This window comes from Phytohabitans aurantiacus, assembly GCF_027923225.1.
Classification (GTDB): Bacteria; Actinomycetota; Actinomycetes; order Mycobacteriales; family Micromonosporaceae; genus Phytohabitans; species Phytohabitans aurantiacus.
The window spans coordinates 1-57671 of record NZ_BSDI01000036.1; the positions used below are offsets into that span (position 1 = coordinate 1).

50 protein-coding genes and 1 pseudogene (1 of these 51 running past the window's edge) are annotated in these 57671 nt (G+C 71.1%); 30 read left to right on the plus strand and 21 right to left on the minus strand.

Annotated features, from left to right (window positions below; genetic code table 11):
- Nucleotides 1-667: pseudogene (locus tag QMG73_RS30125) on the minus strand (hypothetical protein); the annotation flags it as partial.
- A gap of 8 nt (nucleotides 668-675) precedes the next feature.
- The gene (locus QMG73_RS30130) at nucleotides 676-3393 is read right to left on the minus strand and encodes an exo-rhamnogalacturonan lyase family protein (RefSeq protein ID WP_281901289.1); all 2718 of its coding nucleotides are present in this window, start codon (nucleotides 3391-3393) and stop codon (nucleotides 676-678) included.
- Between the two features lie 157 nt (nucleotides 3394-3550).
- On the opposite strand from QMG73_RS30130, the gene QMG73_RS30135 reads away from it, so the two are divergent.
- The 3 genes from QMG73_RS30135 to QMG73_RS30145 all read left to right on the plus strand — a co-directional run bounded on the left by QMG73_RS30135 (nucleotide 3551) and on the right by QMG73_RS30145 (nucleotide 6305).
- Nucleotides 3551-4540 (plus strand): NADPH:quinone oxidoreductase family protein, encoded by a 990-nt coding sequence (locus tag QMG73_RS30135; protein WP_281901290.1) that lies wholly within the window; start codon nucleotides 3551-3553, stop codon nucleotides 4538-4540.
- Between the two features lie 65 nt (nucleotides 4541-4605).
- On the plus strand, nucleotides 4606-5400 hold the full coding sequence (locus tag QMG73_RS30140) for an NAD-dependent protein deacetylase (protein ID WP_281901374.1): 795 nt from the start codon (nucleotides 4606-4608) through the stop codon (nucleotides 5398-5400).
- Nucleotides 5397-6305, plus strand: coding sequence for an alpha/beta hydrolase family protein (locus QMG73_RS30145; RefSeq protein WP_281901291.1), 909 nt, complete (start codon nucleotides 5397-5399; stop codon nucleotides 6303-6305). The genes QMG73_RS30140 and QMG73_RS30145 overlap by 4 nt, the downstream gene beginning before the upstream one ends.
- A gap of 112 nt (nucleotides 6306-6417) precedes the next feature.
- Here QMG73_RS30145 and QMG73_RS30150 read toward each other — a convergent pair whose 3' ends face one another.
- Genes QMG73_RS30150 through QMG73_RS30160 form a run of 3 tightly spaced genes read right to left on the minus strand, consistent with a single transcriptional unit; the run spans nucleotide 6418 to nucleotide 9802 of the window.
- On the minus strand, nucleotides 6418-7812 hold the full coding sequence (locus QMG73_RS30150) for a M1 family metallopeptidase (protein WP_281901292.1): 1395 nt from the start codon (nucleotides 7810-7812) through the stop codon (nucleotides 6418-6420).
- A gap of 10 nt (nucleotides 7813-7822) precedes the next feature.
- Complete coding sequence (locus QMG73_RS30155) at nucleotides 7823-9268, minus strand: MFS transporter (RefSeq protein ID WP_281901294.1); 1446 nt, start codon at nucleotides 9266-9268, stop codon at nucleotides 7823-7825.
- Nucleotides 9269-9316: 48 nt separating this feature from the next.
- Nucleotides 9317-9802, minus strand: coding sequence for a MarR family winged helix-turn-helix transcriptional regulator (locus tag QMG73_RS30160; RefSeq protein ID WP_281901295.1), 486 nt, complete (start codon nucleotides 9800-9802; stop codon nucleotides 9317-9319).
- Nucleotides 9803-9947: 145 nt separating this feature from the next.
- Here QMG73_RS30160 and QMG73_RS30165 point away from each other — a divergent pair, with 145 nt between their 5' ends.
- The 6 genes from QMG73_RS30165 (at nucleotide 9948) to QMG73_RS30190 (ending at nucleotide 14883) form a co-directional block, all read left to right on the plus strand.
- Nucleotides 9948-11216 (plus strand): SGNH/GDSL hydrolase family protein, encoded by a 1269-nt coding sequence (locus QMG73_RS30165; RefSeq protein WP_281901296.1) that lies wholly within the window; start codon nucleotides 9948-9950, stop codon nucleotides 11214-11216.
- Between the two features lie 108 nt (nucleotides 11217-11324).
- Nucleotides 11325-11708 carry a hypothetical protein gene (locus QMG73_RS30170; protein ID WP_281901297.1) on the plus strand — a complete coding sequence of 128 codons (384 nt, stop codon included), beginning with the start codon at nucleotides 11325-11327 and terminating at the stop codon, nucleotides 11706-11708.
- Nucleotides 11709-11816: 108 nt separating this feature from the next.
- On the plus strand, nucleotides 11817-12575 hold the full coding sequence (locus tag QMG73_RS30175) for an SDR family NAD(P)-dependent oxidoreductase (RefSeq protein ID WP_281901299.1): 759 nt from the start codon (nucleotides 11817-11819) through the stop codon (nucleotides 12573-12575).
- Between the two features lie 23 nt (nucleotides 12576-12598).
- The gene (locus QMG73_RS30180) at nucleotides 12599-13390 is read left to right on the plus strand and encodes a TIGR04222 domain-containing membrane protein (protein ID WP_281901301.1); all 792 of its coding nucleotides are present in this window, start codon (nucleotides 12599-12601) and stop codon (nucleotides 13388-13390) included.
- Between the two features lie 69 nt (nucleotides 13391-13459).
- The gene (locus QMG73_RS30185) at nucleotides 13460-14254 is read left to right on the plus strand and encodes an alpha/beta fold hydrolase (protein WP_281901303.1); all 795 of its coding nucleotides are present in this window, start codon (nucleotides 13460-13462) and stop codon (nucleotides 14252-14254) included.
- 116 nt (nucleotides 14255-14370) lie between these two features.
- Entirely contained in the window at nucleotides 14371-14883 is a 513-nt protein-coding gene (locus QMG73_RS30190) for a TetR/AcrR family transcriptional regulator (protein ID WP_281901376.1), read from the plus strand.
- On the opposite strand, the gene QMG73_RS30195 is transcribed toward QMG73_RS30190, so the two are convergent.
- Nucleotides 14800-15708 carry a dihydrodipicolinate synthase family protein gene (locus QMG73_RS30195; protein WP_281901305.1) on the minus strand — a complete coding sequence of 303 codons (909 nt, stop codon included), beginning with the start codon at nucleotides 15706-15708 and terminating at the stop codon, nucleotides 14800-14802. The genes QMG73_RS30190 and QMG73_RS30195 overlap by 84 nt on opposite strands.
- 71 nt (nucleotides 15709-15779) lie before the next feature.
- On the opposite strand from QMG73_RS30195, the gene QMG73_RS30200 reads away from it, so the two are divergent.
- A complete protein-coding gene (locus QMG73_RS30200; RefSeq protein WP_281901307.1) occupies nucleotides 15780-16664 on the plus strand; it encodes a LysR family transcriptional regulator in 885 nt (294 codons plus the stop codon).
- A gap of 878 nt (nucleotides 16665-17542) precedes the next feature.
- Here QMG73_RS30200 and QMG73_RS30205 read toward each other — a convergent pair.
- Nucleotides 17543-18556: a LacI family DNA-binding transcriptional regulator gene (locus tag QMG73_RS30205; RefSeq protein ID WP_281901308.1), complete on the minus strand. Its 1014-nt coding sequence runs from the start codon at nucleotides 18554-18556 to the stop codon at nucleotides 17543-17545.
- 148 nt (nucleotides 18557-18704) lie between these two features.
- On the opposite strand from QMG73_RS30205, the gene QMG73_RS30210 reads away from it, so the two are divergent.
- From QMG73_RS30210 to QMG73_RS30220, 3 genes are all read left to right on the plus strand, one after another.
- Entirely contained in the window at nucleotides 18705-20072 is a 1368-nt protein-coding gene (locus tag QMG73_RS30210) for a cellulase family glycosylhydrolase (RefSeq protein WP_281901310.1), read from the plus strand.
- A gap of 157 nt (nucleotides 20073-20229) precedes the next feature.
- Nucleotides 20230-21666 carry an alpha/beta hydrolase gene (locus QMG73_RS30215; protein ID WP_407676881.1) on the plus strand — a complete coding sequence of 479 codons (1437 nt, stop codon included), beginning with the start codon at nucleotides 20230-20232 and terminating at the stop codon, nucleotides 21664-21666.
- Between the two features lie 712 nt (nucleotides 21667-22378).
- On the plus strand, nucleotides 22379-22885 hold the full coding sequence (locus QMG73_RS30220) for a cytochrome P450 family protein (RefSeq protein ID WP_281901314.1): 507 nt from the start codon (nucleotides 22379-22381) through the stop codon (nucleotides 22883-22885).
- 4 nt (nucleotides 22886-22889) lie between these two features.
- Here the strand turns inward: QMG73_RS30220 and QMG73_RS30225 are convergent, their stop codons facing one another.
- Nucleotides 22890-23222 carry a hypothetical protein gene (locus tag QMG73_RS30225; protein ID WP_281901316.1) on the minus strand — a complete coding sequence of 111 codons (333 nt, stop codon included), beginning with the start codon at nucleotides 23220-23222 and terminating at the stop codon, nucleotides 22890-22892.
- Nucleotides 23223-23267: 45 nt separating this feature from the next.
- Between QMG73_RS30225 and QMG73_RS30230 the strand changes: the two genes are divergently transcribed.
- Nucleotides 23268-23705 carry a hypothetical protein gene (locus tag QMG73_RS30230; protein ID WP_281901317.1) on the plus strand — a complete coding sequence of 146 codons (438 nt, stop codon included), beginning with the start codon at nucleotides 23268-23270 and terminating at the stop codon, nucleotides 23703-23705.
- A gap of 8 nt (nucleotides 23706-23713) precedes the next feature.
- Here QMG73_RS30230 and QMG73_RS30235 read toward each other — a convergent pair whose 3' ends face one another.
- Entirely contained in the window at nucleotides 23714-26269 is a 2556-nt protein-coding gene (locus tag QMG73_RS30235) for an Hsp70 family protein (RefSeq protein WP_281901319.1), read from the minus strand.
- Nucleotides 26270-26393: 124 nt separating this feature from the next.
- Here QMG73_RS30235 and QMG73_RS30240 point away from each other — a divergent pair, with 124 nt between their 5' ends.
- Together QMG73_RS30240 and QMG73_RS30245 are read left to right on the plus strand one after the other, a co-directional pair.
- Nucleotides 26394-26906 carry an RNA polymerase sigma factor gene (locus QMG73_RS30240; protein WP_281901321.1) on the plus strand — a complete coding sequence of 171 codons (513 nt, stop codon included), beginning with the start codon at nucleotides 26394-26396 and terminating at the stop codon, nucleotides 26904-26906.
- A complete protein-coding gene (locus QMG73_RS30245; RefSeq protein WP_281901323.1) occupies nucleotides 26903-27658 on the plus strand; it encodes a hypothetical protein in 756 nt (251 codons plus the stop codon). Before QMG73_RS30240 ends, QMG73_RS30245 begins: the two co-directional genes overlap by 4 nt.
- On the opposite strand, the gene QMG73_RS30250 is transcribed toward QMG73_RS30245, so the two are convergent.
- The 5 genes from QMG73_RS30250 to QMG73_RS30270 form a co-directional block, all read right to left on the minus strand.
- Nucleotides 27642-28685, minus strand: coding sequence for a HAMP domain-containing sensor histidine kinase (locus QMG73_RS30250; protein ID WP_281901324.1), 1044 nt, complete (start codon nucleotides 28683-28685; stop codon nucleotides 27642-27644). The genes QMG73_RS30245 and QMG73_RS30250 overlap by 17 nt on opposite strands.
- Nucleotides 28685-29356 (minus strand): response regulator transcription factor, encoded by a 672-nt coding sequence (locus QMG73_RS30255; protein WP_281901326.1) that lies wholly within the window; start codon nucleotides 29354-29356, stop codon nucleotides 28685-28687. The genes QMG73_RS30250 and QMG73_RS30255 overlap by 1 nt, the downstream gene beginning before the upstream one ends.
- Nucleotides 29357-29401: 45 nt before the next feature.
- A complete protein-coding gene (locus QMG73_RS30260) occupies nucleotides 29402-29908 on the minus strand; it encodes a pyridoxamine 5'-phosphate oxidase family protein (RefSeq protein ID WP_281901328.1) in 507 nt (168 codons plus the stop codon).
- 919 nt (nucleotides 29909-30827) lie between these two features.
- Nucleotides 30828-31283 carry a GNAT family N-acetyltransferase gene (locus QMG73_RS30265; RefSeq protein ID WP_281901330.1) on the minus strand — a complete coding sequence of 152 codons (456 nt, stop codon included), beginning with the start codon at nucleotides 31281-31283 and terminating at the stop codon, nucleotides 30828-30830.
- Nucleotides 31284-31287: 4 nt separating this feature from the next.
- Nucleotides 31288-31806 (minus strand): GNAT family N-acetyltransferase, encoded by a 519-nt coding sequence (locus QMG73_RS30270; RefSeq protein ID WP_281901331.1) that lies wholly within the window; start codon nucleotides 31804-31806, stop codon nucleotides 31288-31290.
- Nucleotides 31807-31860: 54 nt separating this feature from the next.
- Between QMG73_RS30270 and QMG73_RS30275 the strand changes: the two genes are divergently transcribed.
- On the plus strand, nucleotides 31861-32421 hold the full coding sequence (locus QMG73_RS30275) for a GNAT family N-acetyltransferase (RefSeq protein ID WP_281901332.1): 561 nt from the start codon (nucleotides 31861-31863) through the stop codon (nucleotides 32419-32421).
- Nucleotides 32422-32522: 101 nt separating this feature from the next.
- On the plus strand, nucleotides 32523-33647 hold the full coding sequence (locus QMG73_RS30280; protein WP_281901333.1) for a hypothetical protein: 1125 nt from the start codon (nucleotides 32523-32525) through the stop codon (nucleotides 33645-33647).
- 323 nt (nucleotides 33648-33970) lie between these two features.
- On the opposite strand, the gene QMG73_RS30285 is transcribed toward QMG73_RS30280, so the two are convergent.
- Nucleotides 33971-35563, minus strand: a complete 1593-nt coding sequence (locus QMG73_RS30285) for a DedA family protein (RefSeq protein ID WP_281901335.1) — start codon at nucleotides 35561-35563, stop codon at nucleotides 33971-33973.
- Between the two features lie 143 nt (nucleotides 35564-35706).
- Between QMG73_RS30285 and QMG73_RS30290 the strand changes: the two genes are divergently transcribed.
- From QMG73_RS30290 to QMG73_RS30300, 3 genes are read left to right on the plus strand one after another with little or no spacing between them, the layout of a single operon-like run.
- On the plus strand, nucleotides 35707-36459 hold the full coding sequence (locus tag QMG73_RS30290; protein WP_281901336.1) for a DeoR/GlpR family DNA-binding transcription regulator: 753 nt from the start codon (nucleotides 35707-35709) through the stop codon (nucleotides 36457-36459).
- A complete protein-coding gene (locus QMG73_RS30295) occupies nucleotides 36456-39158 on the plus strand; it encodes a glycoside hydrolase family 2 TIM barrel-domain containing protein (protein WP_281901338.1) in 2703 nt (900 codons plus the stop codon). The genes QMG73_RS30290 and QMG73_RS30295 overlap by 4 nt, the downstream gene beginning before the upstream one ends.
- A 7-nt stretch (nucleotides 39159-39165) precedes the next feature.
- Complete coding sequence (locus tag QMG73_RS30300) at nucleotides 39166-40149, plus strand: glycoside hydrolase family 76 protein (protein ID WP_281901340.1); 984 nt, start codon at nucleotides 39166-39168, stop codon at nucleotides 40147-40149.
- A 411-nt stretch (nucleotides 40150-40560) separates the two neighbouring features.
- On the opposite strand, the gene QMG73_RS30305 is transcribed toward QMG73_RS30300, so the two are convergent.
- Complete coding sequence (locus QMG73_RS30305) at nucleotides 40561-43593, minus strand: alpha-mannosidase (protein WP_281901341.1); 3033 nt, start codon at nucleotides 43591-43593, stop codon at nucleotides 40561-40563.
- Nucleotides 43594-43624: 31 nt separating this feature from the next.
- Nucleotides 43625-44968, minus strand: a complete 1344-nt coding sequence (locus QMG73_RS30310) for a 6-phospho-beta-glucosidase (RefSeq protein ID WP_281901343.1) — start codon at nucleotides 44966-44968, stop codon at nucleotides 43625-43627.
- A gap of 200 nt (nucleotides 44969-45168) precedes the next feature.
- Here QMG73_RS30310 and QMG73_RS30315 point away from each other — a divergent pair, with 200 nt between their 5' ends.
- The 8 genes from QMG73_RS30315 (at nucleotide 45169) to QMG73_RS30350 (ending at nucleotide 52028) form a co-directional block, all read left to right on the plus strand.
- Nucleotides 45169-46170, plus strand: coding sequence for a carbohydrate kinase family protein (locus QMG73_RS30315; RefSeq protein WP_281901344.1), 1002 nt, complete (start codon nucleotides 45169-45171; stop codon nucleotides 46168-46170).
- A complete protein-coding gene (locus QMG73_RS30320) occupies nucleotides 46167-47459 on the plus strand; it encodes an ABC transporter substrate-binding protein (RefSeq protein WP_281901346.1) in 1293 nt (430 codons plus the stop codon). The genes QMG73_RS30315 and QMG73_RS30320 overlap by 4 nt, the downstream gene beginning before the upstream one ends.
- A 1-nt stretch (nucleotide 47460) precedes the next feature.
- Nucleotides 47461-48387, plus strand: coding sequence for a carbohydrate ABC transporter permease (locus QMG73_RS30325; protein ID WP_281901348.1), 927 nt, complete (start codon nucleotides 47461-47463; stop codon nucleotides 48385-48387).
- Nucleotides 48387-49211, plus strand: coding sequence for a carbohydrate ABC transporter permease (locus QMG73_RS30330; protein ID WP_281901350.1), 825 nt, complete (start codon nucleotides 48387-48389; stop codon nucleotides 49209-49211). The genes QMG73_RS30325 and QMG73_RS30330 overlap by 1 nt, the downstream gene beginning before the upstream one ends.
- Complete coding sequence (locus QMG73_RS30335; protein ID WP_281901354.1) at nucleotides 49208-49999, plus strand: endonuclease/exonuclease/phosphatase family protein; 792 nt, start codon at nucleotides 49208-49210, stop codon at nucleotides 49997-49999. The genes QMG73_RS30330 and QMG73_RS30335 overlap by 4 nt, the downstream gene beginning before the upstream one ends.
- A 269-nt stretch (nucleotides 50000-50268) precedes the next feature.
- Nucleotides 50269-50688, plus strand: a complete 420-nt coding sequence (locus QMG73_RS30340) for a hypothetical protein (RefSeq protein ID WP_281901355.1) — start codon at nucleotides 50269-50271, stop codon at nucleotides 50686-50688.
- Nucleotides 50689-50814: 126 nt separating this feature from the next.
- The gene (locus QMG73_RS30345; RefSeq protein WP_309299544.1) at nucleotides 50815-51456 is read left to right on the plus strand and encodes a DsbA family protein; all 642 of its coding nucleotides are present in this window, start codon (nucleotides 50815-50817) and stop codon (nucleotides 51454-51456) included.
- Nucleotides 51453-52028 (plus strand): vitamin K epoxide reductase family protein, encoded by a 576-nt coding sequence (locus QMG73_RS30350; RefSeq protein WP_281901359.1) that lies wholly within the window; start codon nucleotides 51453-51455, stop codon nucleotides 52026-52028. Before QMG73_RS30345 ends, QMG73_RS30350 begins: the two co-directional genes overlap by 4 nt.
- Before the next feature lie 81 nt (nucleotides 52029-52109).
- Here QMG73_RS30350 and QMG73_RS30355 read toward each other — a convergent pair whose 3' ends face one another.
- The 4 genes from QMG73_RS30355 to QMG73_RS30370 form a co-directional block, all read right to left on the minus strand.
- Nucleotides 52110-52658, minus strand: a complete 549-nt coding sequence (locus QMG73_RS30355) for a hypothetical protein (protein ID WP_281901361.1) — start codon at nucleotides 52656-52658, stop codon at nucleotides 52110-52112.
- A 214-nt stretch (nucleotides 52659-52872) separates the two neighbouring features.
- The gene (locus QMG73_RS30360) at nucleotides 52873-53229 is read right to left on the minus strand and encodes a YciI family protein (protein WP_281901363.1); all 357 of its coding nucleotides are present in this window, start codon (nucleotides 53227-53229) and stop codon (nucleotides 52873-52875) included.
- A 9-nt stretch (nucleotides 53230-53238) separates the two neighbouring features.
- Entirely contained in the window at nucleotides 53239-54306 is a 1068-nt protein-coding gene (locus QMG73_RS30365; protein ID WP_281901364.1) for a LacI family DNA-binding transcriptional regulator, read from the minus strand.
- Between the two features lie 21 nt (nucleotides 54307-54327).
- Nucleotides 54328-56268 (minus strand): DUF2264 domain-containing protein, encoded by a 1941-nt coding sequence (locus tag QMG73_RS30370; protein WP_281901366.1) that lies wholly within the window; start codon nucleotides 56266-56268, stop codon nucleotides 54328-54330.
- Nucleotides 56269-56381: 113 nt separating this feature from the next.
- On the opposite strand from QMG73_RS30370, the gene QMG73_RS30375 reads away from it, so the two are divergent.
- A protein-coding gene (locus tag QMG73_RS30375; protein WP_281901368.1) for an exo-rhamnogalacturonan lyase family protein crosses the window boundary here: on the plus strand, nucleotides 56382-57671 show its beginning. The gene runs 1431 nt beyond the window's last position; the window shows 1290 of its 2721 coding nt (coding positions 1-1290); the start codon lies at nucleotides 56382-56384; its stop codon lies off the right edge, out of view.

The following is a 57671-nucleotide window of genomic DNA, read 5'->3' on the forward strand; positions in this document are numbered from 1 at the left end:
CCAGCGTGGTGAGGTTGGCCCGGTAGTCGTCGGCGGTCGTCTGCTTGTCGTTGTGTCCAAACTGGATGAGCACGACGTCGCCGCGGTTCAGCAGAGGGCTCATGGTGTCGAACAGTCGCGGGTCGGCCAGGAACGAGCCGCTGCTCTCGCCCGAGTCGGCGTAGTTGGCCACCGTCACCCCGCGCAGGTGTTGCGGGATGGCCTGGCCCCAGCCGGTGTAGGGGAAGGTGTCCTGGTCGGTGACCGTGGAGTCGCCGGCCAGGTACAGCATCGGAGTGCGTGGCCGGGCCGGTCGGACCGACACGTGCCGGACGTGCGGGTCGGCGCCCGTGAAGGTCAGCGTGAGGCCGGGGCTGCCCACGCCCGTCTTGGTGGGCTCCCCCTCGGGCTCGCGTACGTTCACGCGGAACGTCCGCCGCGCGTACTGGCCCGCCGCCGTGGCGACTTCGGCGAGCATCATGCGGCGGGCCTCGGCCCGGACCGCCGTCGACGCGGCCACCTCCGGGTCGCCGAGGACCACGGTGACGTCGTAGTTGCCCGGCGGTACGTCAATGTGGCAGACGATCGGCGCGGCCCCTGCGCAGGACGGTACTGGCCGAGCGGTCGCGAGAGCCGGACCCGCGACGGCCAATGTGGACGCGACGGCGGCCAGTGCGGGTACCAGCATGGCGGGCCTCACGGCGCGGTGATCCGGTCGCCGACGAGCGCCAGGTTCTGGATGGCGGCGAGACCGTACAGGGCCGTCGTGTTGGTGGAGACCCACGTCGCGGCGTCGGTCGGGTTGAGCGTCGACGTCACGTGCTGGCTGGTCCACGGCAGCGCCGGTCCGTAGCCGTCGCCGGTGTAGAACTCCGACCAGGCTCGGGTGGCCAGGTCGGCGCGGTTCAACCGGACGGCGGCGTAGGCGGTGAGGCGGGCGTGGCCCTGCCGCAGGATGAGGTTGCCGAAGTGCGCGCCGCACTCGGCGGTCTGCTCGGCCCGGGTGCCGTTGAACAGGCGGCAGTACTGCAACCAGGCGGCCTCGAACGCGGGCATGTCGATCAGGTCGATCACCTCGGCGCAGACCTCCACCAAGCCGAACATGGCGCTGAGGTGGGACACGCTGACGGTCTTCGCGGTGACCGGGGCGAACCGGCCGGTGTCCAGGTCGTACAGGCCGCTGCCGGTGACGAAGCCGTTCGGCATGGCGCCGATCGTCTCCATCGTGCCGACAAGTTTGGCGCGCGCGACCTCCGCCTTGGGCCCGCGCCGTTCCCACTCGGCCAGCCACGCGGCGGCCAGGCCGCTCCAGTCCGTGCCGAGGCCGATGGACAGCGCGTGCGGGTCGGGCGTGTACGGCTCGGTGCGGATCTTGCGGATCGGGTCGAGGACAAGGAACGTGCGGTCGGAGTCGACCAGCTCGGTGAGCAGGTCGCCGGTGCGCTCGTCGGCGGTCAGGAAGTAGTAGATCCGCCGGTAGACGGCCGTGCTGATGCGCTGCTGCTTGGCGCTGTCGGCCCAGTGCTGCACGCCGTGCCGGGTGCCCAGGCCGGCCCACTGGCCGAGGTGGTAGACGTCTACCTCGCCGGTGTGCCGCGTCATGGCCTCGGCGAAGCGGTAGATGTCGGCGCGGCCCGAGCGCAGGAACGCGTACCACAGCCACAGGTCCGGGGAGAGTTCCGAGTTGTCCCAGGCGTACCCGCCGACGTCGTACCGCCAGACCAGCCGGTCCTCGTCGAAGGTGTGCATGATGTCGCCGTAGTCCCAGAACCCGTACCAGTGCCGCTGCTCCACCTGCTTCTGGTAGAAGCCGAAGAGGAAGTCGAGGTGGTCCTCGATGACGGCCTTGACCGGGTGGCCGCGGTCGACGGGGCTGAACAGCCCGCCGAAGACCTTCGCGGCGACCAGGTGGTCGACCGGGTTGATCAGCTGCGGCGGGGTGCGGACCTGGTCGGCCATCGCGCCGAGCCGCGCCGCCGGTGGCGTCGCGCCCAGCGCCCACAGGGTGATCTCGCTGGTGCGGGCGATGCCGTACGGCGTACCGAAGCCCGGCTCGTAGTCCTCGTACGTGATGTTGAGGCCCTCGAGCTGCTCCGGGTACGTGTCCTGGCCCATGCCGTCGTGGTAGAACCGGGTGTCCATGACGCCCGCCTCGGGCGACCAGAGCCACACCGTCACCTCGGCCTCGTCGCTCGCGGCGCCGCGGATGTCCAGCTGGGTGGGGTGCCGCTGCCAGAAGTCGCGCAGGCCGAAGGCGAAACCGCCGCTCACGCCGCCGACGTAGCCCAGCCCCGAGGCCCGCGAACCCTGGTCGACGGCGACCCACCCGTACCCCTTGCCGGTCCGCTTCCGCACCGTGAAGCCCTCCGACGACAGCTGGCTGAGCGTGTAGTCGCCCCACTCGGGGATGTACTGGAGCCGGGTGGTGACCCGCTGGTCCCAGGTGGCCGGGTCGGGGAGCTTCGTACCGGCGATCTGCGCGGCCCGCACGGTGGCGCCGGGATCCCGCCGCTGGCCGGTGATGCCCTTGACCGCCTCGCTGAGCATGCCGTGGCCGTCGCCCACGAAACGGACGTGCCGGTCGTACGCCGCGTCGCGCATCGGCACCTTGAACCGCACGCCGAGCCCGGCGATGTAGTCCTTGGAGCCATCCCGGTCGTAGACGAAGGTGTGCGCCATGCGGACACTCTCGGCGCCCGCGTAGAAGTACAGCCGCACCGTGAACGGCAGCCACGACCGGCCGTGCCTGCCCTCGATGCGCACCACGGCGCGGACCGGACCGCTCTGCTCGACCGTGACCGCGCGGATGTCGCTCTCGAAACGCTCGCGACTCGGGGCCTTCTCCTCGTCTTCCACGATGCGGTCCTGACGCAGGGCGACCAGGACACCCTTGCGGGCGATCTCCACGTCGCCGCGCCAGATCTGGCCGATCAGTTCCCGGCCGGACTTGCGGACCCTCACCTTGATGACGCCGGTGTCGACATCGACGTAGTTCTTCCGGTCGGTGACCGTGACCGCGGTGGCGGGTGCCGCGGGGGTGCCAGCGGCGAGGGTGTACGAGTCTGCCGGGGTGTCCGGGGCGACGGCGTGCGCGCTCCACTTGAGAGTGCCGTCCGGCCAGTACGCGAGGGGCCAGCTCTGCAGCGGGACGGGACTGCCGTCGGGCGCGCTGAGCTGGAAGGTCTGGGAGGCCGGGACGGTGCCTTTGGCCCAGGGCGTGCCCCAGGTGGAGGTGGCCGCCGCGCCGGGCCGGCCCTCCAGCCAGGTCAGCTTGACGTCGGGCACGGCGACCTCTGGGACGAGCGCGGGCGGGTTCGCGGCGGCCGTGGGGGCGGTGAGATTCTGGGCCAGCAACGAGGTCAGGGGAACGGCGGCCGCGCCAGCGAGCACGTGCCGGCGGCTGATCGGACTCATGGGGTGACCTCCGGTGAATGTGCGGGACGGTGAATCACCACCCCGACCAGCGAGTTGGCCAGCAGGAAAGCGCATTCACGACCGTATTGTTGAACCGTCTCAATGTCAACGGCGCCCTTGACCCTCACGTAAGCGTCACGGATTTAGCGTCGCCGCCATGATCCCCACCACGATGCGTGCCCTCGAACAGACCACCCTGACCGGCCCGAGCGCCATGCGCCTGCGCGCGAACGCACCGGTACCGGCGCCCGGACCGGGCGAAATACTGATCCGCGTCACCGCCGCCGGGCTGAACTTCGCCGACGTGATGCAGACCTACGGCACCTACCACGGCGGCCCGAACGCGCCCTACCTGGCGGGCTTCGAGGCCGCCGGCGAGATCGTCGCCCTGGGGGCGGGCGTGACCGGGCTGGCGGCCGGCGCACGCGTGCTCGGCACCGGATACGGCGCGTTCGCCGAGTACATGGTGCTGCCAGCGGCCACCGCCATGCCGGTACCGGCGGGCTGGACCGGCGAGCAGGCGCTCGGCCTCGTGCTGAACTGGGCCACCGCGCTGGCCGCGGTCCGGCCGCTGGGCCGCCTGGCCGCGGGCGAGACCGTGCTGATCCACGCCGCCGCGGGCGGCGTCGGCCAGGCCGCGGTGACGATGGCCAAGCACTACGGCGCGACGGTGATCGCCGTCGCCTCCGCCGACAAGCACGACCGCGTGCGCGCGCTGGGCGCCGACCAGGTCATCGACGGCCGGCACGCCGACATCGCCGCCGAGGTCCGGCGGCTGACCGGCGGCGCGGGCGCCGATCTGGTACTCGAATCCACCGGCGGCGCCACCTTCGGCGCCAGCCTCGCGGCGGCCAGGCGGGTCACCGGCCGGGTCGTCGTGTACGGCACGGCCGGCGGCGAGGCGGCGGTCACCAACTGGGAGCTGGTGTTCGCGCACCAGGTCCAGGTGATCGGCCTGCACATCGGCGTACTGGCGCAGTCGGCACCGTCGATCTACGGCGAGCTGATGGCGGAGCTGTCCGCGCTCCGCGCCGCCGGTGTGCTCGCTCCCGGCGAGCCCACCGTGTACGAGCTGGCCGACGGCCCGAAGGCGCTCGCCGAGTTGGAGGCCCGAACGACCGTCGGCAAGCTGGCGCTGCGACCGTAGCCGGCTATCGGGAATCCGTGAGGCACCATTGGTGGGTGCGTGACGCGACCGAGAAGCTGGCCGGCATGGTGGCCGATGGTGGCGTCGCGGTGCTGACCGGCGCCGGCATCTCCACCGAGTCCGGCATCCCGGACTACCGCGGCCCGGACGGCGCCGAGGTCCGGCGCGCCCCGATGACCTTCCAGACGTTCACCGGAGACGCCGCCGCCCGCCGCCGGTACTGGGCACGCAGCCACATCGGCTGGCGGACGATCGCGCGGGCCGTGCCCAACGCCGGTCACCGCGCGGTGGCCGAGTTGCAGCGGCGCGGCCTGCTCACCGGCGTGATCACGCAGAACGTCGACGGCCTGCACCAGGCGGCGGGCGCGTCCGGCGTGATCGAGCTGCACGGCAACCTGGACCGGGTCGTGTGCCTCGGCTGCGGCGACACCACGGGCCGCGACGACCACGACCAGCGGCTGCGGATGGCGAATCCGGTCTTCGACGCCCAGGTGCTCGCGGTCAACCCGGACGGCGACGTGGACCTGCCCGACGAGGCGGTCGACCGGTTCCGGGTCGTCGACTGCCTGTCCTGCGGTGACGGCACGCTCAAGCCCGACGTGGTCTTCTTCGGGGAGACCGTGCCGCGCCCCCGGGTCGACGCCAGCTTCGCCACCGTCCACGACGCGCGCCTGCTGCTGGTGCTCGGCTCCTCGCTGACCGTCATGTCGGGCCGGCGCTTCGTGTTGCGGGCCGCCAAGCTCGGCATCCCGGTGGCGATCGTCAACCGCGGCTCGACCCGCGGCGACGACTACGCCACGCTGACCGTGGACGCGCCGCTCGGCGCCGTCCTGCCCGAGATCGTCCGGATGATGAGGTGATCGTTCTGCGTCGGTTGACCGCGGTGCTGCTGGCCGCCGTACTGGCTGGATGTTCGAGCGCGAAGCCGGCGGCGTCCGGTGGTGGGGCGCCGACCACGCCACCGCCGGCCACGACGGCGGGCGCGGCGCCCGCCCAGGAATACAAGGTCAAGACCCGCGAGCTCGCGCTCAACCGGGACGGGACGCGTCCGCTTCCGGTGACCATCTGGTACCCGGACACGAGCACCGGCAGCTTCCCGGTGATCGTGTTCAGCCACGGTCTGACCGGCCTGCCCTCGGACTACCGGCGGCTGCTCGCCGACTGGGCCGAGGCCGGCTTCGTGGTGGCCGCCCCGACGTACCCGAACACCAACAAGAAGGCCGCCCAGGTCAACGCGCTCGACGTGGTCAACCAGCCGGCCGACGCCTCGTACGTGCTCACGCAGGTGCTGGAGCTGAACGACAAGGCCGGCGACAAGCTCAACGGGCGCCTCGACACCGAGCACGTCGGGGCCTCCGGGCACTCCGCGGGCGGCATCACGACCGTCGGCATGTTCACCGTGTACCGCGACCAGCGGCTCGACGCCGGCATCGTGCTCGCGGGCAGCGCCCTCGGCATGGGCACCGGCTTCCGGGGTCCGGACGCGCCGCTGCTGTTCGTGCACGGCGACGCCGACGCGGTCGTCTCGTACGCCTCCGGCAAGGCCGCCTACGACAAGGTGCCATGGCCCAAGGCGATGCTGACGATGCTCGACGGCGACCACGGCCAGACCCTGCTGCGCGCCGGCAACCCGGCGTACGACGTGGTGGCCGGCGCGACGACGGACTTCTGGCGCTGGACCCTGTACGGCGACCCGGCCGCCAAGGACCGCATGGCCGCCGACGCTTCCAAGGCCGGCCTAGCCACGCTAGACGACCAACTCTAGTGATCAGGGCTGTGAACGGTCCGAGTCGCCTACTCCGTCGTGCGCAAGCGCCGCGCGGCGACTCGGACCGTTCATCCCTCAAGTCGCCCTAACGACTTGAGGGACGCCCTGATCACCAGGTGGTCGGCTTGGTGGGCTGGTACAGCCAGGTGTCGAAGAACGCGTCGAGCTGCTGCCCGCCGCGCTTCTCGGCGAGCGCCACGAAGTCGGCCGTCGTGACGTTGCCGTCGCGGTTCTTGGCGTACCAGTCGCGCAGCAGCCGGAAGAACGCCTTGTCGCCGATCTTCACGCGCAGCGCCTGCAGGGTGGCGCCGCCGCGGGCGTAGACGGTGCCGCTGAACAGGAACTGCGGCCCGCCCACGTTCCCCGGTGGCCGGGTCCAGGTCGGGTCGTCCGCCGGGGTGGCGTACACCTCGTCGAACGACTGCTGCGCGGTCTGCCCGCCATGCCGCTCGCTGTAGATCCACTCGGCGTACGTGGCGAAGCCCTCGTTGAGCCAGATGTCGGGCCACACGGTGAGGCTGACGCTGTTGCCGAACCACTGGTGCGAGATCTCGTGCACGACGGTCGACGGGTCGGGCGTGCGGTCGTACTGCGACTTGGTCTGCGACTCCAGCGCGTACCCGACCTCGGGCGCGTGGTCGACGATCCCGCCACCGCTGCTGAACGGGTACCGGCCGAACAGGTCGGAGAAGAAGGCGATGACCTCGGCCTCGGCGGCCAGCCGGTCGAACGCGCCGTTGGGCACCTCGACGGGGTCCACCGCGTGGTACAGCGGGATCTTTCCGGCCTTGCTGACCCGCAGCTCGAAGACGCCGTTGGTGGCCGTCGCGAGGTACGGCGCCATCGGCGAGTCTTCCCGCCAGCGCCACGTGGTCTTGTCGCCGTGGTTCCGCTTGCCGACCAGGCGGCCGTTGCCGATCGCGGTGATCCCCTTCGGCACGGTGATGGCGAAGTCGTAGGTGGCCTTGTCGCGCGGGTTGTCGTTGGCCGGGTACCAGCCCGGTGAGCCCTGCGGCTCGTTGACCACGAAGGCACCGTCTGCTGTGGTCACCCAGCCCTCGCTGCTGCCATCGGGGTCGATGACCTCGGTGGGCTGGCCGTTGTATCGCACGGTCACCACGAACGGCTTGTGGCGCTTGAGCGTCACCTTCGGCGTGATGATCAGTTCCTGGCCGTCGCGGCGGAACTCGGCACGGAGCCTGTTGACCGTGATGCCGGTGACCGTGAAGCCGCGCAGGTCGAGGTTGAACCGGCGCAGTTCCGTGGTCGCCTTCGCGGTGATCGTGGTGGTGGCGTCGAGGTGGTTCGTGGCGCGCACGTAGTTCAGGTCGAGCGAGTAGTGCCGGACGTCGTATCCCCCGTTGCCGGCGAGCGGGAAGTAGGGGTCGCCCAGCCCGGCGGAACCGACCGCGCCGTGCCCGCCGGCCACCGCGGGTGCGGCGGTGAGGGCGAGCACGGTGGCGGTCGCTGCAACTGTGATCGTGGCGGCGCGCAGCACGTTCATGGCCAGCACCCTACTGGGCGGCGGCGACCACAGTGGTGGGTTCGGGCTCCTCTACCGTGTGACGCGCGGGTTCGCGCAAAAGCACCACCGTCGCGACGAACGCGGCGATCAGCAGCCCGGCGCCGGTGGTGAAGGCCAGCCGGTACCCGCCGGCCATCGCCGCGGCCTCCCCCGCGCCGCCCGCGAGCAGGTCACCGGTGCGCGAGGCGGCCAGTGTGGACAGTACGGCCACGCCGAGCGCGCCGCCGATCTGCTGGGTGGTGTTGAACAGTCCCGAGACCAGGCCCGCGTCCTCCCCGCTGGCACCCGACATCCCGAGGCTGGCCAGCGCCGGCAGGACCAGGCCGCCGCCGGCGATCAGCAGCATCACCGGCAGCAGGTCGGTGACGTAGTTGGCGTGCACCGGCAGCCGCACCAGCAGTCCGAGCGCCCCGATCAGCAGCGCCAGACCAGCCAGCAGCACGCGGCGCTCCCCGTACCGTGAAATCAGCCGCGCGGAGACCGCGAGCGACACGGCGCCGATGCTCACCGCGGCGGGCAGCATCGCGAGGCCGGTGGTGAGCGCGCTGTACCCGAGCACCCGCTGCATGTACAGCGCGACGATGATCTGGAACGCGAACATGGCGGCGATGGTCAGGACCTGGACCAGGTTGGCGCCGGAGACGTTGCGCGAGCGCAGCACGCGCGGCGGGATGAGCGGGTTGCTCGCGGTGGCCTGCCGGATGGCGAAGCCGGCCAGCAGCGCGGCGGCGAGCGCGCCGTAGGCGAGCGTCGGCGCGGACGCCCAGCCGTGCTCCTCGACCTTGACGACGGTGTAGATGCCGACCATCAGCCCGGCCGTGACCAGGGACGCACCGATCGCGTCGGCGCCGGCGCGCAGGCCCGCGCCCCTGTCGGCGGGCAGCGTCCAGGCGCCCAGCGCGATCGTGGCGAGCCCGATCGGCAGGTTGATCAGGAAGATCCAGTGCCAGTTCAGGGCGTCGGTGAGCACGCCGCCCAGGACCTGGCCGATCGAAGCGCCGGCCGCGCCTGTGAAGCTGAAGACGCCGATCGCCTTGGCGCGCTCGCCCGGGTCGGTGAAGAGCGTGACGAGGATGCCGAGGCTGACGGCGGCGGCCATCGCGCTGCCCACACCCTGCGCGAACCGCGCGACGATCAGCATCGCGGGCGAGGTCGCGGCGCCGGCGAGGACCGAGGCGGCGGTGAAGACGGCGGTACCGGCCACGAACATCCGCTTGCGGCCGATCAGGTCTCCGAGGCGCCCGGCGAGCAGCAGCAGGCTGCCGAACGCGATCAGGTAGGCGTTGATGACCCAGGTCAGGCCGCCCGGCGAGAACCCGAGGTCGTCCTGGATCGCGGGCATGGCGACGGTGACGATGCTGCCGTCGAGGATGGTCATCAGCAGCCCGGTGGCGATCACCGTGAGGGCGAGCCAGCGGGAACGGTTGTTCGTCATGAGACCGACCGTAGCGGATAGTTCCGTTACAGACAATCTCTATGTGATCTAGCTTGCTTGACGCGCCCGCCTCGCGGCCCTCGGCGCCTCGGCGGGAGTCTCCAGGTGTCCGGTGACCAAGCGCCCCAGCGCGCGCAACAGGACCTCGCGCTCGTCGGCGGGCAGGCTGGCGAGGGCGTCCTCGTGTACCTGGTCGACGATCTGCTGGCTGCGGTGCGCGAGGCTGGCCCCCTCCGCGGTGACCGCGATGATCCGCGCCCGCCGGTCGGTACTCGACGGGCGGCGCTCAGCCAGCCCAGCCTTCTCCAGGGCGTCGACGGTGACCACCATCGTGGTCTTGTCCATGTCACCGAGCTCGGCGAGCTGGATCTGGGTCCGCTCCTCCTCGAGAGCATGGACGAGCACGCAGTGCATGCGGGTGGTCAGCCCGATCTCCGCGAGCGCCGCGGTCATCCGGGTGCGCAGCACGTGACTGGTGTGGTCGAGCAGAAACGACAGGTCAGGACTCGTACGAGCCGGCGCCATGGCAGTCATCCGTCAAGAGTAGTCCCGTGACAGATCATCCCGTCAGAACATGCCGACCGGGTCTCACCGGGGGCCGCGATCTCGCGACCGATGAGTTTCACTTGGTCGATCGGTCTGACCGGTTGAGCGTTTCCGACCGAGAGTGAGGTACCCCATGAGCGTGACGCACCGCGAGCCTGGCCGGCGCCGGGTGCTGGCCCTGCTGATGGCGGCGCTGGTGGCGATCGTCGCGGCCGTCGTCGCGACGGCCACGCCGGCCGGCGCCCACCCCGGCGGCCGCTGGAGCGCGTCGTGGTCCACGTCGATGATCGCCTCGTTTCCGGAAGCCTTCGGCACCCCGAACTGGTCCGGCGGCTTCGACGACCAATCCGTGCGGCAGCCCATCCGGGTCAGCCGCGGCGGGGCCGCCGTGCGCATCCGGGTGTCCAATGTGTACGGCGCCGAACCGCTGCGGTTGACCGGTGCCAGCATCGCGCGGGCCGGTGAGGGTGCCGCCGTGCGCCCCGGTTCGCTGCGCCCGGTGACGTTCGACGGGCGACGCTCCACTGTGGTGCCCGCTGGCCGCGAGCTCCCCTCCGACCCGGTGGCCCTGCCGGTCGCACCGCTGGAGCGGCTGACCGTGACGCTGTACTTCGCGCGGCCCACCGGACCGTCCACATTCCACCTGATGTCTTTCGCCACGTCGTACCGGGCCGGCGGCGACCACCGCTTCGACCGGTCGGGTACGGCGTTCACCGAGACGTCGCAGTCCTGGTACTACCTGTCCGGAGTGGACGTGGTGGGCGCGGCACCGCACCGCGACCGCGGCACCGTGGTCACGTTCGGCGACTCCATCACCGACGGCGCCTTCTCCACACCGGACGCCGACAACCGGTACCCCGACGAGCTCGCCGAACGGCTGGTCGCCGCCGGCCGCCGCCTGGCTGTCGTCAACGCCGGGATCGGCGGCAACCGGGTACTCGCCGACGCGGACGGCTTCGGCGAGCGCGCCACGGCACGGTTCGAGCGGGACGCCCTCGACCAGCCCGGCGTGCGCAGCGTGATCGTGCTGGTGGGCATCAACGACATCGGGATGCTCGGCGGGGAGCCAATCACCGCGGCCCAGCTCATCGACGGCCACCGCACACTGATCCGTGCCGCCCACAAGCGGGGCGTACGCGTCATCGGCGCCACGATCCTGCCGTTCGCGGGCACCGTGTATCCGGGATACTTCACCGAGGCGGGCGAACGGATCCGCGACGAGGTCAACCACTGGATCCGCACCAGCGGCGAGTACGACGCCGTCGTCGACCTGGACCGCGCTCTCGCCGATCCCGCCGCCCCGGACTTCCTGCGGCCCGGGTACGACGGCGGTGACGGCCTGCACCCGAACGACGCGGGAATGCACGCCATGGCCGAGGCGATCGACCTCGACAGCCTGTAACGGTCACGTACGCGCTGCAGGACCACAAGGAGCGCAGCAAGAAACAACCCCATGTGACGTCTCATCGATTCCTCCCCAGGAAGGCTACTTATGGCGCGACGTGGGTCGATGCAAGCGGCTGATCAGGTCGCCGCGAACATCTGGCCCGCCAGGCGCCGCGAGTTGTCGATGGCCGCGAAACCGCGCAATCCAGATGGGGTCCGCCTGCTGGCCTGGAACGGCCTCGAATACACCGGATCCGAGGCGCCCCCGTCGTCCGGCATGTTCGCCGAAACCATCGACGAGCTCCGGAAACGGCAAGAGGCGGGTGACCTGCCCGCCGATCTCGATCCGGCCTGCCTTGTCGTCATGCTGATGGCGATGGCTATGGCCCCCACCACGCTGCCGCAGATCATCGAGGGCACCTGCGGCGCCGACCCCCGCTCGCCCGAATTCCTCGACCGGTTCGCCGGCCAGGTAGCCGTTCTGGCGAGGCACCTCGGGCTCGGCTGAACAGCAGGGCCCGCGCACGCACCCGTGATCAGGGCGTCCCTCAAGTCGTCAGGGCGACTTGAGGGACGCCCTGATCACGGAGAGGGGGTGCCGCAATAGGGTGGCTGGGTGAGTGAGCAGAAGGTGGCCGTGGTGACCGGGGCGGCGCAGGGGATCGGGCGGCGCGTGGCACAGGTACTGGCGGCGGAGGGCTACGCGCTGGCCCTGCTGGACCGGCAGCCCGTCCCCGACGGCGACGCGTTCTCGTACGCGGGCGACGTCAGCTCGCAGGCCGACGTGACCGCGTTCGCCGCGGCGGTCGACGACCGGTTCGGGCGCGTCGACGTGCTCGTCAACAACGCCGGCATCGCGTTCATCACGCCGCTGGAGGAGACCACCCTCGAAGACTGGCAGCGCGTCCTCGACGTCAACCTGACCGGTCCGTTCCTGCTGAGCCGCGAGTTCGGCCGGCGGATGCTCGCCGCCGGCGAGGGCGCGATCGTCAACATCGCGTCCGTCGCCGGCCTGCGCGGCGTCGCGGACCGGGCCGCCTACAACACCAGCAAACACGGCCTCATCGGCCTGACCCGCACGCTCGCCGCGGAGTGGGGTGGCCGAGGTGTACGCGTCAACGCGGTCTGCCCCGGCTGGGTTAAAACCGAGATGGACGTCGAGTCGCAGGCGTCCGGCGCCTACGGAGACGCCGACATCACCAACCACGTACCGATGGGCCGGTTCGCGTCGCCCGACGACATCGCGCAGGCGGTGGCGTTCCTGGCTGACCCGCGACGCAGCGGCTTCGTCAATGGCGCCGCGCTCTCCGTCGACGGCGGCTGGCACGCTGACGGCTCCTGGCAGTCCCTCCGCCTCGACGCCCGCGCCCGCTAGCGTCCACATCGCACACTGGTGCCGTGGCGGACTTTCTGGTCGGGTACGGGATTCTCGCGGGCGCGGCGCTCGCCTGTGTCGGGGTGGTGCGCTGGTTCGCCGGACGCGGACCAGGCACGCTCGACCGGCCGCCCGCCGTGCTCGACCTGGCCTATCTACGCGGTGGATTCACGCACGCCTGCCATGCCTGCCTCGCTGGGCTGCACCGCGCCGGAGCCATCCGTCCTGCCGAACTGTCCACATTGGTCGCGGTCGGTCCGCCGTCGGAGGCGTGGCCGCCGCTGATGGTGGCTCTCCACGCCGGCCTGCGCACGGCCCAGTCCTGGACGCACGTTACGGCCCTTCCCGAGGTGCTCCGGGCCGGTGAGCGCGTGCGGCGGCGCCTGCTGCGGCGCGGCCTGCTGCTGTCGACGACGCGTCAGCGATGGATGAAAGCGGCCACCGCGCCGCTGTTCGCCGTCGCGGCGGTGGGCGTCGCTCGCCTGGTCGCGTCGGCCGCCGGCGAGGCACCGGCCGGCAAGCCGGGCGAGACCGTCGGCCTCATCCTGGCGGTCACGGGTACGGCGCTGGCGGGCTGGCTGCTGCTGGAGGTGCCCGCTGTCAGTGGTGCCGGCCGGCGCGCGATCCGGCGGGCCGCTCGCGAGCTCCGAGCGGCACCCGAGGGCGGGTCCACGGCGCTGGTGATGCGGAAGGTCGCGGTCGGCGGCCGGCGGGCGCTGGTGGCCCTGGCTCCCACCATCGCCGTCGTCATCGGCGTGTCGTGGGGCAAGCGGGCCCCGTTCTACGTCGCGAGAAGTGGATCACGCATCCGCTGACGTGTCCCTCGCCACAGTGGCGCTGGCGGCGCGGCAATCTTGTCGGTGCCGGGCGGCATCATGGCTCGCGTGACACTGCACTACGTGGAAAAGGGCGCCGGGACGGCGGTGCTGGCGATTCATGGGTGGACACCCGACCACCGCCTCATGCTCGGCTGCCTGGAGCCGGTGTTCGAGACGGCACCCGGATATCGCCGGCTCTACGTCGACCTGCCCGGCATGGGGCGCTCGCCGGCACCACCGTCGATCGCCAGCTCCGACGACGTGGTCGAGGCGGTGTTGGAGTTCGTCGACGAGGTCATCGGCGACGCGCCGTTCCTGCTGATCGGCGAGTCCTACGGGGGCTACATCGCCCGCGCGATCGTCCGCGCCCGGCCCGAGCAGGTGCGCGGGTTGGCCATGATCTGCCCGGTCGGCGTCGCTCTGGAACGCGCCGACCGCACCCGCCCCGAGCACGTGGTGCTGCGTCCCGACCCGGAGTTGCTCGCCGCCACCGACCCCCGGGTCGCCGCGGAGTTCGAGGAGGTCGCGGTGGTCCAGACGCCCGAGACGCTGCGGCGCTTCCGCGACGAGATCCTGGCCGGTCTCGACCTCGCCGACACCGAGGCGATGGCGCGGATCGGAGCGCGGTGGAAGCTGAGCGCTTCGCCGGAGAGCGGCCCGCCCTACACGCGGCCGTCGCTGATCATCACCGGGCGGCAGGACTCCAGCGTCGGCTACGCCGACCAGTACGCGTTGTTGCCGCATTACCCTCGCGCGACGTTCGCGGTGCTCGACGTGGCCGGCCACAACGCGCAGATCGAGCGGCCCGAGCTGTTCGACGCGTTGACGCGCGAGTGGCTCGACCGGGTGGCCGCCGAGTAGCCGGCCGTCGGAGCTCGCGCCGGTCAGCCCATCGGGTCGCGGAGGTGGTAACGGCGATCAGGTCGCCCATCCACTCCGGCTGGTGCATCTGAAGGCCGTACTCGTCGGCGACCGCCATCAGCTCCGCCGGCTCCGGCGGCCCGGCCGCCGGCAGCATCTCGGCCATCGCCGAGCGCGCCGGGGTCACCCGGCTGACCGTGTACCGGCACTTTCCCGATGACACCGCCCTCTTCGACGCCTGCTCGGCGCACTGGCTCGCCGGCCAGATCCCACCGGCCCCGGACACGTGGGCGGCCATCCCCGACGCCGCCGAGCGCCTGCGCACCGGCCTCGCCGACCTGTACCGCTTCTATCGCGACGGCCAGACGATGCTCACCAACATCTACCGCGACAAGGCCGCGATCCCCGAGGCGCACCGCGACGGCATCGATCAGCGCGACGCGGCCTTCGCCGACGTGCTCGCGACGCCGTTCGACGGCCCGGCCGCGCGGCGCGCGCTGGTCCGCGCGCTCATCGGCCACGCCATCTCGTTCTGGACGTGGCGGTCACTCTGCGTTGACCAGCGAGTGCCCGAGGCCGACGCGGTCGAGGCGATGGTCGGGCTGGTCCTGCAGGCGGCGCAGCGCTGACCGGACCGCATCGGGGCTCGCGGGCAGCAGCGGGAGCCGCACGTCCGCGGTCGGGATGCGCCCCTGGGCATGCAGGACCGCCTTGATCACGGCAGGGTTCGGCTCGGCGAACAGCGCGGTCGACAGGGCGGCCAGCCGGTGCCCCAGCGCGCTGCCGCTGCCGGTGCGCCACGACGCGACCAGCGCGACGAACTCCGCCGTCGCCACGTGCGCCGACGCGAGGATGCCGCCGTCCGCGCCGAGCGCCAGCAGCGGCGAGATGAACGGATCGTCGCCGCCCAGCACCGCGAAGCCGTCCGGCCGGTCGGCCAGCAGGTCGATCGTGGTGGCGTCGATGCCGCCCACCGCGTACTTGACGCCCGCCACGCCATCGATCGCGGCCAGCCGCCGGAGCGTGCCCGCCGACAGGTGCTGCCCGGTCCGGTAGGGCACGTGGTAGGCGAGGAGCGGGACCGGGCTGGCCGCCGCGAGCGTCGCGAAGTGGGCCACGACCCCGGCTTCGCCGGGACGGACGAAGGGCGGCACCAGGCAGAGAGCCGCCGCGACCGCGGGCCGCTCGCCCAATTCCCGGAGTGTTTCAGCTGTACTGGCACCGACCACCAGCGGCACCGAGCGATCCATGCACACCCGGGCGACGACGTCGACGACGCCGTGCCTCTCCGCCCCGGTCAACGAGGCGGGCTCGCCCGTGGTGCCGAGCGCCACGAGTCCCGCGGCACCCCCGTCGAGGACCTCGTGGGCCAGCGACTCCAGGGCGCCGAAGGCCACGGCGCCGTTCGTGTCGAAGGGCGTGATCAGCGGGACGTACACACCGGAAAACGTCATGTGTCCCAGCCTCGGCCACCGGTATCGTAAGGTCCAGTTCATATCCCTGAAGCGAACCGTAAGCTGAACTGATGCTCGACGTGCGCCGCCTGCGACTGCTGTGCGACCTGTCCCGCCTCGGCACCATCGCCGCGGTTGCGGAGGCGCACACCTACACACCGTCCGCCGTCTCCCAGCAGCTGTCCACATTGGAGCGCGAGGCGGGCGTACCGCTCCTGGAACGCACCGGCCGGCGCGTGGCGCTCACGGCGGCCGGCCGGGTACTCGTAGCGCACGCCGAAACCGTCCTCGCCGCGCTGGAGCAGACCTCCGCCGCGCTCGCGGCCCTCGGTACCGGCCTGTCCGGCCCGCTGCGCATCGGCGCGTACCCGACCGCCGTCCGCGCGCTGATCCCGGCGACCCTCGTCGCGCTCGGCCAGCGACACCCCGGCCTCGAACTGATGGTCACCGAGTTGGACCCCGTCGACGTGCCGGCCGCCCTGCGCGAACGGCGACTCGACGTGGGACTCCTGCACGACTACGACGCCGTACCGGTCGAGCCCGACCCGACCCTCGACGCCGTACCGCTGCTGGACGAGACCGTCTTCCTGGCGGTACCCGCCGACGGCCCCACCGACTCCCTGGCGGCGACCCGCGACGCCACCTGGATCCTGGCCAGCCCGGGCACGCTCTGCCACACGGCGACCCTCCAGGTATGCCGCACCGCCGGCTTCACGCCCCGCGCCCGCCACCACGCCGACGACTTCGCCACCGTGCTCGCCCTGGTCGCCGCCGGCCAGGGCGTCTCCGTCGTACCCCAACTCGCCGCCGCCCGGCCACCCGCCGGTGTCCGCCTCATCGCGCTGCCAACCCGGCGCCGCACCCGCATCGCGTACCGCCACGGCGCCGCCACCCACCCGGCGGTGGCCGCGTTCGTGACCGCGATCCGCGCCACGGCCAGCGACACCGTCAACTGACGACGTCGCTGGCCTGTACCGAAGTCGCCACGCCCGATCCGCCGATCAAGGGCGAACGCACGCGGATGGATCTCTTTCCGCGCGCGTCCGCCCTTCAGACCAGCCCAGCACGGCATGTCGCCACGCCCAATCCGCCGATCAAGGACGAACGCACGCGGATGGATCTCTTTCCGCGCGCGTCCGCCCTTTCAGACCGGCCCAGCACGGCATGTCGCCACGCCCAATCCGCCGATCAAGGGCGAATACACGCGGTTGGATCGCTAAACCGCGTGTATTCGCCCTTGATCCATGCGATTGCCCTTGATCGACGCGCTGGACGCGACGACACGCCGCCGCCAACCCCTCAACCCGGCGGCTGGCGCTGGCCACGACGGCGCGCCGCCTCGCACCCCCCGGAACTCAGGACGAGCGCCGTGGAGTCAGGGGTCGTGCGCCAGCAAGGCGCTGTGAACGTTTATGGCTGCTCTGGCAGCCATAAACGTTCACAGCCCGACCCACCGCAACGCGGAATGGGGCAATCCGGTCGTCGACCAAGCGCGCCCGGCCGACGCCGGAGCTCGACCCTGACGCGGCGCCGGATCGCCCGGCGCGACGCATCACCTGACGCACCGGTCCGCCGGACGCGCCGGATCACCTGACGCGACGCATCGCCCGGCGCGACGCATCGCCCGGCGCGCCGGATCGCCTGGCGCGCCGGCGTCGATCAAGGAGAAGTCCATCGATCAAGGGCGAATACACGCGGAAAAGAGATCAAAGTGCGTGCATTTGCCCTTGATCGACGAAAAGCGACGGAAACGAGCGGTAGGAACAGGTCAGGTTGGATTGTGACGTTGCAAAACGGGGTCCGGACTCACCGTACGGCCGCGCATCGACGAACGTCAAGGTGGTGGACCGGTGGACGAGCGGACTACCAGCTCCGGGGTGAAGCGGACCTCCTTGTGGCGGTGCCCGGGGCGCCCCTCGGCCAGGAGCAGCTCCGCCGCCGCCCGGCCGAGCTCGTGGGTCGGCTGCCGGATCGTCGTCAACGCCGGTGCCAGCTCGCTGGCGAAGACCACGTCGTCGTACCCGAGCACCGACATCCCACCGGGAATGTCGACGCCAGCGGCGTGCAGACCTCGCATCACGCCCACGGCTGCCATGTCGTTGAAGCACACCACCGCGGTCGGGCGCGGCTCGGCGGCCAGTACGCGAGCCACCGCCGCTTCCGCCTCGACCACCCCGGCCGGTGGCGGCACCGGTACCCCGACCAGCGCCCACGGCACGTCGAGTCCCGCCGCGGCGAGTCCCCGACGCAGCCCCTCGGCCCGGCCCACCAGCGAGGGCAGGTCAGCCTCGGTCCGCAGGTACGCGATCCGCCGGTGCCCCTGCGCCACCAGGTGTTCCGCGGCGAGCTCGCCGCCGCGGACGTCGTCGACCGTCACCGCGCACAGCCGCGTTCCGGCGCCCGGATGGTCGACGAGCACCACGGGTGTGCCCCTGCCGGCCAGCTCGACGGCGGCGTCAAGCCGGGAGCTGACCGGCGACAGCAGCACGCCGCGGACGCCGAGCTCCTCCAGCATCTGCAGGGCGCGGGTTTCGCGCTCGACCCGCACGTCGGTGCTGCACACGATCGCCATGCAGCCGGCGTCGGCGAGGCGGTCCTCCATCCCGCGCGCGACCTGGGCGTAGAACAGGTTCGCCGAGTCGAGCAGCACGCAGCCGACCGTCACGCTCGGCGCTCCGCGCAGCTGCCGCGCCGCCCCGTTGCGCACGTACCCGACAGTGGCCATCGCGTCCTCGACCCGCCGCCGCGTGTCCACCGTGACCACGTCGGGATTGTTGAGCACGTTGCTCACCGTCGACATGGACACGCCCGCCGCTTCCGCGACCTGCCGGATACTCGCCCGCCGCACGAGAAGAGCCTAGGGCTTGCCCGGGAGCAACGCATTGACCTACGCTGATTCCCGCTGCGAGCCAGGCAGTGATCGTCGGGGTCCACCGGGTCTGTGGCTCAGACGCGTCCTGCCCCCGCTTTCGGGGCGTTCCCTCCTGAGGTAGGTCATGCAGCGCTTTCTCAACCCAAGACGGCTCGCTGCCTTCGGCGTGGCCGTACTCGCCGCGGCGACTTCCATCGTGTTACTCGCGCGACCCGCGGACGCCGCCGTCGGTCTGCACGTCAGCGGCACCAACGTCGTCGAGGCCAACGGCCAGACGTTCGTCATGCGCGGGGTGAACCACCCGCACGTGTGGTACACGAGCCAGACCAGTTCCTTCGCCAACATCAAGGCGTTGGGAGCGAACACGGTGCGTGTGGTGCTGGGCAGCGGCAAGCGGTGGGGCCCGTCCACCGATGTCGCCAACGTCATCACGCTGTGCAAGCAGAACAAGCTTATCTGCGTCCTCGAGGTGCACGACACCACCGGGTACGGCGAAGAGGGGGCGGCCGCCTCGCTCGACGAGGCCGTCAACTACTGGATCAGCCAGAAGAGCGCGCTGGTCGGCCAGGAGAACTACGTCGTCATCAACATTGGCAACGAGCCGATCGGCAACACGAACCCGGGCCAGTGGACCGCCGCCACCTCCGCGGCCGTGCAGAAGATGCGCACCAACGGCTTCGAGCACCTGCTGATGATCGACGCGCCGAACTGGGGCCAGGACTGGACGAACACCATGCGCAGCACCGCGCAGACCGTCTGGAACGCCGACAGCCAGCGCAATCTCGTGTTCTCCATCCACATGTACGCGGTCTACAACACCGCCTCGGCGATCACCTCGTACTTCGACGCCTTCCGCACCATGGGCCTTCCCCTGCTGGTTGGCGAGTTCGGGTGGCGGTTCAACACGAGCGAGGTGGACCACGAGACGATCCTGTCCGAGGCGAACGCGCGCGGAATGGGCTATCTCGGCTGGTCGTGGAGCGGCAACACCGACCCGATCCTCGACATGGCGCTGAACTTCGACCCCAACCAGCTCACCACGTGGGGTCAGCGCATTTTCAACGGTGCCAACGGCATCAAGGCGACGGCCAAGCAAGCCACCATCTACAATGGAGTCACGCCGACGACACCCGCCACCACGCCGCCGACTACGCCACCCACCACCCCACCAACGAGCCCGCCTCCTGCTGGTAAGGCGTGCACCGCCACGTACTCGATTCTCGGCCAGTGGCCGGGCGGCTTCCAGGGTGACGTGCGGGTCACGGCGGGCAGCAGTGCCATCACCGGGTGGACGGTGACTTGGACGTTCGGCAATGGACAGACGGTCAGCCAGGCGTGGAGCGCCACGGTGACGAGCAGCGGCTCCAGCGTCACCGCGCGCAATGTTGGCTACAACGGCAGTCTGGCCGCCGGCGGCAGCGCCAACTTCGGGTTCATCGGGGCGTGGAACGGTACCAACTCCGCGCCGACTCTCTCCTGCACCGCAAGCTGACCGATCCCCTTTGCGGGCCGGGCGCTTGGCGCCCGGCCCGCCGTTCAGCTTCGAAGACCTCGTCCTGGCGCACTCGCCTCGGACCACGCCGCAGGCTTGATCGCGGTCGTGGTATCGAGGCCCTCTGACTTACGGGGCGATTACCGGGTCCTCCCCGATGCCTCCGAGGCGGCCCCTGTCGATCATCGATCAGGTGATTGTCAAATCCTTACTCACCGCCGCCGTCACTCTGGGCGGGGTCGGCCTCGCGGCCGCCCCCGCCTATTCGGGACCAGCGGCAATCGCGTGGGCACCCTGCGCGCAAGACGCGGCCGTCCAGTGCGGCACTTTGGCTGTACCTGTCGACTGGCGCGACCCGAAGGGGCCACGGTTCGACCTGGCGGTGGCCCGCCGCCCCGCCACCGACCCGGGTGCCCGCGTCGGCACACTGGTGTTCGGCCCGGGCGGTCCCGGCGACTCGGGTGTCGACCGCGTGATCGCCGGCAACCGGTTCAGCGCCGAACAGCGCCGCCGGTTCGACATCGTCAGCTTCGATCCACGCGGCGTCGGCCGCAGCAACCCCGTCGTCTGCGCACCCGAACTGCTGGCGCAGCGGCCAAATCCGGTACTGACCAGCCAGTCAGACTTCGACGCCCTGCTGGCGTACAACCAGCGGCTGCGCGAGGACTGCCGTGCCCGCACGGGACCCGTGTACGACCACGCCGACACGCTCAGCACCGTGAAGGATCTCGACGCCATCCGTGCCGCGTTGGGCGAAGCGAAGCTGACCTACCACGGCAGCTCCTACGGCACGCTGCTCGGTGAGCAGTACGCGGAGACGTTCCCGCACCGCGTCCGCGCCCTCGTACTGGAGAGCGTCGTCGACCACAGTGTCCGGACGCGCGACTTCCTGGATACGCAAGCGGTCGCGCTCCAGGACTCGTTCGAGGAGTTCGTCGCGTGGTGCGACGGCACCACCGCGTGCGCCCTGCAGGGCAATGACGTCCGCGCCGTCTGGGCCGACCTGCTGGCCCGCGCCGACCGTGGCGAACTGCGCGACGCGTCAGGCAAGGCGGTGACCGCGTTCGACCTGGTCGCCACCGCACACCGCCACTTCTACGGCCCCGACTGGCCCGGCTTCGCCACCAAACTCGCCGCCATGAACGCGGGCGGACCGGCCACAGTGGTCGGTGTGCCGCCACTGGTGACCGCCGTATTCTGCGCCGACTGGAGCCTGCCGGTACGCGACTACAAGCAGTACGCCAGCTATCTTCGCCGCACCGCGGAAAGCGCACCGGACGTGCGGTACCCGGCCAGCCTGTACGCGGCGGCCGCCTGCCTGGGATGGCCGCAGCCGGTCGCCAACCCGCAGCACACGCTGAAGGTGCGCGGCACTCCGCAACTGCTGCTGCTCAACACCCTTCACGACCCGGCGAGCGGCTACAACTGGGCGACGAACGTGGCCCGCCAGCTCGGTGACCGTGCCGTCCTGCTCACCTACGAGGGCTGGGGCCACGGCGCCTACACGCGTACGCCTTGCGTGACGGCGGCTGTGGACACCTACCTACTCACCGCAACCCCACCCCCCACCCAAACCTGCCCCGCCTCCCCCTAACCCTCCCCGCGCCGCCCCGCGCGCCCCCTTTCCCGCCGATCAAGGGCGAACGCACGCGGTTCGATCTCAAAACCGCGTGCGTTCGCCCTTGATCCATGCAGACCTCCTTGATCGACGAACGCAGGCAGGTCAGCCGCCGGTCTGTGGCGGGGTTGGCGGCGCTCGCGGCCGCCGGGGGGGCGCGCGCACAGCGCCGCCGGGGGCGCCGCGACAACCGATTCGGCCGCTTCGCGCCACCCGGCCCGCGTCGCCCGACCTCCAGCGCCGCCGATCAAGGGCGAACGCACGTGGTTCGACCTGAAACCGCGTGCGTTCGCCCTTGATCGATGGAGGCCCGGGGGATGAGGCGGCGCGCCATCGTGGCCGAGGCCAACCGCCCGGTTTGAGGGGTTGGCGGCCGTGTGTGGCCGCGCCCTGCGCGCCGATCAAGGGCAATCGCATGGATCAAGGGCAAAAACACGCGGAAAGAGATCCAACCACGCGCATTCGCCCTTGATCGGCGTGCCGGGCGTGGCGACGCGCCGCGCGGGGGCCGGCCTGGGAGCGGACGCACGCGGAACAGAGATCCAACCACGCGCATTCGCCCTTGATCGGCGCACCGGGCGTGGCGACACTCCGTCATGGGCGGGCGGCGGCGTCGGGGGAAGATCGGACCCGGACCGGGGCGGTCGGGTGGAGAAGCGGGTGGGAGCTGTCTACTACGCTTCGGCGGATGGCGGTGCTGGAGACGGTTCTCACCACAGCGGGTGGCGCGCTGTCCGCGACGCTTGGTGTCGTCGTGGGCACCGCTCTCAGCCGCCGGGCACAGGACCGGCACTGGCTGCGCGACCGCCAGCTCGCCGCGTACCAGGAGCTGATGCGCCAGTACGCCACATTCACCATGACGCTTCGGCGCGCCCATGTGGACCGGATCGGTTGGGAGTACGACTGGGCGGTGTGGAGCGCGGCGTTGACGTCCGCCAGCCTGGTCGCTCCGGCCCAGGTCGCGGAGGAGATCGACGGGTTCGCCGCTGCCATCGGGCGGTTCCTGCGGGAGGCGGCCGTCGACACGAGGACTGACGCGCTGACCGCGGACGAGTTCGCGCGGGCTATGCATCCGCCGGCGCTGGCGCAGGTGTCGCTGGTCAACGCCATCCGGCGGTCACTCGGCGGCGACCTGGGTGCGCTGTCGGTCTGGATCGGCGGTTCACTGACGAGCAACCCGCGCCTGGACCCGTGAAACGCTATGCGGTCGCCAGCAAGCCGCCAGCGATGACCAGCGGCACCGAGACGAACAGGAAAATCCCTACGCCGGTCAGCACGCGGCCACCGTCGTCGTCGGATGCCCGCTCCGGGCCCTGTCCAAGCCAGGCGAACGCGTCGGCGCTGCCCATCCGGCTAAGACTCGCTCCACCCGTGATCGCCACCAGCGCGCCGACGGCGACCAGGCAGATCCCGAACCGTGTGACGAACGCGCCGTCACCGAAAGCGATCCACAGACCCGCGATCACCGCCGCGACCGCGAATGAGATGACCACCAGGACCAGTGCTTCGAGGAGACCCTTCAAGGCCGTCATGCGCCCACGGTAGGTGCCGGTGTCCACCCGTTTAGGGTGGAGATCATGTCGTATGCCGTCCGCCCGCTTCCAGTGGGCATTCTCGTGTTGACCGCCGCGCTCGCGGGCTGTGGAGGCAGTCCGGAAGCGTCGTCACCATCACCGACCCCACCCGCGACAACCGCCGTCGTCGACGCGGCCACCACCGAGCCGGCCCGGCAGCCGCACACGCTGGTGCTGACCGCGACCGGCAAAGCCACCATCGTGTCGTTCACGTACACGCTCGACGGCAAAGCCACCGAGGGCGGCTCGGCCAAGCTGCCATGGCGGGTTTCGGTGGACGTACCCGCCGACGGCAAGCGCCACGAGTGGAGTTTGCGGATCACGTACCGAAAGGGCAATGTCGACCTGATGGCCATGTTCAACGGAAAGGTGCAGACCAGCAGTCGGGGCGCGAGCAGCGGCGAGGGCACAGGCGGTATCAGCGGATCCGTGCTCGGCTGACCCACGAGTCAGGTCGGGCCGGCGTCATGGCGCCACCAGTCGATCATTGCGGTGGGGTCGCCGCCCCGAAAGGCGAACGCCTGTATCGCGGACTGGTCGCTTGTCCAGATCAGCCGCCGGTTGCCGTCCTCACCCGTCGCGCATCTCAACCGCCCGGTGACGCCCCCGCGCTGGTACGGCGACTCGCCCTCGAAGCCTTCGGGCAGCTTGGTGCAGTCGTCGTTGCCCCGGACCTCGGTGCCATAGCTTCGCCGCATGGCCGCCTGGCTCTGGAACTGGTAATAGAAGACGATCTGGGCTCCGCTGGTCGGGCCGCAGACCACGGCGACGACCGGCTCGGTGCCGACGTTCGAGCGGATCTGCTCCCGGGACGGGCGCAGGCAGTCCACTTGCGACCGCTTCGGCACCCGCGCGAGCAGCGCATTTTCCTCGGTGGTCGGAAACGCCGGTACGGCCCGCGCGTTCACGGCCGCCACGACCTTCGCCACGGGCGGTCCGGAGTCGATCCGCCACCACGCGGACAGGCTCTCGGCGTCGGTGCCGGTGGCCCGTCCGGCCAGCAGCAACGACTCGACGCTCCACTGCATCACCAGTGTGCTGCGCGGACCGGGATGGCACATCAGCGCGCCCAGTTCGACGCTACGCAGGTCGTAGCGGCGGGAACCGAGGAACCCCGGCGCCTTCCCGTCCTGGCAGGCGACGCCGGTCGGCGCCTTGGCCACCGCGGCGTGGGCGTCCATGGTGGACTGGAGCGCGGACAGCTCGCCGAAGCGGAAATACGACACGCTGGTCGCGCCGGTGCCCTGCGGGTCGCAGCGCACGCCCGCCGTGGCGCCTTGGAAGTCGTCCAGGTCCGCGACGCTCGCCCGCGCGCAGTCGTTCGCGGCGAGCACGTCGACGAGGGCCCGCTCCTCGGCGGTGGGAAACGCGGGTGCGCCGGTCCATGACAGCCAGGCCGCGCGCAGCGCCGCGGCGTCCGCGGCATCGGCTCTGGTACTGGCCACCGTCCGCGCCCGCTGGTCCGTCCACACGAGACTGAAGGCACCGTCTCCGTTGGCGCCGCACACCACCCGTCCCGCCGCCGGCCCCGTGGCGGGGTACCGGTGCTCCCCCGAGTCCGTAGCCCCGCAGTCACCCTCGCTGGCGGTGGCGCCCGCCTCGCGTACCGCCCCCTGGTAGGCGGCGTCGACGGCCGCCTGGTCGGCGAACAGCACGACGGTGACCTCCCGTCCACCCTTGGCGCGGCAGGTCAGCGTGCGGGTCGCGCCCGCCATGCCGGTACTCTCCCGGCAGCCGTCGCGCAGCGCTGGCGGTACCCGAGAAAGACCGTCTGATGTGGAGCCTGAAAGCTGGTCCGCGACAACGGCGGCCGCGCTGCCCAAGACGACGGCGAGCGCCAGCGCGGCGGCGGCCAGCCGGCGACGCGACCGCCGCCGCTGACCTGACTCGCCGATCAGGTCCGAGGCGGGCGGTGGCCAGCTCTGCGACGGGTCCGGCAGCACCGGCGGCGGCCCCTTCACCGCCGGCCGCACGCGCAGGCTCCCCTCGGCGACCACGAGCTCCGGCTGCTCGACCACCGTCGGCGCGACACCGAGCCGCTGGTGCAGCAGGGCGGCGGCCAGCGGCAGCCTGCTCGACCCGCCGACGAGAAAGAGTCCCGCCAGGTCGGCGGGCGCCACTCCGGCGTCGTCGAGGACGGCCCGGCTGGCCGCGACGGTCCGCTCCAGGATCGGGCCCGCCAGCCCGTCGAGCTGCTCGCGACCCAGCGGCGCCCCGTCGTCGAAAAGCGGCACGTGTACGGTCGTGTGCGCCGCCCGGGACAGCAGCTCCTTACCGGCGCGCACGTCGTCCCACAGTGTCCGCGAGGCGCGCCGGTCGGCCGGTTCGCGCGGCTGCACGAGGCGCTTCCAGGTCTCGCTGTCTCGCACGCCGTAGGTTTCGCCGAACGCCTCGACGATCGCCGCGTCGACGTCGAGGCCGCCGGCGTCGGGCAGGCCCCGCGTGGCGAGCACCTCGAAGCCGTCCGGCCCGCTTCGCACGACCGACGCGTCGAAGGTGCCCGCCCCCAGGTCGTACACCATCAGGCTGGAACCGGCGGGAACTCGCCGGCCGGCGACGGTGGCGAACCAGGTCGCGGCCGCCACCGGCTCGGCCACCAGCGTCACGTCGCCGAACACCGGTGCGGCGGCCGACCGCAGCACCTCCTGCCGTCGCGGCCCCCACGCCACTGGGCAGGTCAGCACCGCCTCGGACACGGGACCGCCGGCCACCCGCTCGGCCTCGGCGGCGACCCGCTTCAAAACCGCGCCGATGAGGTCACCGACAGCGACGGATACACCACCCAGCAGTACCGTGCCGTCGTCGACGCAGCGCTTCGGGTGCGGTTCGAAGCAGTCCGGCCGGGTCCGCGCGGCGTGCGTGGCGTCGCGCCCGACCAGTAGCCCCGCCTCGGGGTCGGCGTGCACGGCGGACGGCAGCAACGGTGAGCCGTCGAACAGCAGCGGCCGCACCCGTCCATCCGGAAAGGCGAGCACCGCGGCCGTGTTGGAGGTCCCGAAATCCACTCCGACCCGATATGCCTCGCCCCCCACGAATGACACCCTACGTTGCGGACGTAAGGATCGAGGTTGTGCCGGACAGTACATGGATGTGAGACGACAACAAGAGGCATCCGCGCAGGAGCGTTTAGTGACGCTCTGGAGGTCGCACGCCCACCGGGTGATGGCCTACGCGCTGCGCCACGTCGACAGAGACACCGCACAGGACGTGGTCTCCGAGACGTTCCTGGTGGCGTGGCGGCGGCTGGCAGCCGTACCGGACGACCCGCTGCCCTGGCTGCTGGTCGTGGCGAGAAACACCATCGCGAACCAGCGCCGCTCCGGCCATCGCCAGGAGCGACTGGCCGCGGAGCTCGAACGGTTCCGCCAGATCGCGGAGCCGGCCGCCGCGGCCGAGGTGCTCGTCACCGAACGCGCGGCGGTACTGGCCGAGCTCGCCGCCCTGACCGACAAGGAGCGCGAAGCGCTGCTGCTGGTCGCCTGGGACGGCCTGCCGCCCAAGCACGCGGCGAAGGTGGCGGGCTGTTCGCTGCCCGCGTTCCACGTGCGCCTCACCCGCGCCAGGCGTCGGCTGCGCGCCAGCCTCGAAGCCGACCCGCTCCCCCGCCCCGAGCCCGTACCGTCCATAGGAGGCACCGCGTGAACACCGACGACCGCGCGATGGCGATTCTCGAAAACCTTCGCCCGACATCCACTGTGGACAAGGCGTGGCCGGAGTCCGACCGGGAGGCCGCCCTGGAGCGCGTACTGGCATACAGCGCGCCCCCGCTGGCCGCACCGTCCCGCCGGCGGCGACGGGTGCTGTTCACCACCGCGGTGACCGCCGCGCTGCTCGCCACGGGTGCGGGCGTCGCGACGGCCAGCGGCGTACTGCCGGAGTCGTTCACCCAGCACCTGTCGTTCTGGACGAGCGAGACCAATGGCGGCGTCGACGTCGACACCGCGCGCCGCGTCGCCCAGGCTCCAGGGCCGGACGGCAAAATGCTCACGGTCTGGGCGGCGACGGGCGCCAACGGCACCACATGCGTGTCCCCCATGTTCGAGGCGCCCGGTGACCTGGACCGGCCGGCACCGGCGGACGCTCCCAGCGCCGGTGGTCAGTGCACGCCGGTCGATACACAGGCGACGTTCGGCGACCTCGGCGCGTCGGCAAACGACCACGGCATCCACACCGTGTGGGGCGCCGCCGGTGAGGCGGTGCGCGCCGAGTTGCGGCTGGCCGACGGTACGGTCCGGCCGGCCCTGCCCGCGGAAGGCATGTACTTCTACTGGTACCTCGCCAACGAGACGGTCGAGGCGCCGGTCCTCGTCGGGTACGACGCCGCCGGCAAGGTGATTCTCGAACGGCAACTGCCCAACCTGGTCACAAACTCCCACATCAACGGCGGACGGTGAAGTAGAAGGCGGAACCCTCGCCCGACGGTCCCGGCGACCGGAGGGTGAGGGTTCCGCCATGCGCCTGCGCGACCTGGCGGGCGATGGCGAGACCGAGGCCGGTGCCGGGCACGTCCGAGCGACCGCGCCAGAAACGCTGGAAGACCCGGTCGTGCTCGCTGGCGGCGATGCCGGGACCGCGGTCGGTCACCACGACGGTGACTTCGTGTGCGGTGACTTCGACGGCGACGTGGACGGGAGCGCCCGGCGGGCTGTACCGGATGGCGTTGTCGACAAGGTTGTGGACGGCACGGCGAACGGTGGCTTCGTCGATCGGGCAGATGGCGGTTTCGGGGCCGTCGAGCGACACGTTCACCCCGGGCACGCTGGCTTCGTCGGCGACGGTGCGAACGATACCCATCAGGTCGGCCGGGCGCTGGTCGAGGGTACGGGCACGGCCGCGGGCGTCGACGAGCAGCTCGTCGAGCACGGTTTGGAGCCGCACGGCCGCCGCTCGCGACCGTTCCAGCCCGCGCCGGTACGCGTCGATGGTGGGTTTCGGATGGGCCAGCAGCACCTCGGCGTTGGTCACCAGAACCGCCAGCGGTATCCGCAACTCGTGGCTGGCCTCCTCGATGAGCCGCCGTTGCGTGTCAGCCGCCTGCTGCAGCCGTTCGAGCATGGCGTCGAAGCTGGCCGCGAGCGCCGCCACCTCCACCGGCCCCTCGGACAGCGCGATGCGGCGGCTCAGGTCGACGGCTTGGATGTCGTCGGCGACCCCGCGTACCCGGTCGATCGGGCGCACCGCCCGGCCGGCCCACCACCAGGCGAGCGCGGCGGCCGCCGGGCTGAGTGCCAGCACAGTCACCGTGACCCAGACCGAGCCCCGCGCGGTGGTGTCCCGTACCGTCTCGACGCCGTCGACGTATCGCGTCTCGCTCTCCGCGTCGACGGCGAGAACCACGCCGAACAGCAGCAGCGCCGGCGCATAGATGGCGAGAAAGCCAAACAGCGCCAGCCGCACCCGCAGCGACCGCCAACGGCCCATCACGGCGGAGCCTCCAGACGGTACCCGGCGCTGGTGATTGTCAGGATGAGCGGCGGATCGCCGAGCTTGCGGCGCAGGCGGCTGAGAATCACCCGCACAGACGCGGTGAACGGGTTGGCGTTCGCGTCCCACACGTGCTCCAGCAGGTCTTCCGCCGAAAGCACATCGCCGGGATGGTGCATGAAGTACCGCAGCAGCGAGTACTCCCGGGCGGTCAGGTCCAGCTCGCGGCCGGCCCGCCAGGCCCGGCGCGCGGCGAGGTCAAGTATCAGCTCGCCGGCCCGCAGCGTCGAGCCGTGGCCGTCGGCGCGCCGGCCGAGCGCGCGCAGCCGGGCCACCAGCTCAGCGAAGTGAAACGGCTTGACCAGGTAGTCGTCGGCTCCGGCGTCCAGCCCGGCGACCCGGTCGGTGACCGCGTCGCGGGCGGTCAGCACGAGCGAACGGCGTGGCCGGTGCAGGTCGGGATCGCACCCTACCCGCCGGACGAGGTCGAGCCCGTCGCCGTCCGGCAGGCCCAGGTCGAAACAAGCGACGTCGTACGCGGTCAGGCGCAGCAGCTCCTCAGCACCGGCGTACGTGGCGGCGACGTCGACCGCGTACGACTCGTTGCGCAGCCCGAGGGCGACGACCTCGGCTAGGTCGGGATCGTCTTCGACCAGCAGGATCCGCATGCGCCGCAACCTACAGCGCGGCCGCGAACGTGGTGTAAACGACAGTCAGAACCGGTGACGGGTGTGGCTGAAGCCGCCCTTGCCGAAGGCGAGCACCTTGGCCGGCTTGACCGCGAACACGAGCGCGATGCCGTCCGCGCCCTCAGCGTGGAAAGCACCGTCGCGGACCCGGAACCGCCATCGGCCGTCCCACTTGCGCGCCCACGCCTCCGCCAGCCGGGCGAGCACGGCGTCGTCGGTGACCCGGCGGGCTTCGCCCTCGACGACCACGTCCAGGCCCTCGTCCCACTCGTCGCAGCCGGTGGTCAGGGCGACGTGCGGGTTCTCGCGAATGTTGAGGGCCTTCTGCTGGGCCGCGCCGGTGCAAAAATGCAACGCACCGTCGAGCCATACCGCGACCAGCGGCGTGACGTGCGGCCGCCCGTCCGACCCGACCGTCGAGATCCAGAACATTTCGGCGCTCTCCAGCGCCTCGACCGTCTGCTGCCAGGTGCTGGGCACCGCGTCGGGTTCGCTGAAGCGCGGGTCGAGCGCAGTCGTGGGTTCGTTCACCAGCCGCTCCCTCCGGTCGTCTCGCTTCCACCTTGTCAGAGGTCACCGCCCTCCGCCCGCTCATCGCCGCCCCCCTCGCCCCGTCGCCCGCGCCGCCCCTCGCCACCGCCCTGCCGCCCCAGCACCGCCGCCCCCGCGCCGCACCGCCCTCGCCACCGCCCCGCCGCCCCCGCGCCGCCGCACCGCCGCCCAGGGCGCCCCCTCTCGCCGCCGATCAAGGGCAAATGCACGTGGTTGGATCTCGTTTCCGCGTGCGTTCGCCCTTGATCCATGCAGATCTCAAGAGCCGAAAGAGGTCCCCGGGGGTGTGAGGCGGCGCGCCGTCGCGGCCGGGACCGGCCACCGCGGGTTTGAGGGGTTGGCGGCGGCGTGCCGCCGCGCCGTGCGCGCCGATCAAGGGCATTCGCATGGATCAAGGGCGTATGCACGCGAAAAGAGATCCAACCGCGTGCGTTCGCCCTTGATCGGCGGAAGCGGCGTGGCGACACGCCGTGCCGGGCTGGCCTGGGAGCGGACGCGCGCGGAGAAGAGACCCAACCACGTGCGTTCGCCCTTGATCGGCGGAAGCGGCGTGGCGACACGCCGTGCCGGGCCGGCCTGGGAGCGGACGCGCGCGGAGAAGAGATCCAACCACGTGCGTTCGCCCTTGATCGGCAAGCGGGGCGTGGCCACACGCCGTGCCGGGCCGGGCTGGTAGCGGACGTGCGTGGAAGAGAGATCCAACCACGTGCGTTCGCCCTTGATCGGCGGGAGGCGAGCAAGGCGTGGCGACGCGCTGGTCTTGCGGTGGGTTCCCGGGCTTGATCAAGGAGTGCGGCCCTGGCCGCCGCGATTCACCGTCGCTCTTGGGGACGCGGAGGGTGAGGCCGCGGGAGCAACGGCATGGACCGCGACGGGCATCGCGGTAGCTCGGAATTGTCTATAAGGGTTTCAGCATCACGCGCTGGTCGGCACGCGGGCGGGCCTCGACGAAGCCGTGCCGCCGGTACAGGGTGATGGCTGGCTCGTTGCCGTCGATGACCGCGAGCCGCAGCTCGGCGGCCCCCGCCTGCCGTGCCCACGCCTCGACCGCGCCGATCAGCCGATCCCCCAGTCGTTGCCCCCGAGCGGCCGGGCTGACCCAGACGGACCGCAACTCGAGCACACCGTCGTCGCCGGGTACACCACTCGCCATGCCCACCGGGCGACCATCGATCTCCGCGACGACGTTGTATGTGCCGGGCATCTCCAGTCGCTGGCGCCATCGCCGCTCGCCGCCGGAGTCCCAGTCGTCGAGGCGGGACGTGAACGCGTGCGGCGCGTCGGTGAGCGCCGCCAGCCGGGCGTCGCGCCACAGCGGCCAGTCATCAGCGGTCAGCACGCGAAGATTCACCACCTGGTCATTCTCCACGCAGGTGCCGGGTCAACATCAGCGCGAGGTCGTCGTCGACGCGTACGGGGTCGCCGGGCGGGACGGTGGTGCCGCGATAGGCCACGCCCCGGCCGTCCGGCAGGTAGCCGCGGTTCAGGTACATCAGGTGCGCGGCCGCGTAGTCGGCGTACAGGCCGACGCCGATGCCGGCGGTGCCGCACCGGGTCGCGATGCGCGCCTCGGCTGTGTCCATCAGTATCGAAGCGATCCCCCGGCGTCGGAAGGCCGGGAGCACGTTGAGGTCCTGGATCTCGGGAACGCCCCCGGCGCGGAACGGTGCGTAGTCGCTGGCCCAGCGCACCGTCAGGTAGCCGGCGAACGTCTCGTCGAGCCATCCGACGAACACGTCTCGGGTGCCGGCCGCCTGCTCGTCGAGGTACGTCCGGTACTGGCCGGCGGTCTTGCCCGTCCATCCGATCTCGGCGAACGCACGCGCGATCGGAACCGGGTCGTCGCTGGTGAGTGGGCGGACCTCTGTTCGTGGCACTGTCTCATGGTCGGTGGCGGGCCGGCGCGGCGCGAGCGCATTACGATCGGACCCGTGGTGCGTTCGAGGCCCGTCGAGCCGCCGGCCGCGCCGCTGACCGACGGCGTCGTCACGGTGCGGCCGCGCCGGGTCTCCGATGTCGACGCCATCGCGGCCGCGAGCCGCGACCCCGACACCCGCCGGTGGCTCGACGACGAGCCCATGGACGACGGGGCCCGCCGCACCAGCGTGGCCCGCGTCGACGACGCGTGGAGGACCGGACGTGCGGCTCCGCTCGTGATCGCCGACGCGGAGAGCGACGAGCCCATCGGCCTGGTCAACGTGCAGTTTCACGACGACGAGGTCGCCACGGTGGCGTACAGCGTCTTTCCGGAGCGGCGCGGGCGCGGCATCGCGCCGCGAGCGACGCGCCTGGTCGCGGAGTGGGCGCTGAGTGACCTGGGACTGCGGCAACTGCTGCTGGAGGCGGACCAGGCGAACGCGGCCTCCGTGCGGGTGGCGGAGAAGTGCGGGTTCGAGCGGCTCGACGTGCGCGCTGAGGTCGACGCGCGGGGCGCCGAGCGGACGGTCGTGGTGTTTGGCCTGCGGCGCGGCGCCGGTTTGTCATTTCGGTGATATGCCCTGTCGGGGATGTTATGTCGCCAGGCCAATGATGCGGCTGATCCCGCGACCTACCGTGGCCGGCGAGGTTCACCGGAACGGCAAGGAGGAATCCCGTGGCCACCACCAGGAAACGGGTAACGGTCATCGCGAGCGCCCTGTCGGCGGCCGTCGTGACGATGGCGCTGGTCTACGCGGTCACACCCAGCGAGCCCGCGGCCACCCCGGTTGCAGATACCGTGGACGCCCACGCCTTCCACACCGCCGAACCAACTCCCGAGCAGACCGAGGCCGCGCCGGCCACCAGCGCGCCGGCACCGGCTACGAAAAGCCCCGAGAAGCCGAAAGAGCCCGAGGTCGAACCCACCAATCCGGGCACGCTCACCCGGACGATCCTCCATGGTCCCTACGAGGTACCGGCCGCGGTGGGCGACAAGGACGGACGCAGCCGCGACATCATCGAGCTCGGCGTCGAGACGCCGTGCGGCGATTGCTACATCACGAGCATCAAACCAGACATGGTGTACGCGGACGGTTCGGAGGCCAATGTGGACACCGGCCCGGGATTGCACCACTTCCTGCTGACGAGCCAGTTCCGCTCCGACCCGACCTGCGGTGCAAACCTGCCCAATCCCTCGGTGTTTCTCGGCGAGCGCTTCGCGGCCGCTGGAAACGAACGCACCGAGATCAGGATGCCGCTCGGGTACGGGCTCTACAACGCCGGGCTGCACCGATGGAACATGGCGTCCGACTTCATGAACCACGCCGAGGAGCCGAAGTCGGTATTCATCAAAATCACGTACGAGTACGTGCCGGCGTCGGCGGGAGAGTTGAAGACAGTGCGCCCGGTGTGGCTCGACGTGGCGCCCTGCCGCAGCGTCCGCGACACCTACCAGGTACCGGCCGGCGGCTCCACGCAGACCGCGGACTGGGAGGTCAACGTCCCCGGCCGCGTGATCGGGCTCGGCGGGCACAGCCACAACCGCAGCGTCAACGTCAAGGCCACGAACCTGAGCACCGGCGAGGTCATCTGCGACTCGGTCGTGAGGTACGGGGAGAGCTCGCGGTTCGTGAACATCCACGGTGAGAAGGAGGTTTCGTCGCTGAGCAAGTGCACAGGGACGCCACTGACCACAGTGGAGGAGGGGCAGACGGTCCGCCTGGAGTCGACGTACAAGACGAAGGCGGCCATCCCCGACGCCATGGGCATCATGGTCATGTACGTCGAGCAGGACGGGTAGAAAAAGCTCGCCACACGACGCGAGCCCAACCCACGCCAACCGACGCCGCCCCGGCGGCGACCCGGCGCCGCCCCCGGCGGCGACCCCGGCGCCGACCGACCCCGCCCGCGACGCCGATCAAGGGCGAATGCACGCTGTTGGATCTCTTTTCCGCGTGCATTCGCCCTTGATCCATGCGGATGCCCTTGATCGGCGCCGCAGGACGCGGCGCGCACCGCGCAGGGCGCGGCGACACACCGCCGCCAACCCCCCAAACCCGGCGGCCAGTCCCGGGCCACGACGACCCGCCGCCTCACGCCCCGGCGAAGGCACGCGGAATGAGATCAGAGCACGTGCGTTTGCCCTTGATCGGCCGGCCCGGCGGGCCCGGCAGGGACAGCAGGCCCGGAGGGGACGGCGGGGACACGGACGGCGGGGACGGCAGGCCCGGCGGGGACGGCGGGGACAGCAGGCCCGGCGGGCGCAGCAGGCCCGGCATGCAGAGCCGACCCGGCGCGGAGAGCGGACGCCGCTGGCACGGGCGCTGGCAGCGCAACCCCCGCCGGAGCGGGCGCCGTAGGTGGGGAGCTCGCCCAGATCGCGGCGTTGAACGCCGTCCACGCTATGCCGAGGAGGATGGCGGCCACCGTCTCGCTGACCCGGCTCCAGCCCAGATACACCCACGAGCCGCTGATCACCACGACGACGATCGCGCCCGCCGTCCACCCGGTCACCGCGAACGACCACCGGAGTCGCTGCGTCAGCAGCCAGACGAGAAGCCCGACGGCGGCTGTGAGCTTCGCGGTGTGGGTGGCCGCAATGTCCGCTATCACGCCGAAGGCGGCCCCGGTGGGCAGCGGCCCGCCGTACTCCGCGATCGGCGGAAACATCACCTGCTCCGGCGGACGCCAACCGGCCGGCGCGAGCTGGTCGATGACGACCGCGAACACGATCAACGGGAGCGCCGGCCGGAACGCGGTCAGTGCACCGACGACATCAATCGGCCAGAGTCGCCGCACAGACCACCACCAGCGCACCGAGGAAAGCACCGCGGCCGCACCGATCAGGTGCTCGGGCTCCAGCGTCGTGGCGCACTGAAGCGCGAACAAGTACGTGTCCGAGGCCCACTCCGAGCGCGCCCACTCCGCCACCGACGCATCGACCTCGTCGAGCCCGCTGAACCGCACCGCCACCGGGGTCACGACCACGAGCAACGCCGCGACGCCCGCGAGCACGGCGAGGCTGATCGCGGCGCGAGCCACCGGCCCGAGGTCACCGAGCGGACGCCGTACACGAATCCGACGGCGCACGAACGCGACCGCGGCGCGGACCGGATCGGGGTGGCGGCCGATCCATCCGCCGATCAGGACGAGCGCGACGACGACGCCGGTCAGGGCGGCGAGGGCACCGCCGGCATGGCCGACCCGGCCGGCTACCTGGTCGTACGAGGCGCCGAGCAGGTAGCTGACGCCGGTCAGCCACACGGCCCACAACGCCGCGGCGGGCGCGTGCAGGACCAGGAAGCGCCGGTACGGCATGCCGCTCATCCCCGCGAGCCGCGGCACGAGCGTGCGGGCGACGACCACCCACTGCCCGACGAACACGGCCCGCCCGCCGTACTTCGCCAGCAGCCGGTCGGCCCGCTCCCAGCGCTTGGGGCCGATCCAGCGGCCGAGCCGGTTGGTGCGGGTGCGCGGCCCGAGGCGGCGCCCCGAGTGGTACGCGATATTGCCACCCAGCAACGCGGACGCGACCGCGACGCCGATCGAGGGCGCGATGCCGACGGTGCCGGCGTTCGCGAGCAGGCCGAGGGCGATGAGCGCGGTCGCGGACGGCAGCACCAGGCCGGCGGTCACCGCGACCTCCGCGGTGACAAGCGTCGCGACGAGGAGGTACACCAATATCGGTGGCAGGCTCCCCAGGACGTCCTCGATCATGATCCGAGACGATATGCGGCTCGGACACCGCAACCCAATCGGTGATTATCCCTAGGGCGCAGCGCAAGACCGCTCACAGTCGCGCAACACTTGCTCGGAGTCGAGCGCTGTAATGAGCGAGTGTGACTGCTAGGATCCCTGCCATGCTTGCGCAGCAGCGCCACGACCTGATCCTCCGAAGCCTTCGCGCCGAGGGCCCCGCCGCGGTCCGCGCACTCGCCGAGCGCCTCGGGGTGAGCCAGGCGACCATCCGCCGCGACCTCGTCGCACTCGACCGCGCCGGACGGCTGACCAGGGTGTATGGCGGAGCCGTCTCGGTCGCTGACGCCGACGAGCCGTTCGCCGAGGTCGCGACCGTGCGGGTCGAGGAGAAGGACGCGATCGTCAACCGGTGCGCCGAGCTGATCAAGGACGGCGACACCATCCTGCTCGACATCGGCACCACCGCGCACCGGCTCGCCTACACGCTGCGCGGCCGCGCCCTGACCGTCATCACCAGCAACCTCGCCGTCTACGAGGTCCTCGCCGAAGACCCCGACATCCAGCTCATCCTGCTCGGCGGCGTCGTGCGACGCAGCTACCGCTCGCTGGTCGGGTTCCTCACCGAAGACGCGCTGCGCCAGGTCCGCGCCGACAAGCTCTTCCTGGGTACCAGCGGCGTGCGCGCCGACGGCCAGGTGATGGACACGACGGTCGTCGAGGTCTCGATCAAGCGCGCGATGATCGCCGCCTCCGAGCAGATCATCCTGCTGGCCGACTCCACCAAGTTCCCCGGCACCGGTGTCGCGCGGGTCTGCGGCCCGGACGACCTCAACGTCGTCGTCACCAACGCCGGCGCCGACCGGGCCACCTGCAACACCCTGCGCGACGCCGGCGTCGAGGTAATCGAGGCGTGACGTATTTCGAGGACCGCACGCCCGGCGCCGGCGCGCTGCCGCCATGCGCGGCGACGCGGTCCGACGCGCCGGTCGTGGCGCTCGACGGCGCGTGGCGGTTCCGGCTCGCGCCCCGGGCCGACGAGAGCACCGACGGCTTCGAACGCCCGGACTTCGACGACGGGGGCTGGGACACGCTCGCGGTGCCGTCGCACTGGCAGCTACACGGATACGGCGCACCCGCGTACACCAATGTGGACTTCCCGTTTCCCGTCGACCCGCCGCACGTGCCGGACGAGAACCCGACCGGTGACTACCGGCGCGCCTTCGACCTGCCGCCAGACTGGCCCGACGGTAAGGCGGTGCTCCGCTTCGAGGGCGTCGACTCCTGCTTCCGGGTCTGGCTCAACGGGCGGGAACTCGGCCACGCCAAAGGCAGCCGGCTGACCCACGAGTTCGCCACCGGCAGCGCCCTGCGTCCCGGCCGCAACCTGCTCGCGGTGCGGGTCCATCAGTGGTCCTCCGGCAGCTACCTGGAAGACCAGGACATGTGGTGGCTGTCCGGCATCTTCCGCTCGGTAGCGCTGCCCGCCCGCCCGGCCGGCGGCGTCACCGACCACTTCGTCCACGCCGGGTACGACCACGCGACCGGCGCCGGCACCCTCAGCGTCGAGACCGACGCCGCCGTTCGCATCACGCTGCCCGAACTCGGCCTCCTCGACGCCCCGGCCGCCGGCCCGCACCACTTCCCACGCGTCGAGCCGTGGTCCGCGCAGACGCCCCGCCTTTACGAGGGCATGCTGCACACCGACACCGAGCGGGTGCCACTGCGGGTCGGCTTCCGCACGGTGTCCATCGACGACGGTGTGCTGAAGGTCAACGGCCGGGCGATCCGTTTCCGCGGCGTCAACCGCCACGAATGGCACCCGGAGCACGGCAGGGCCCTCCCGCTAGAGACGATGCGCGACGACGTACTGCTCATGAAGCGCCACAACATCGACGCGGTACGCACCAGCCACTACCCGCCCGACGCGGCGTTCCTCGACCTGTGCGACGAGTACGGACTGTGGGTGGTCGACGAGTGCGACCTGGAGACGCACGGCTTCGGCGAGATGGACTGGCGCGGCAACCCGTCCGATGACCCGCGCTGGAGGGAGGCGCTGCTCGACCGCGTACAGCGCACCGTCGAGCGCGACAAGAACCACCCCAGCGTCATCATGTGGTCGCTGGGCAACGAGTCCGGCACCGGCGCCAACCTCGCCGCCATGGCGGACTGGGTGCACGCCCGCGATCCGGAACGACCGGTGCACTACGAGGGCGACTGGGCCGACAACCGGTACGCCGACGTCTTCAGCCGGATGTACGCCAGTCACGCCGACGTCGACGCGATCGGACGCCGTGCCGAGCCTTCGACCGAGGACCCGGCCGCGGACGCGCACCGCCGGTCCCTGCCATTCATCCTGTGCGAGTACGCCCACGCGATGGGCAACGGGCCGGGCGGGCTGAGCGAGTACGAAAAGCTGTTCGACGCGTACGAACGGTGCCAGGGCGGCTTCGTCTGGGAGTGGATCGACCACGGCACCCGGCGCGTGGAGCCAGATGGCACGGTCTGGTACGCGTACGGCGGCGAGTTCGGCGAGGCAGTCCATGATGGACACTTCGTCATCGACGGCCTCGTGTTCCCGGACCGCACCCCGTCGCCCGGGCTGGTCGAATACAAGAAGGTCGTCGAGCCGGTGCGGATAGCGATCGGTGACGCGGTCACGGTCACCAACCGCCGGGACCACACCGACACCTCAGACCTGCGGTTCGTATGGACGGTCGAAGACGAGGGTGCACCGGTCGCCGGCGGTGAGCTCGACGTGCCCGCGGTCGCGGCCCGGGATACGACCGAGGTCCCGCTGCCCGACCTCACCGGGCTAGCGGCGGCCACCGGCGAGCGGTGGCTGACGGTCCGCGCTGTGCTGGCGGCCGAGGCGCCCTGGGCTCCCGCGGGCCACGAGGTCGCGTGGGGCCAGGGGCGGCTCGCCGCGCCCCAGCGCCAGCGGGCGATCGGCACGCGCGGCCTGGAGTTCGGCGAGTTCGACCCGCGTACCGGTGCGCTGCTGAGCCTCGCCGGATATCCGGTCGAGTCGCCACGGCTGGACCTGTGGCGGGCACCGACCGACAACGACCGACCGGAAAACGACTTCCCCTTCGACGGCGACTGGTCGCGCTGGAGCTGGCGCCGGGCCGGTCTGCACCGGCTGCGTCACCGGTTGGTCGAGGCGACCACTGTGGACGGTGGTGTCACCGTACGCACGCGGGTCGGCACGGCGGCCACCGACTTCGCGTTCGCCGTCACGTACCCGGACAGCCGCGCCGCCGCACGGGTCGGCCGCTTCATCCGCACCGCCGAAGAGATGCAGACCCCGTACGTATACCCGCAGGAGAACGGCGCCCGGGTCGACGTGCGCTGGGCGTCGCTCACCGGCACCGGCGGCCGGGGCATCCGGATCAGCGGCGACCCGATGTTCGTCCTGACGGCACGGCGGTGGACCACCGAAGACCTCGACACCGCCCAGCACGCCCACCACCTGCGCCCCCGCGACCGGATTTTCCTCAACCTCGACGCCGCTCACCACGGCATCGGGTCGGCCTCGTGCGGGCCGGGCGTCCTCCCCCAGCACCAGCTCCATCCAGGGCCGTTCGCGTTCGGCTTGACCTTCGACACCGTGTAGGTACGACATGCACTTTGGACCAGCCGCCCGGGCGGCCGTCGACGCGATGATGGGCTTCTACGACCGGACGACCGGCCGGTGGGAGTCCGAGCGCCCATGGTGGCAGTCGGGCAACGCGCTGCAGGCGCTGCTGGACTACATGCTGCGCAGCGGCGACACCGAATACCTGTGGGTGCTCGACCACACCGTCGAGATCCAGCGGAAGTCGTACATGGACGGTGAGTTCCGCTCCGACTCCACAGACGACACCGCGTGGTGGGCCCTGGCGATGGTCCGCGCGTACGACCTGACGGGGCAGGGCCGCTATCTTCAGATCGCGCGCACCGGCTGCGAATGGATCGGCCAATACTGGGACAGCACCTGCGGGGGCGGCGTCTGGTGGGACGTGCCGCAGCGCACGTACAAGAACGCGATCAGCAACGAGCTGTACCTGAAACTGCTCGCCTCGTTGCACAACCGGATCCCCGGGGCGATCGACGAGTTGGAGCGCGCGCTGGAGACGTGGCGCTGGTTCGACGCCAGCGGCATGCTCAACGACGAGTGGCTCGTCAACGACGGTCTGAAGGATTGCGTCAACAATGGCGGCGAGACCTGGACGTACAATCAGGGTGTCATCCTCGGTGCACTCATCGAGTTGCACCGAGCCACTGGCGACGACAGCCTCCTAGCGGTAGCTCGGCGCATTGCGACAGCGACCACCACAAGCGCGTACCTCTCCCCCGCCGGCATCCTGACCGAGCCGAGCGAAAAGGTAGGCGCCGACCCCGACGCGCCGTCGTTCAAGGGCATCTTCGTCCGCAACCTCGACGAGCTCGACCGCTACCTGCCCGACCGCCCGTACCAGTCCTACCTCGCGTGCCAGGCCGACTCGCTGCTGGCCAACGCCGGCGACGGCGAGCACCGCTACGGCATCCACTGGGCCGGCCCGTTCGACAAGGCCGACACCGCCCGCCAGGCGTCGGCGGTAGATCTCCTCACGGCCGTGCTCTAAAAGATTCGGGATCAGAGCTACCGCGACGTGCGTCGTGGTCCAGACCGTCGCTCCCGCGGCCTCACCCTCCGCGCTCCCACAACCATCCCGGCAGCGCCGGTTCGGACCGCGCGTTGCTCCGCGGCCTTGCGAAGCGCCGCAACGCGCAACCCAGCGACGCCGATCAAGGCCATCCGCATCGATCAAGGGCGAACGCACGCGGAAAAGCGATCAAACCACGTGCGTTCGCCCTTGATCGACGGGAGGGGCGGACGCGCGGGCGGCGCGCTGCGAGCGGCGCGGGCGGGCGCGCGACGCGGCGCGAGCGGCGCGGGCGAGCCCGAGCGGCGCGGGCGCGCGGGAGCGGGCGCGCGGGAGCGGGCGCGCGGGAGCGGGCGCGCGGCGCGGGTGGGAGCGGGCGCGAGGGGGGTGTTACGGGTGGGTTAGGCGGAGGGTTTGGATTTGGAATGGGCGGAGCACTAGGTGGGCTGGGTTGATGGGTGGCTGTGGGAGTGGGCGTTCCAGCAGGTCTACCGCGGTCACTGACGTCGGCTCGAAGCCGAAGTGAATGGCCGTCGTCGTGCGGGTGCCGGTTGACTCGTACAAGCGGACTATGACGTCGCCGGATCTGTCGTCGGCCAGCTTCACGGCCTCGACTACCACCGCGGGATTGTCCACTGTCACCAGGGGCGCGGGCGGTACTGCGTCGCCGCCGGCTACGACGCGGAGCGGGAGGTTCAACGCGTAGCCCTCCGCCACGGCGTCCACTATGGAGGCGCCGGGTAGTAGGGCGTACGTGAAGCGGTGGTGGCCCTGGTCGGTGTCCGGGTCGGGGAATCGGGGTGCCCGCACGAGGCTGAGCCGCACCGTCGTCGTGGTGCCGCCGTCGTCGCGGGTGGTCCGGGTGACGTCGTGCCCGTACGTGGAGTCGTTGAGCACCGCCACGCCGTAGCCGGGCTCGGCCACGTGGGTCCACCGGTGGGCGTACACCTCGAAGCGGGCAGAGTCCCAGCTCGTGTTGGCGTGCGTCGGCCGGTATACGTGCCCGAACTGGATCTCGGAGGCCGAGCGGTCGGCGTGCACGTCGATCGGGAACGCCGCCTTGAGGATTTTCTCGGTCTCGTGCCAGTCGACGTCGGTCTCGACCTCGACCCGGCGGCTGCCGGCCCGCACGCGGATGGTCTGGGTGACCCGCGACGCGCCGAACGAACGGGCCACCCGGATCGCGCCGACCAGCGGTCCACTGTCGACGACGGTCACCGAGCTGGCCTCGGTCAGGTCGACCCGCTGCCGGCGGTAGTGCGCGTCGATGTCCCACGCGTCCCACTCGTTGGGCAGGTCGGGGTGGAGCTGGAGGAGGTTGCCGGGGCGGCCGGGCGCCAGCACCTCGCGGTCGGCGGTCAGGTCGCGCACCGACGACAGTAGCCCGTTGTCGTCGACGGTGACGCGGACGAGTCCGTTGTCGAGCACGAGACCGTCGACCGCCACCGGAGACGGCGGGTCCACAGGAGACAGTGGGGCCGCGCCGAGAGCGGGTACCTCGACGAAGACCGGACCGTCCGCAGCGTCGACGACCTCGGCGCGCGCGTGCGGGGCGGCGTTGAAGACGGTGCCGTCACCCGCGAGGGCCGCCGTCGCGCAGCCGATGATGTGGCGCAGCTCGTCGGCCACCTGGGCGTACGTGGCCTCGGCTTCCCGATGCACCCATGCGATCGAGCTGCCCGGCAGGATGTCGTGGAACTGGTGGAGCAGCACGACCTTCCAGAGCCGGTCGAGCGCCTCGTACGGGTATGCGAAGCCGGTGTGCACGGCGGCGGTGGCGGCCCACAGCTCGGCCTCGCGCAGCAAATGCTCGCTGCGGCGGTTGCCGGACTTGGTGCGCGCCTGGCTGGTGTAGGTGGCGCGGTGCAGTTCCAGGTACAGCTCACCGGACCAGACGGGCGCGTTCGGGTACTCGGCCTCGGCGGCACGGAAGAAGTCGGCCGGCTTCTCGATGACGACCCGGGCGGAGCCTTCGAGGTCGCGCAGCCGGCGTGCGGTCTCCAGCATCTCCCGGGTGGGCCCGCCACCGCCGTCGCCCCATCCGAACGGCACCAGGGACCGGGTGCCGGCGCCCTTCTCGGCGTAGTTGGCGACCGCGTGCGCGACCTCCTGTCCACTGAGGTCGGAGTTGTACGTGTCGACGGGCGGGAAGTGGGTGAAGACCCGGGTACCGTCGATGCCCTCCCAACGGAAGGTGTGGTGCGGCAGCTTGTTCGTTTGGTTCCACGACAGCTTCTGAGTCAGGAACCAGCGGATGCCGGCGAGCCGGGCGATCTGCGGAAACGCCGCCGTGTAGCCGAACGAGTCGGGCAGCCAGATCTCCTCGCACTCCACACCGAACTCGTCCATGAAGAACCGCTTGCCGTGGACGAGTTGCCGGGCCAGGGCCTCGCCGCCGGGCAGGTTGGCGTCGGACTCGACCCACATGCCGCCGACCGGCGCCCACTGTCCCGCCTTGACCGCCTCGACGATCCGCTGGAACACGGCCGGCTGGTGCGCCTTGACCCACGCGTACTGCTGCGCCTGCGAGCCGGCGAAGACGAACTCCGGGTACTCGGCCGCGAGCGCGGTCACGTTGGCGAACGTGCGCGACGACTTGCGGATGGTCTCCCGTTGCGGCCAGAGCCAGGCGCTGTCGATGTGCGCGTGCCCGACCGCGTGGAGCGTGTGCGCGCTGGCGTGCGCGGGGCTGGCGAGCGCCGGGGCGAGCTGGGCGCGGGCGGCCGTGGCGGTGCCGGCGACGTCCTGCGCGTCGATCGCGTCCGCGGCGCGCTCCAGGGCCCGCAGGATCTCGTGCCGGCGCGGGTCGCTTGTGGACAGTTCGGCCATGAGGCCGGCGAGCACCTCCATGTCGAGGGCGAGGTGCCACGCCTCCTCGTCCAGTACGGCCAGGTCCATGAAGACCAGGCGGTACAGCGGTTCCTGGCCCGCCGTGGCCTTGTCGCCCAGCGGTGTGGGGCGGAAGCCGTGCACCATGACGTCGGGGTTGGCGGCCGCCTCGACGAGCAGCGACACCTCCTCGCCGCCCTGTGCCGGGTTCGCGATCGGCACGTACGTGTTGCGGGGCGCGACACCCTTGATGGGCGTGCCCGCGGCGTCGTACACGAGCGCCTCGGCCTGGAAACCGGGGCCGGCGCCGCTGAAGCCGAGGTCGAACACCGCCTCGACGCGCCGCCCGGCCCACTCCCGCGGCACGGTGCCGCGTACCCGGAACCACGCGGTCGACCACGGCCTGCCCCAGGGCTCGCCGACGGCCGCCGGCCGGTACTCCGCCGCCAGCGCCTCGGAGACCGGCACCGGCTCGTCCGGCACCTGCCAGACCTCGACGGCGAGGGGCACCCGCGCGGCGTACTTGGCCGTCAGGACGCGTTCGCGGTAGAGCCGGTCGACGCGGCGCTCGACGTGAAGGCGGTCATCGTGCACGGAACAGGCCCTTCTAGCGGAGGTACGACAACTAGCGGAGGTACGACAACTGCGGGAAGTGGTCCACGTACGCGTCTAGCATCCGCCGCGCGACCGTGACCGAGCCGACGAGCGGGTGCAGCGCGAGCGCCTTGTGCGCGGCGCGGCGCGAACCCTGTAGCGCGGCCTCGATGGTGGCCCGCTCGACCGCCTTGACGCTGCCGACGAGGCCGGCGGCGTGCGCGGGCAACTGGTTGATGACGACCTGGTGCGGGCCGTTGGCGTCGACCACGCACGGCACCTCGACGACCGCGTCGGCGTCCACGATGGACAGCGCCGATCGGTTGCGCACGTTGAGGATGAGCATGGTGCGCTCGTCGCGGGCGACGGCCCGCATGATCGAGAGCGCGACCTGTTCATACCCGCCGGACTCCATGTCGTCGGAGTCGCGGTCGCCCGCGCCGGCGATGTCGCGGGTGTCGGCCATGTAGGTGGCCTCGCGTTCGGCGCGGGTGCGCCGCCACGCGTCCAGCGCCGTGCCGGCGTCGCGCTGGGTCTCCGCGTAGAAGTCGTGCTGCTGGCGCAGCAGGAACGCGCCGCGCGTCTGGGTCGCGGTGCGCGCGGCCTGCACCGCCTCGTGCGCGTAGTAGTAGTAATAGAGGTACTCGTTGGGGATCGCGCCGAGCGTGCGCAGCCAGTCCGCCCCGAAGAGCTTGCCCTCCTCGAAGGAGCCGAGCGCCTCCGGGTTGTCGAGCAGGCGCGGCAGGTGGTCGCGCCCCTCGACGTACACGCCGCGCAGCCAGCCGAGGTGGTTGAGGCCGGCGTAGTCGAACCGGGCGGTGGCCGGGTCGATGCCGAGCAGCTTGGCCACCCGCCGGGTCAGCCCCACCGGCGAGTCGCAGATGCCGATGACCCGGTCGCCCAGGTGAGCGGCCATGGCCTCGGTGACAAGGCCCGCCGGGTTGGTGAAGTTGATCGTCCAGGCGTTCGGGGCCAGCTCCGCGATCAGCCGCGCCACCTCGATCGCCACGGGCACGGTACGCAGGCCGTAGGAGATTCCTCCCGCGCCGACCGTTTCCTGCCCGAGTACGCCCAGGTCCAGCGCGACCCGCTCGTCGATGACCCGCCCCTCCAGGCCACCGACCCGGATCGCGGAGAACACGAAGTCGGCGCCGATCAGAGCCTCTTTCAGGTCGGTCGTCACCGAGACGCCAATAGCGACGCCGGGTTCGAGCGCCGCCTGCTGGTCGAGTACGTGCCGGATCGCGGTCAGCCTGTTGAGGTCGACGTCGTACAGCACGAGGTCGGTCACCCGCGGCTCGCCGCGCTCCGCGAGCAGGGCCCGGTGGATGAGGGGTACCCGGAACCCCCCACCCCCGAGGATCACCAGTTTCACGTTTTGGTCACCTCCGCGGCTCCGGCGTCAGATCGTTGAACGTCTGACCACCGCTGAACTGGGCTGGATCGTATCAGCCAAACTCGCGCATGGCGATGACTGACTTTGAACAGGTATTGCCATCACAGCTACAAGGGGTGCACACTCATGCGCAATGTTGGACGGTCCGCCGCGCAGGTCACGCAGGAAGGAGGCGAAGCATGAGCGAGCGCACACCGGATGTCTTCCTGTCCGGCCTGCTCTTCGCCGACATCGTCTTCTCCGGCATGACCAAGCCGCCTACGCTCGGCACCGAGACCTGGACGCGCGGCATGGACTCCGGCCCTGGCGGGATCGCCAACTTCGCTGTCGCGCTGCGCCGGCTCGGCCTGCGGACCGGGCTGGCCGCGGCGTTCGGTGCCGACATGCTCGGCGACTACTGCTGGGCCGAGCTGGCGGGGCGCGAGGGCGTCGACCTGACCCGATCCCGCCGGTTCCCCGGCTGGCGCACGCCGGTGACGGTGGCGCTCGCGTACGACAACGACCGCGCACTTGTCACGCACGGGCAGCCGCCCCCGCTCTCCCCCGACGACCTCGTCGGCCAACCACCGGCGAGCCGCGCGGCAGCGGTACACCTTGGAGAGGAGCCGCAAAGCTGGCTGTCCCGCGCGCAGGCCCAGGAGACGCTGGTCTTCGCTGATCTTGGTTGGGATCCGTCCGGCGCCTGGGCGCCGGAGACGCTCGAACAGCTCTCGCACTGCCACGCGTTCCTACCCAACGCGGGCGAGGCCATGCGGTACACGGCGACCGACTCCCCCGACGCGGCGCTCGCCCGCCTCGCGGACCTGGTGCCGGTGGCGGTCGTGACGCTCGGCCCCGACGGCGCGCTCGCGGTCGACAACACCACCGGCGAGTCCGCCGCGGTGGCCGGCCTGCGCGTGCCCGCGCTCGACCCGACCGGCGCCGGCGACGTGTTCGGCGCCGCCTTCATCTTCGCCACCCTCGCGGGTCGCCCGCTGGCCGAACGCCTGCGGTTCGCGAACCTCGCCGCGGCGCTGTCCGTGCAGCGGCTCGGCGGGGCGATGGCCGCGCCGAGCTGGGCGGACATCGCCGAGTGGTGGCGCACGACCAGGGCCGGCGACCCCGACCTGAGTCATGAGTACGGCTTCCTTGGTGACTGGATTTCTGAGAACGTGACTTTTGAAGGGTGGGACAACCCATGACAATCTCCCGCAGACGGCTGCTGCAGGCGGGCCTGTTCACCGTGGCCACCGCGGCCGTCGGCGCCTCCGCGGCGTGCGGCGGCGACGACGAGTCGGGCAGCACGGGCGGCGACAGCAAGGACCTGTCGCTCTGGTACTGGTCGGGCGGCCTGAGCGAGAAGGTGGTCGCCGATGTCTCCACGCAGTTCTCCGACATCACGTTCAAGGCGACCCAGGTGGGTGGCAGCTTCAAGGACAAGCTGGTCACCACGATCACGAGCCGCCAGTTCATGCCCGACATCACCGGCATCAAGGGCGAGGACATCGCGTACTTCATGGGCCAGGCCGGCCAGTTCCTCGACCTCAACGAGCTGGGCGCGGGCGACCTGAAGAGCCAGTACCTCGAGTGGAAGTGGAAGCAGGGCAGCACCCCCGACGGCAAGCTCATCGGCTTCCCCATCGACATCGGGCCGACCGCGCTGTTCTACCGCGCCGACATCTTCAAGAAGGCCGGCCTGCCCTCCGAGGTGGCCGACGTGACCGCCGCGATGTCCACATGGGACGCGTTCTTCGACAACGGCGCGAAGCTCAAGAAGGCGCTGCCGGGCACGTTCATGGTCGGCGAGGCGGTCGAGGTGTACGACATGGCCGTCGGGCAGTCCACCAAGCGGTACGCCGACGCGGACAAGAAGTTCATCGGCGACCAGGAGCACATCCGTCGGGCGTGGGACCTCGCCACCAAGGCGGTCCAGCTGGGCATCAGCTTCAAGGTGGCGAGCGGCGGCCAGGACGCGAACGCCGCCTGGAACCAGGGCACGCTGCCCGCCAAGCTCGGCGCGGCCTGGGTCGCCGGCGACATCAAGTCGGCGGCCGAGAAGACCTCCGGCAACTGGCGGATCGCGCCGATGCCGGACGGCCCCGCGAACCAGGGCGGCTCGTTCCTGTCGATCCCGAAGAGCTCGGGCAACCCGAAGAAGGCGTTCGAAATCATCACGTGGCTGCTGAACGCGGACAACCAGGCGCGCGGTTACACCGACGCGGGCCTGTTCCCGGCCGCGCCGGCCGCGTACAAGATGTCCGCGCTCACCTCGCCGGACGAGTTCTTCGGCGGGCAGGTCACGATCGACGTGCTGGGCGCCGCCGCGGAGAAGATCCCGATCGCGTACGAGAGCGAGTACGACAGCGTGCTGCGCGAGCCGTTCGCGGCCGAGCTGAGCAACGTGGAGACGAAGGGCAAGGACCCGGAGGCCGCGTGGAACGACGCCGTGTCAGCGGCGAAGAAGGCCGGGGAACGGGTGGGAGTCTCCTGACGTGACCCTGTCCCGCACAGCCGCGCCGGTGGCGCGAGGTCGCCGCCGGCGCGTGCTGGCCTACTGGCCGCAGTACCTCGCGATCTCGCCGTTCTACGTCCTGTTCGCGGTATTCGGCCTGGCACCCCTACTGTTCTCGTTCTACCTGGCGTTCCAGCGCTGGGACGGCATCGGCGAGATGCAGTTCGCGGGACTGGACAACTTCCAGTACCTGATCAAGGACGACGTCTTCTGGCTGTCGCTGTGGAACACCCTGCTCATCTGGGTGATGTCGACGGTGCCGACGCTCACGCTCGCCCTGGTACTGGCCGTGCTCCTGCACTCGGTCAAGCGCTTCAAGGCGTTCTACCGGATGGCGTTCTTCATCCCGAACATCACCTCGACGGTCGCGATCTCGATCTTCTTCGGCGCACTGTTCGCCACGAACTACGGGCTCGTCAACGCGGGGCTGGAGGCGGTGGGCCTGCCCGAGGTGGCGTGGCTGCAGAACGCCTGGGGCATCAAAATCGTCATCGCGGTGCTCACGGTGTGGCAGTGGACCGGGTACAACGCCATCATCTACCTCGCCGGCCTGCAGACGATCCCGAGCGACCTGTACGAGCAGGCGCGGATCGACGGCGCCAACGCGGTGCAGCTGTTCCGCCACGTCACGCTGCCGTTGCTGCGCCCCATCATCCTGTTCACGGTGGTGCTGTCGACCATCGGCGGCCTGCAGACGTTCACCGAGCCGAAGGTGCTGCTCGGCGACACCGCCGGCACCGGGCAGAGCGGCCTGACCATGGTCTTCTACTTCTACCGGCAGGCGTTCTCGCACAACGACTACGGGTACGGCGCGGCGATCGCGGTGGTCGTGTTGCTCGTCGTGGCGCTCTTCACGATTCTCAACTGGGCTCTGGTCCAGCGTGGACAGAGCGAGAGGAGCCGGTGATGACCAGGCGCACGCGCGGGCTGCTGCTGCACGGGGTGCTGATTCTCGGCACAGTCCTGGCGATGTTCCCGTTCTACTGGATGGTGGTCATGGCCACCAACTCCACATCGGACATCTACCAGTTCCCGCCCAAGCTCACCTTCGGCGGGCAGCTCGTCACCAACCTGCGCAACGTGCTCGACAGCATCGACTTCTGGGGCTCGATGCTCAACACCGTAATCGTCGCGTGCACCACGACGGCGCTCGTGCTCTTCTTCGACTCCCTGGCCGCGTTCGCGTTCGCGAAGTACGACTTCCCGGGCCGGCGCATGCTGTTCGGCGTACTGATCGGCACGTTCTTCCTGCCCGTCGGGCTCGCCGTCATCCCCGGGTTCGTCATCATGGTCGAGCTCGGCTGGGTCGGCTCGCTCAAGGCGCTCATCGTGCCGGCCGCCGCCAACGCGTTCGGCATCTTCTTCCTGCGCCAGTACATCCACAACGCGGTACCCGATTCGGTGCTCGACGCGGCGCGGCTCGACGGCGCGGGCTTCTTCCGGCAGTACCTCAGCGTCGTCGTCCCGATCATCCGGCCGGGCCTCGCGTTCCTGGGCATCTACACATTCATCGCGGCGTGGAACGACTTCATCTGGCCGCTGGTCGTGCTCGTCAACCCCGACCAGCTCACTCTCCAGGTGGCGCTGCAGCAACTCAACAGCGTGCACGGCCTGGACTACAGTCGCATCATGACCGGCGCGCTGCTGTCCGTCATCCCGCTGATCGCGATGTTCCTGCTCTTCGCGCGCAACTTCGTCGGCGACCTGGCCAAGGGAGCCGTGAGAGAGTGAGGGTCGCGACGCTGAACATCTGGCACGACCGCGGGCCCTGGCCGGAGCGGCTGCCGCTGATCCGGCACGAGCTGGCACGCCTGAAACCCGACGCGATCGGCCTGCAGGAGGTGCTGCGCGACGTCTCCGCACCCCCCACAGTAGACACCTGCCAGGCGCTCGCGATCGCGCACGGCCTCGGATACCACGTCGCCTACGCCCCGGCCGCGCCGCGCGACGAGCGGAGCGGAGTCTGGCAGGGCCGGATCTGGCAGGGCAATGCCGTCCTGAGCCCGTGGCCCATCCGGACCCGGCACGTCGTCCCGCTGCCCGGCGCCGACGAGGCCGAGCCGCGCGCGCTGCTGTACGCGCTGGTCCAGACGCCGCTCGGCGACCTCCCCGCGTTCGTCACCCACCTGGCCTGGGAGCCGCACCACGCCCCGCTGCGGCTGCGGCAGGCCGCTTATGTGGCGGCGCACGTCGACGCGCTCTCACCGCCGGGCGCGCTGCCCGCCGTGCTGCTCGGCGACTTCAACGCCGAGCCGGACTCGGTGGAGATGAAGTATCTGTGCGACGCGGGCTTCGCCGACGCGTGGGGTGACGCGGCGCCGGGCTACACCTTCGACGAAACCAACGACTACGCCCGGGCCGCGGGCGAGGCGAGCTGCCGGATCGACTACATCCTGGTACGCGGAAGCGCCGCCACCCCGCTCGACACCCGGCTCGCGTTCACCACACCCGACCGCTCCGGCGCCGCGCCCGTTTGGCCCTCCGACCACTTCGGCGTAGTAACCGACCTAGCCCTGTAACCCCGACGCGCGACCCGCCCCACGCGCGACCCGCCCCACGCGCGGGTTGCCCACGCGCGGCCCGGGGCGCGGCGACGCGCCGCGCCGCGCCGCGCCGATCAAGGGCGATCGCATCGATCAAGGGCGAATACACGCGGAAAGAGATCCAAGCACGTGCATTCGCCCTTGATCGGCGTCGGGAGGCGCGGCGCGGGGGCGCGGGGGCGAGGGCGGCGGGTCGCCGAGGCGAGGGCGGCGGTTGGTCGCGGCTTGGGCGTACTCTTGCATTCGTGAGCGTCGCGACCGGCCGGGTGTTCCCGGTTCGGTTGCTGCGCTGGTTCATGGTGGTCGGGGCGCTGTTCGCGGTGGCGCTGTTCAGCGGCGCGTCCTATCGCGACGTGCCCCTCGCGCCGGCGTCGATGGCGGGTTACTACTCCGCCGCCGCCTGCCCCAACGTCGTCCTTCAGGCCTCGCTGCCCGGCGCGCTCGCGGCCGAGGCCGACGACGGCCCGGCGGAGAGTCCTGGCCCGGGTGAGGCTATCGCCAGCGGGTGCCTGTTCGTGGTGGTGGCGCTCGCCGGCCTCGCCCTGGCCGGCGAGGCCCGCCGGCCGCTGCTGGTGCATCTGGCGTTCTGGTGGGCCCGGCTGCGCGTTTCCCGCGCGGGGCTGCGGGTCGTCGTTCCGATGTGGACGGACGCGCTGCGCATATAGGCGCGGCGAAATCCCCTGTCCACATCCCCTTGCCCGGCATGAACCCTGGGAGGAACGACCATGCCATCCAACAAGACGAAGACCCGAGCCGCCACGAAAGCGGTACGCCGCGCGCGGCGGGGCGGATTGAGCACCAACCTGACAGTGACGCTGAGCCTCATCGTGGTCGCGTTGGTCGCACTGGCCATCGTGTTCACGGTCAACCGCACCGGCGACGACACCGCCGCCAACGCACAGACGGTCGTGCGCGACGACAGCCACCGGCTCTCCACCGCGGCCGACGGCAAGGTGACCGTCGTAGAGTTCCTGGACTTCGAGTGCGGGGCCTGCCGTGCCGCGTACCCGGGCGTGGAGCGGCTGCGCGCGGAGTACGGTGACCGGATCACCTACGTGGTGCGGTACTTCCCGATCGACAGCCACCCGAACGCCTACACCTCCGCGCACGCGGCCGAGGCGGCGGCCCGGCAGGGCAAGTTCGAGGCGATGTACGTCAAGCTCTTCGACAACCAGGCCGCGTGGGGCGGCCAGCAACAGTCCCAAGTGGACACGTTCGTCGGGTACGCCCGCGAGCTGGGCCTGGACGTGGAGAGGTTCCGTGCCGACATGGCCAGTGCGGACGTGGACGCCCGGGTCCGCGCGGACGCGAAAGACGGCGAGCGACTCGGGGTGCGGGGCACGCCGACGTTCTTCGTCAACGGCGTCCAGTACGAGCAGGACCCGACATACGAGGCGCTGAAAAAGACCATCGACAACGCCCTGGCCCAGTGATCGGCGACCGGCTGATCGGCGGGGTACTGGCCGCCGGAGGGCTGCTCGGCGGAGCCGCCGCGTTCGTCCTGACCGTGGAGAAGATCGCGCTGCTACGCGATCCCGGCTACACGCCCAGCTGCTCGATCAACCCGATCCTGTCCTGCGGCTCAGTCATGAACACTCCGCAGGCCGAGGTGTTCGGCTTCCCCAACCCGCTGATCGGCGTGGCGCTGTTTCCGCTGGTGGTCGCCACCGGTGTCGCCGTACTCGGCGGCGTGCGGCTGCCCCGCTGGTGGTGGCTCGGTCTGCAGGCCGGCACGGTCTTCGGTGTCGTACTGGTGCACTGGCTGTTCGCGCAGAGCCTGTACCGGATCGGCGCGCTGTGCCCGTACTGCATGGTGGTGTGGGTTGTCACGATCGTGCTCTTCTCGTACGTGACCCTGTACAACCTCGACCGCGGACACCTGCCCGCACCCCGGTCTCTGCGGTCGGCGGCGCGGTTTCACACCGCCATCCCCTTGGGCTGGTTACTGATCCTCACGGTGCTGATCGGCGAGCGTTTCTGGGACTACTGGCGCACGTTGTTGTGACGCCATGCGGGGGCCGGGTCCAGACGGACCCGGCTCCCGCGACGTCGATGATCCTGATTGGACACCCTGGCGCGCCGGGGCTCAGACCTGCCGTAGCTGGTAGTTGCCGCTTTCGTCGCTCTGGTGCGAACCGCCGCCGTTTCCGGGACAGGCGCCCTTGAAGGCGTGCCCGTTGAACCACATCCCCTCGCACAGGTGACAGTAACGCCAGTTGCTCTGGCCACCGCCGACCGACGCGGACTCGATCTTGTAGTCGCCGCTGCCGTCGCTGTGGTGCGAGAGGTTGCCATTGCCGGGACAGGCGCCCTTGAACATGTGCCCGTTGAACCATAAACCTTCGCACAGGTGGCAGTAACGCCAGTTGGTCTGGCCGGTGCCCGCGTCGGCCGCGAAGAGGAGCGAGTAGTTGCCGCTGCCGTCGCTGTGGTGCGACCCGCCGCCGTTACCGGCACACGCGCCCTTGAACGTGTGCCCGTTGAACCACAATCCCTCGCACAGGTGGCACCAGCGCCAGTTGCTCTGCGCCGCGAGCGCCGGACTCTCCAGGCTGAGGGCCAGGACCGAGCCGGTGACAACCGCCAGCCCGGTGCCCCCGATCCTGCGTATCGCGTCCCGCCGGGACAGTGTCATCGCGTCGTCCCCCTTCACCATCCATTGACGTATGCGCATGAATGCTATGCCCGGAGGGACTGGCGCGGACGGCACTGTCACATGTCGGACCGCCACCGGTTGTGGGAACGCGGGGGGCGAGGCCGCGGGAGCAGCGGTCTGGCGCGCGGCGGGCGTCGCGGTAGCTCGAAGCCCGATTCTGAACTTGATCCTGAGAGCTCCAGCGCGGAACAACTCAGTCGGCGGTGACCTCGGCGATCGAGCGGGGAGCGGTCACCTTCTCGAAACGGATGTTGCCGGCCGGCACCATCCAGGTCATCACCTGAACCGCGAGCCGTCCCGCGCGCACGGCGGGGTCGGCGGCGCACAGCTCGCGGGCCGTCGCCGGGTCGACCGACATCACCGAGACGCCGCGGACGCTTTCATCGTCTTGGTCGGCGAGCGGACCGCCGGCGAGCAGGTAGCCCTTTTCGCGCAGGTCGGCGCGGAACGCGAGGTGAGCGTCCTGGAGGGCGTCTTCCTCCTCCGGACTCAACTCCGGCGCGTCCGGCGGCCGCACCAGAAAGACGAGCGTGTGCTGGTCGAACTCCATGCCCTAAGCCTATGGAGGCGTGGGGCGGACCGAGTCGCGAAGGACCAGATGGGTGCCCATGGTGACGTGGGGGAAGGCGCCGCCGCGCTCCTCGTGCTCCAGCGCGAGCCGCACCGCCGTGCGTCCGACCTCCTCGTGCGGCAGGTGCACGGTGGTGAGGTTGAGGTCGAGCGAGGGCGGCAGGTTGTCGAAGCCGACCATCGACACGTCGTCGGGTACGCGAATGTTCTGCTCGGCGAGGGCCCGGTAGGCGCCGCCGGCGATGAGGTCGTTGACGGCGAAGACCGCGGTGAAGTCGCGCGGGCCGGCGGCCAGCCGCTCCTTCATCATGCGGTGGCCCTCCTGCCACTCCATCGTCCCCTCGACCTCCAGCGCGGGGTCGTGCGGCACCTTGTACGCGGCCAGCGCCTGCCGGTATCCGGTGAGCCGGCCCTGTGCGGTGGTGTAGCCGGGGCGGCTGCCGAGGAGCAGGATGCGCCGGTGGCCGGCGGACAGCAGGTGGCTGGTGGCCGCGAACGCGCCGCCGGCGTGGTCGTACTCGATGACGACGGCGGGCACGTCGGGCCCGAGCGGTGGGCGGCCGCACAGCACCAGCCGGGAGCCGATCGCGGCGAGGGTGTGCGCGTACTGGCTCATCCGCTCCCGGTACCGGTCGTCGGCGACGACGTTGCCGACCAGGATGACCGCCTCGGCGTGCTGCTCGCGCATGAACTTGACCATCGCGAGCTCGCGCTCGGGGTCGCCGCCGGTGGTGCCGATCAGGCACAGCCGCCCCGCGACGGCGGCCTGCGTCTCGACGCCCTGCGCGACGTGCGCGTAGTGCGGCGAGATCACCGAGTTGAGCACGATGGCGACGCTCTTGCTCGGGGTGCCGGCGAGCGCCCGGGCGTGGGCGTTGGCCACGTAGTCCAGCTCTTTGACCGCGCGCATGACGCGGGCGCGAGTGGCGGGCGAGGCCGGGTAGCTGCCGCTCAGGATCCGGGAGACGGTCGCGACGGAGACGCCCGCCATGTCGGCGACCTCACGGATCGTCGACCGCCGCCGGCCGTCCGCGGTATCGCTGGTGCGTCGCGCCACGTCGCCCCCAATCCTCGGACGTCAATCTAGCGGCCAGCGCACGGGCTTGCCGGACCCGGCCGGCCAGCGCGTGTACGCCAGCGTCGCACCCATCTCCAGTTCTACGCGCTCGCCGTCCGGGAAGGTTACGCCCACGCGGTCGCCGTCGACCGTCACCGCGACGGACTCGGCGAGCGCGGCCGGGTCGGCGCGGTCACCGGTGAGCTCCATCAGGGAGACGTAGACGGCGCTGTCGCCGGGATGCGCGGCCGCGGTGAGGTAAGGCGTGGCGGAGCAGGTGCCGTACGCGTTGGCGTCCACGGCTCGCGCCACGTCGGACGCGTCGAAGCCGTGCAGGCCGACCGCGAGGCTCGCCAGTCCGTCCGGTCTGGACACCATCGCCCAGCAGTGTCCGGTGTGGACCGTCGGCGGCCGGGTGTCGGCGAGGGCGTAACCGCCGTCGCGTACCGCCCAGCCGGCCGGCGCGGTCACCCGGTGGGCGCGTACCTCCCAGGGTCCACGCACGACAGACGCCGTCACGACCCGGACCAGTCCGTCCTCGTACGCCGACGCGGCGAACCGGTCGTGCGTGGCGAGCGGCTCGATGCGGCGGCGGCGCGAGATGGTGCCGTCCGGCGCCACGACGGCGAGGTGTCCGTCCACGGCGCGCACCCGGGCCTCCTCACCGGTCTCCGGCGCGGTGTGCGTGGCGTACCCGAACCGCAGGTAGTGCGGGTCTTCGAGGCCGCCGGCGACGAGGTGCCGTGCCCGGTCGCTGCCGTGGTTGACGAGCCGCACGAGGCCGTCGTGCCGGGTGGCGTGCAGCAGCCAGCCCGGCCCGGGCATCGCGACGACCTGGTCGCCGTCGTCGATCGGCGCGCCCCGCTCCCGCTCCGTCCACACCGGATGGTCGGCGGGCAGCAGCAGCCCGACGAACGCCTTGCTGGCCCAGTACGGCGACGCGGGCCCCGAGTAGTGCTGTGTCACCGGCAGGAACCGCTCGTACCAGCCGAGGCCGAGCAGCCCGCGCTCGTCGGGCACCCCGTGCTCGACGAAGTGCCGCAGAACCCCGCTGGCGATGCGGCGGGTGCGTCCGTGCGGCAGCGGCGTGGCGTCCATGAGCTCGCCGAGCCACAGCGGCGCGACGGTGGCGAACCGGTAGCACAGCGACCGTCCCTGATGGACGGGCGCGCCGTCCCGCGCGAACATGTGCTGGTACTGGTCGAGGAAGGCGCGCAGCCGCTCCCGGTACATGTCGCCGCGCTCGCGGTCGCCGGACATCCGCGCCCACAGCAGCGGGTACAGGTGCATGGCCCAGCCGGCGTAGTAGTCGAAGCACCGCCCGTCGCCGTCGGTGTACCAGCCGTCCCCGACGTACCACTGCTCGATCTTGTCGAGCCCGGCGGTGATCGCGGCCGGGTCGTGCGGGGCGCCGACGCCGGCCAGGAACTGCTGGATCACGACCGGAAACAGCACCCAGTTGCTCTGCCAGGTGCGCTTGCCGGCGAACCCGGCCAGCCAGTCGACGACGCGTTCCCGCACCGGCGCGTCGAGGCGGTCGAACAGCCACGGGCGGGTCTCGTGCAGCGCCAGCGCGATCGAGGCCGCCTCGACGATCTGCTGCGAACAGTCCGCGGCCGCCGGCCAGGCGTACGGATGACCGGGGTCGGTGCCGTGGGCGAGGCCGTCGGCGTACCGCTCGATGAGCCCGATCGGGACGGCGCCGCCAGCGCCCGCGACGCGGAACGCCGCGAGCAGGAACGTGCGGGCGAAGCCCTCCAGGCCGTCGCTGTGCAGGCCCGAGACGCCGGGCCTGCCGGGCAGCCTGACCTGCGCGAAGCCGGGCGTCGCGTGCGGCACCACCGCGTCGAGCAGGTGGTCGGCGAGGCCCTCCCAGTGGGCCCGGGTCCAGCCGGTGAACGGCGACAGGAAGCCATCCCCCGGTGGAAGCGAAGTTAAAACGTTTGCAGTGATGGCTCGCATCCTAGAACACGATCACACACCCGTGCCAGCAGGGATACAGGGTATTGACAGTCGTTGTTGGCCCTGGTTCGCTGCACCTGATAGTAAGCGTTTGCACGCGAAGTGGAGTGCCCATGCCCCACATCCCCCGCCGCAGCCTCCTCGTCGGCGCGGCCCTCGCCGGCGCGGCCAGCCAACTGCCCCTCCCGGCTCGGCCCGCGACAGCAAGCCCTCCCAGGAATGCCCGCGTGCTCGACGAGGGCGTGCCGCTGCGCTGGCTGGAGGGCGGCGCACCCCAGGCCCTCGTCGGCGCCACCTGGGGCGTGCCGTGGCCGCGCGGCGCGCTCACGCGCGACCAGCAACTGTCCCTTACCGCCGCCGACGGCGCCGCAGTGCCCGTGCAGTCCTGGCCCATCGGGTACTGGCCGGACGGCACCGTCAAGTGGACGGCCCACGCCATCGGCACCGAGGCGCCCACCGCCGAGCAGTACACGCTGCGGCCCGGCACCGCCGCCGCCCCCGCGACCCCGCTGCGCGTCACCGAGACCGGCAAGGAGGTCACGGTCGACACCGGCGTCATCCGCTGCGCCGTCGCCAAGCGCGGCCGCGTGCTGGTGCCGTCGATCACGCGCGGCGACCGCGTGGTCGCCACCGGCGGCAAGCTGGTGTGCGTGCGGGCGGACACCGCCGACGACGCCACCGTGGTGCGGAAAGAGCGGTTCACGTCCGAGATCCACAAGGTCACTGTCGAGCAGCGCGGCCCGGTCCGCGCCGTCGTGCGCGTGGAGGGCAAGCACCGCGCCGACCGCGGCACCCGCGCCTGGCTGCCCTTCACCATCCGCCTTTACCTGTACGCGGGCAGCGACGGCATCCGCATGGTGCACACGTTCGTGTTCGACGGCAACGAGAAGCGGGACTTCATCACCGGCCTGGGCGTCCGGTTCCAGGTGCCGATGAGCGACCTGCCGCACGACCGTCACATCCGCTTCGCGGGCGACGACGACGGCGTGCTCGGTGAGGCGGTCCGCGGCATCACCGGCCTGCGCCGCGATCCCGGTGCGGCGGTACGCCAGGCGCAGATCGCCGGCCAGCGCCTGCCGGATCCGTCCACATGGGACCTCCGGGTGACCAACCGGCTGCCGCTCATCCCGATGTGGGGCGACTACAGCCTGCGCCAGCTCGCCGACGGTTGCTTCGACATCCGCAAGCGCACCACTGCCGGGCACGGCTGGATCCAGGTCGACACCGGGCGCCGCGCGGGCGGCCTCGGATACGTCGGCGGCGTCTCCGGCGGGCTCGCGTTCGGCATGAAGGACTTCTGGCAGCTCCACCCGACGCAGCTCGACATCCGCGGGGCGGCCACCGACAACGCCGAGGTCACCGCCTGGTTGTGGTCACCCGACGCCACCCCGATGGACCTGCGC

Coding starts and splice junctions, on each gene's coding strand:
- QMG73_RS30210 (WP_281901310.1), top strand. CDS start 18,705: ATGCAGCGCTTTCTCAACCCAAGACGGCTCGCTGCCTTCGGCGTGGCC.
- QMG73_RS30160 (WP_281901295.1), bottom strand. CDS start 9,802: ATGACTGCCATGGCGCCGGCTCGTACGAGTCCTGACCTGTCGTTTCTG.
- QMG73_RS30135 (WP_281901290.1), top strand. CDS start 3,551: ATGATCCCCACCACGATGCGTGCCCTCGAACAGACCACCCTGACCGGC.
- QMG73_RS30355 (WP_281901361.1), bottom strand. CDS start 52,658: ATGACACTGTCCCGGCGGGACGCGATACGCAGGATCGGGGGCACCGGG.
- QMG73_RS30300 (WP_281901340.1), top strand. CDS start 39,166: ATGCACTTTGGACCAGCCGCCCGGGCGGCCGTCGACGCGATGATGGGC.
- QMG73_RS30370 (WP_281901366.1), bottom strand. CDS start 56,268: ATGCGAGCCATCACTGCAAACGTTTTAACTTCGCTTCCACCGGGGGAT.
- QMG73_RS30140 (WP_281901374.1), top strand. CDS start 4,606: ATGGTGGCCGATGGTGGCGTCGCGGTGCTGACCGGCGCCGGCATCTCC.
- QMG73_RS30255 (WP_281901326.1), bottom strand. CDS start 29,356: ATGCGGATCCTGCTGGTCGAAGACGATCCCGACCTAGCCGAGGTCGTC.
- QMG73_RS30315 (WP_281901344.1), top strand. CDS start 45,169: ATGAGCGAGCGCACACCGGATGTCTTCCTGTCCGGCCTGCTCTTCGCC.
- QMG73_RS30155 (WP_281901294.1), bottom strand. CDS start 9,268: ATGACGAACAACCGTTCCCGCTGGCTCGCCCTCACGGTGATCGCCACC.
- QMG73_RS30215 (WP_407676881.1), top strand. CDS start 20,230: ATGCCTCCGAGGCGGCCCCTGTCGATCATCGATCAGGTGATTGTCAAA.
- QMG73_RS30330 (WP_281901350.1), top strand. CDS start 48,387: ATGACCAGGCGCACGCGCGGGCTGCTGCTGCACGGGGTGCTGATTCTC.
- QMG73_RS30130 (WP_281901289.1), bottom strand. CDS start 3,393: ATGAGTCCGATCAGCCGCCGGCACGTGCTCGCTGGCGCGGCCGCCGTT.
- QMG73_RS30170 (WP_281901297.1), top strand. CDS start 11,325: ATGCAAGCGGCTGATCAGGTCGCCGCGAACATCTGGCCCGCCAGGCGC.
- QMG73_RS30165 (WP_281901296.1), top strand. CDS start 9,948: ATGAGCGTGACGCACCGCGAGCCTGGCCGGCGCCGGGTGCTGGCCCTG.
- QMG73_RS30285 (WP_281901335.1), bottom strand. CDS start 35,563: ATGATCGAGGACGTCCTGGGGAGCCTGCCACCGATATTGGTGTACCTC.
- QMG73_RS30195 (WP_281901305.1), bottom strand. CDS start 15,708: ATGACGTTTTCCGGTGTGTACGTCCCGCTGATCACGCCCTTCGACACG.
- QMG73_RS30290 (WP_281901336.1), top strand. CDS start 35,707: ATGCTTGCGCAGCAGCGCCACGACCTGATCCTCCGAAGCCTTCGCGCC.
- QMG73_RS30150 (WP_281901292.1), bottom strand. CDS start 7,812: ATGAACGTGCTGCGCGCCGCCACGATCACAGTTGCAGCGACCGCCACC.
- QMG73_RS30250 (WP_281901324.1), bottom strand. CDS start 28,685: ATGGGCCGTTGGCGGTCGCTGCGGGTGCGGCTGGCGCTGTTTGGCTTT.
- QMG73_RS30320 (WP_281901346.1), top strand. CDS start 46,167: ATGACAATCTCCCGCAGACGGCTGCTGCAGGCGGGCCTGTTCACCGTG.
- QMG73_RS30225 (WP_281901316.1), bottom strand. CDS start 23,222: ATGACGGCCTTGAAGGGTCTCCTCGAAGCACTGGTCCTGGTGGTCATC.
- QMG73_RS30220 (WP_281901314.1), top strand. CDS start 22,379: ATGGCGGTGCTGGAGACGGTTCTCACCACAGCGGGTGGCGCGCTGTCC.
- QMG73_RS30230 (WP_281901317.1), top strand. CDS start 23,268: ATGTCGTATGCCGTCCGCCCGCTTCCAGTGGGCATTCTCGTGTTGACC.
- QMG73_RS30200 (WP_281901307.1), top strand. CDS start 15,780: ATGCTCGACGTGCGCCGCCTGCGACTGCTGTGCGACCTGTCCCGCCTC.
- QMG73_RS30360 (WP_281901363.1), bottom strand. CDS start 53,229: ATGGAGTTCGACCAGCACACGCTCGTCTTTCTGGTGCGGCCGCCGGAC.